47 protein-coding genes and 2 pseudogenes (1 of these 49 running past the window's edge) are annotated in these 49,543 nt (G+C 42.3%); 39 read left to right on the top strand and 10 right to left on the bottom strand.

Annotated features, from left to right (window positions below; all coding sequences use genetic code 11):
- The 3 genes and pseudogenes from D8797_RS07305 to D8797_RS07295 all read left to right on the top strand — a co-directional run.
- Positions 1 to 1,199: ABC transporter permease (locus tag D8797_RS07305; RefSeq protein ID WP_125379880.1), on the top strand; the 1,199-nt coding region annotated here is incomplete at its 5' end.
- A 27-nt stretch (positions 1,200 to 1,226) separates the two neighbouring features.
- Positions 1,227 to 1,910, top strand: coding sequence for an ABC transporter ATP-binding protein (locus D8797_RS07300; RefSeq protein WP_125379878.1), 684 nt, complete (start codon positions 1,227 to 1,229; stop codon positions 1,908 to 1,910).
- Positions 1,911 to 2,000: 90 nt separating this feature from the next.
- Positions 2,001 to 2,288: pseudogene (locus D8797_RS07295) on the top strand (condensation domain-containing protein); the annotation flags it as partial.
- 562 nt (positions 2,289 to 2,850) lie between these two features.
- On the opposite strand, the gene lctO reads toward D8797_RS07295, so the two are convergent.
- Positions 2,851 to 3,987: an L-lactate oxidase gene (gene lctO / locus D8797_RS07285; protein WP_125379874.1), complete on the bottom strand. Its 1,137-nt coding sequence runs from the start codon at positions 3,985 to 3,987 to the stop codon at positions 2,851 to 2,853.
- Positions 3,988 to 4,203: 216 nt separating this feature from the next.
- Here lctO and D8797_RS07280 point away from each other — a divergent pair, with 216 nt between their 5' ends.
- From D8797_RS07280 to D8797_RS07265, 4 genes are read left to right on the top strand one after another with little or no spacing between them, the layout of a single operon-like run.
- The gene (locus tag D8797_RS07280) at positions 4,204 to 4,884 is read left to right on the top strand and encodes an amino acid ABC transporter permease (protein WP_125379872.1); all 681 of its coding nucleotides are present in this window, start codon (positions 4,204 to 4,206) and stop codon (positions 4,882 to 4,884) included.
- Complete coding sequence (locus tag D8797_RS07275) at positions 4,844 to 5,521, top strand: amino acid ABC transporter permease (RefSeq protein ID WP_005592385.1); 678 nt, start codon at positions 4,844 to 4,846, stop codon at positions 5,519 to 5,521. Before D8797_RS07280 ends, D8797_RS07275 begins: the two co-directional genes overlap by 41 nt.
- A complete protein-coding gene (locus D8797_RS07270) occupies positions 5,522 to 6,280 on the top strand; it encodes an amino acid ABC transporter ATP-binding protein (protein ID WP_005591017.1) in 759 nt (252 codons plus the stop codon).
- 11 nt (positions 6,281 to 6,291) lie between these two features.
- Entirely contained in the window at positions 6,292 to 7,158 is an 867-nt protein-coding gene (locus tag D8797_RS07265; RefSeq protein WP_125379870.1) for a cysteine ABC transporter substrate-binding protein, read from the top strand.
- 120 nt (positions 7,159 to 7,278) lie between these two features.
- On the opposite strand, the gene D8797_RS07260 is transcribed toward D8797_RS07265, so the two are convergent.
- A complete protein-coding gene (locus D8797_RS07260; protein ID WP_125379868.1) occupies positions 7,279 to 8,091 on the bottom strand; it encodes a Cof-type HAD-IIB family hydrolase in 813 nt (270 codons plus the stop codon).
- A 164-nt stretch (positions 8,092 to 8,255) separates the two neighbouring features.
- On the opposite strand from D8797_RS07260, the gene D8797_RS07255 reads away from it, so the two are divergent.
- The 5 genes from D8797_RS07255 to lytR all read left to right on the top strand — a co-directional run bounded on the left by D8797_RS07255 (position 8,256) and on the right by lytR (position 12,854).
- Positions 8,256 to 8,858 (top strand): DUF1361 domain-containing protein, encoded by a 603-nt coding sequence (locus D8797_RS07255; RefSeq protein WP_125379866.1) that lies wholly within the window; start codon positions 8,256 to 8,258, stop codon positions 8,856 to 8,858.
- Positions 8,859 to 9,017: 159 nt separating this feature from the next.
- A complete protein-coding gene (locus D8797_RS07250; RefSeq protein ID WP_015605350.1) occupies positions 9,018 to 10,439 on the top strand; it encodes an NCS2 family permease in 1,422 nt (473 codons plus the stop codon).
- 200 nt (positions 10,440 to 10,639) lie between these two features.
- On the top strand, positions 10,640 to 11,080 hold the full coding sequence (tsaE, locus tag D8797_RS07240) for a tRNA (adenosine(37)-N6)-threonylcarbamoyltransferase complex ATPase subunit type 1 TsaE (RefSeq protein WP_015605349.1): 441 nt from the start codon (positions 10,640 to 10,642) through the stop codon (positions 11,078 to 11,080).
- Positions 11,073 to 11,594: a GNAT family N-acetyltransferase gene (locus tag D8797_RS07235; RefSeq protein ID WP_125379864.1), complete on the top strand. Its 522-nt coding sequence runs from the start codon at positions 11,073 to 11,075 to the stop codon at positions 11,592 to 11,594. The genes tsaE and D8797_RS07235 overlap by 8 nt, the downstream gene beginning before the upstream one ends.
- Positions 11,595 to 11,600: 6 nt before the next feature.
- Positions 11,601 to 12,854: a glycopolymer--peptidoglycan transferase LytR gene (gene lytR, locus D8797_RS07230; RefSeq protein WP_125379862.1), complete on the top strand. Its 1,254-nt coding sequence runs from the start codon at positions 11,601 to 11,603 to the stop codon at positions 12,852 to 12,854.
- 50 nt (positions 12,855 to 12,904) lie between these two features.
- Here lytR and D8797_RS07225 read toward each other — a convergent pair whose 3' ends face one another.
- On the bottom strand, positions 12,905 to 13,531 hold the full coding sequence (locus D8797_RS07225) for a TVP38/TMEM64 family protein (RefSeq protein ID WP_125379859.1): 627 nt from the start codon (positions 13,529 to 13,531) through the stop codon (positions 12,905 to 12,907).
- 420 nt (positions 13,532 to 13,951) lie between these two features.
- On the opposite strand from D8797_RS07225, the gene D8797_RS07220 reads away from it, so the two are divergent.
- The 10 genes from D8797_RS07220 to D8797_RS10425 all read left to right on the top strand — a co-directional run bounded on the left by D8797_RS07220 (position 13,952) and on the right by D8797_RS10425 (position 23,582).
- Positions 13,952 to 14,389: a hypothetical protein gene (locus D8797_RS07220; RefSeq protein ID WP_260471218.1), complete on the top strand. Its 438-nt coding sequence runs from the start codon at positions 13,952 to 13,954 to the stop codon at positions 14,387 to 14,389.
- Positions 14,390 to 14,572: 183 nt separating this feature from the next.
- The gene (locus D8797_RS07215; protein WP_185780854.1) at positions 14,573 to 15,100 is read left to right on the top strand and encodes a YqeG family HAD IIIA-type phosphatase; all 528 of its coding nucleotides are present in this window, start codon (positions 14,573 to 14,575) and stop codon (positions 15,098 to 15,100) included.
- A 2-nt stretch (positions 15,101 to 15,102) separates the two neighbouring features.
- Complete coding sequence (gene yqeH / locus D8797_RS07210) at positions 15,103 to 16,209, top strand: ribosome biogenesis GTPase YqeH (protein ID WP_125379855.1); 1,107 nt, start codon at positions 15,103 to 15,105, stop codon at positions 16,207 to 16,209.
- A gap of 107 nt (positions 16,210 to 16,316) precedes the next feature.
- Positions 16,317 to 16,628 (top strand): ribosome assembly RNA-binding protein YhbY, encoded by a 312-nt coding sequence (yhbY, locus tag D8797_RS07205; RefSeq protein ID WP_002896287.1) that lies wholly within the window; start codon positions 16,317 to 16,319, stop codon positions 16,626 to 16,628.
- A gap of 28 nt (positions 16,629 to 16,656) precedes the next feature.
- Positions 16,657 to 17,289, top strand: a complete 633-nt coding sequence (locus tag D8797_RS07200) for a nicotinate-nucleotide adenylyltransferase (RefSeq protein ID WP_125379852.1) — start codon at positions 16,657 to 16,659, stop codon at positions 17,287 to 17,289.
- Entirely contained in the window at positions 17,286 to 17,888 is a 603-nt protein-coding gene (yqeK, locus tag D8797_RS07195; protein ID WP_125379850.1) for a bis(5'-nucleosyl)-tetraphosphatase (symmetrical) YqeK, read from the top strand. The genes D8797_RS07200 and yqeK overlap by 4 nt, the downstream gene beginning before the upstream one ends.
- A gap of 9 nt (positions 17,889 to 17,897) precedes the next feature.
- Positions 17,898 to 18,263, top strand: a complete 366-nt coding sequence (gene rsfS / locus D8797_RS07190; RefSeq protein ID WP_002915774.1) for a ribosome silencing factor — start codon at positions 17,898 to 17,900, stop codon at positions 18,261 to 18,263.
- A gap of 74 nt (positions 18,264 to 18,337) precedes the next feature.
- Complete coding sequence (locus D8797_RS07185) at positions 18,338 to 19,072, top strand: class I SAM-dependent DNA methyltransferase (RefSeq protein WP_125379848.1); 735 nt, start codon at positions 18,338 to 18,340, stop codon at positions 19,070 to 19,072.
- 1 nt (position 19,073) lies between these two features.
- The gene (locus D8797_RS07180) at positions 19,074 to 20,168 is read left to right on the top strand and encodes a nucleotidyltransferase (RefSeq protein ID WP_125379846.1); all 1,095 of its coding nucleotides are present in this window, start codon (positions 19,074 to 19,076) and stop codon (positions 20,166 to 20,168) included.
- Positions 20,169 to 20,312: 144 nt separating this feature from the next.
- Positions 20,313 to 23,582 (top strand): N-acetylmuramoyl-L-alanine amidase family protein, encoded by a 3,270-nt coding sequence (locus D8797_RS10425; protein ID WP_125379844.1) that lies wholly within the window; start codon positions 20,313 to 20,315, stop codon positions 23,580 to 23,582.
- A gap of 85 nt (positions 23,583 to 23,667) precedes the next feature.
- Here the strand turns inward: D8797_RS10425 and D8797_RS07170 are convergent.
- From D8797_RS07170 to rsmG, 4 genes and pseudogenes are all read right to left on the bottom strand, one after another.
- Positions 23,668 to 24,907: pseudogene (locus D8797_RS07170) on the bottom strand (ISL3 family transposase).
- A gap of 1,139 nt (positions 24,908 to 26,046) precedes the next feature.
- Positions 26,047 to 26,433, bottom strand: a complete 387-nt coding sequence (locus tag D8797_RS07165; RefSeq protein ID WP_125379842.1) for a bleomycin resistance protein — start codon at positions 26,431 to 26,433, stop codon at positions 26,047 to 26,049.
- 11 nt (positions 26,434 to 26,444) lie between these two features.
- Positions 26,445 to 27,272, bottom strand: coding sequence for an exodeoxyribonuclease III (locus D8797_RS07160; RefSeq protein WP_125379840.1), 828 nt, complete (start codon positions 27,270 to 27,272; stop codon positions 26,445 to 26,447).
- Between the two features lie 210 nt (positions 27,273 to 27,482).
- Positions 27,483 to 28,196, bottom strand: coding sequence for a 16S rRNA (guanine(527)-N(7))-methyltransferase RsmG (gene rsmG / locus D8797_RS07155; RefSeq protein ID WP_125379838.1), 714 nt, complete (start codon positions 28,194 to 28,196; stop codon positions 27,483 to 27,485).
- A gap of 290 nt (positions 28,197 to 28,486) precedes the next feature.
- Between rsmG and D8797_RS07150 the strand changes: the two genes are divergently transcribed.
- Entirely contained in the window at positions 28,487 to 29,044 is a 558-nt protein-coding gene (locus tag D8797_RS07150; RefSeq protein WP_045500951.1) for a LemA family protein, read from the top strand.
- Positions 29,045 to 29,053: 9 nt separating this feature from the next.
- Entirely contained in the window at positions 29,054 to 29,950 is an 897-nt protein-coding gene (gene htpX / locus D8797_RS07145; protein WP_125379836.1) for a zinc metalloprotease HtpX, read from the top strand.
- Positions 29,951 to 30,004: 54 nt separating this feature from the next.
- Here htpX and D8797_RS07140 read toward each other — a convergent pair whose 3' ends face one another.
- Positions 30,005 to 31,228 (bottom strand): MFS transporter, encoded by a 1,224-nt coding sequence (locus D8797_RS07140; RefSeq protein ID WP_125379834.1) that lies wholly within the window; start codon positions 31,226 to 31,228, stop codon positions 30,005 to 30,007.
- A 247-nt stretch (positions 31,229 to 31,475) separates the two neighbouring features.
- Here D8797_RS07140 and rsmH point away from each other — a divergent pair, with 247 nt between their 5' ends.
- The 10 genes from rsmH to D8797_RS07090 all read left to right on the top strand — a co-directional run bounded on the left by rsmH (position 31,476) and on the right by D8797_RS07090 (position 44,186).
- The gene (gene rsmH, locus D8797_RS07135; RefSeq protein WP_125379832.1) at positions 31,476 to 32,426 is read left to right on the top strand and encodes a 16S rRNA (cytosine(1402)-N(4))-methyltransferase RsmH; all 951 of its coding nucleotides are present in this window, start codon (positions 31,476 to 31,478) and stop codon (positions 32,424 to 32,426) included.
- Positions 32,427 to 32,431: 5 nt separating this feature from the next.
- Entirely contained in the window at positions 32,432 to 32,752 is a 321-nt protein-coding gene (ftsL, locus tag D8797_RS07130) for a cell division protein FtsL (protein WP_005591835.1), read from the top strand.
- Positions 32,745 to 35,030 carry a penicillin-binding protein PBP2X gene (pbp2x, locus tag D8797_RS07125; protein WP_125379830.1) on the top strand — a complete coding sequence of 762 codons (2,286 nt, stop codon included), beginning with the start codon at positions 32,745 to 32,747 and terminating at the stop codon, positions 35,028 to 35,030. Before ftsL ends, pbp2x begins: the two co-directional genes overlap by 8 nt.
- A 1-nt stretch (position 35,031) precedes the next feature.
- A complete protein-coding gene (gene mraY, locus D8797_RS07120; protein ID WP_125379828.1) occupies positions 35,032 to 36,015 on the top strand; it encodes a phospho-N-acetylmuramoyl-pentapeptide-transferase in 984 nt (327 codons plus the stop codon).
- 100 nt (positions 36,016 to 36,115) lie between these two features.
- Complete coding sequence (locus D8797_RS07115; protein WP_125379826.1) at positions 36,116 to 37,459, top strand: DEAD/DEAH box helicase; 1,344 nt, start codon at positions 36,116 to 36,118, stop codon at positions 37,457 to 37,459.
- A 208-nt stretch (positions 37,460 to 37,667) separates the two neighbouring features.
- Complete coding sequence (locus D8797_RS07110) at positions 37,668 to 38,474, top strand: amino acid ABC transporter permease (RefSeq protein ID WP_062123009.1); 807 nt, start codon at positions 37,668 to 37,670, stop codon at positions 38,472 to 38,474.
- Positions 38,474 to 39,217, top strand: a complete 744-nt coding sequence (locus D8797_RS07105; protein WP_015605309.1) for an amino acid ABC transporter ATP-binding protein — start codon at positions 38,474 to 38,476, stop codon at positions 39,215 to 39,217. Before D8797_RS07110 ends, D8797_RS07105 begins: the two co-directional genes overlap by 1 nt.
- A gap of 94 nt (positions 39,218 to 39,311) precedes the next feature.
- The gene (locus D8797_RS07100; protein WP_045500825.1) at positions 39,312 to 39,536 is read left to right on the top strand and encodes a DUF4059 family protein; all 225 of its coding nucleotides are present in this window, start codon (positions 39,312 to 39,314) and stop codon (positions 39,534 to 39,536) included.
- Between the two features lie 68 nt (positions 39,537 to 39,604).
- The gene (gene trxB, locus D8797_RS07095; protein ID WP_125379882.1) at positions 39,605 to 40,516 is read left to right on the top strand and encodes a thioredoxin-disulfide reductase; all 912 of its coding nucleotides are present in this window, start codon (positions 39,605 to 39,607) and stop codon (positions 40,514 to 40,516) included.
- 208 nt (positions 40,517 to 40,724) lie between these two features.
- Positions 40,725 to 44,186 (top strand): GBS Bsp-like repeat-containing protein, encoded by a 3,462-nt coding sequence (locus D8797_RS07090; RefSeq protein ID WP_125379824.1) that lies wholly within the window; start codon positions 40,725 to 40,727, stop codon positions 44,184 to 44,186.
- 277 nt (positions 44,187 to 44,463) lie between these two features.
- On the opposite strand, the gene D8797_RS07085 is transcribed toward D8797_RS07090, so the two are convergent.
- The gene (locus D8797_RS07085; RefSeq protein ID WP_125379822.1) at positions 44,464 to 44,748 is read right to left on the bottom strand and encodes a bacteriocin immunity protein; all 285 of its coding nucleotides are present in this window, start codon (positions 44,746 to 44,748) and stop codon (positions 44,464 to 44,466) included.
- A 528-nt stretch (positions 44,749 to 45,276) separates the two neighbouring features.
- Here D8797_RS07085 and glmU point away from each other — a divergent pair.
- The 4 genes from glmU to D8797_RS07065 all read left to right on the top strand — a co-directional run bounded on the left by glmU (position 45,277) and on the right by D8797_RS07065 (position 48,315).
- Positions 45,277 to 46,656 (top strand): bifunctional UDP-N-acetylglucosamine diphosphorylase/glucosamine-1-phosphate N-acetyltransferase GlmU, encoded by a 1,380-nt coding sequence (glmU, locus tag D8797_RS07080; protein WP_125379820.1) that lies wholly within the window; start codon positions 45,277 to 45,279, stop codon positions 46,654 to 46,656.
- An 8-nt stretch (positions 46,657 to 46,664) separates the two neighbouring features.
- On the top strand, positions 46,665 to 47,216 hold the full coding sequence (locus tag D8797_RS07075; protein ID WP_125379818.1) for an NUDIX hydrolase: 552 nt from the start codon (positions 46,665 to 46,667) through the stop codon (positions 47,214 to 47,216).
- A gap of 12 nt (positions 47,217 to 47,228) precedes the next feature.
- Positions 47,229 to 47,540: a cell wall synthase accessory phosphoprotein MacP gene (macP, locus tag D8797_RS07070; protein ID WP_045500835.1), complete on the top strand. Its 312-nt coding sequence runs from the start codon at positions 47,229 to 47,231 to the stop codon at positions 47,538 to 47,540.
- A gap of 82 nt (positions 47,541 to 47,622) precedes the next feature.
- The gene (locus D8797_RS07065; protein WP_125379816.1) at positions 47,623 to 48,315 is read left to right on the top strand and encodes a 5'-methylthioadenosine/adenosylhomocysteine nucleosidase; all 693 of its coding nucleotides are present in this window, start codon (positions 47,623 to 47,625) and stop codon (positions 48,313 to 48,315) included.
- Between the two features lie 52 nt (positions 48,316 to 48,367).
- Here D8797_RS07065 and D8797_RS07060 read toward each other — a convergent pair whose 3' ends face one another.
- Complete coding sequence (locus D8797_RS07060) at positions 48,368 to 49,255, bottom strand: YitT family protein (protein ID WP_125379814.1); 888 nt, start codon at positions 49,253 to 49,255, stop codon at positions 48,368 to 48,370.
- Positions 49,256 to 49,435: 180 nt separating this feature from the next.
- On the opposite strand from D8797_RS07060, the gene tmk reads away from it, so the two are divergent.
- Positions 49,436 to 49,543, top strand: partial view of a dTMP kinase gene (gene tmk, locus D8797_RS07055; protein WP_125379812.1) — the 5' portion only. It continues 531 nt past the right edge of the window; the window shows 108 of its 639 coding nt (coding positions 1–108); its start codon is at positions 49,436 to 49,438; its stop codon lies beyond the right edge, outside the window.

Below are 49,543 nucleotides of genomic sequence, written 5' to 3'. Positions count from 1 at the left end.
CTATTATAATTGCTGTGATATTATTATTGCCCTGTGTTTTAAGACTATTTTCAAAACTGATTGAAATTATTATTGAAAAATTTGGTAGTTATTCAATCGGTTTAGGGGTAAGAAATTTAGGTTTTAGCAAATATGCATGTTCCAATGTCATATTAGTTACTGTTACACTTACGATTGTACTAAGTATTTTTATGCTATCAAATAGTTTAACCAAACTATTAAATGGGTCGACAAGCTATTTTAATGGAGAGATTCGTATTACAGGACTTTCTGATAAGGCTACAAAATATGACTTTTTAAAAGAAAATGAATATGTAGGGTCTATAGAACCAAGCTATTCTTTATCTGATTCTATAAAGATTAAAAATGATAATAAATCTATAGTTATTGTAGGCTTGGAAGAAGAAAAAAATGGAATTATCAACGTTTCTGGAAGATTAATAACTGATTTAAGAGATGATGAAGTGCTGGTAGATGAGTATTATGCGACTCGATTTGGTATTGCTTTAGGGGACAAGATAACATTGAATAATGCTGATTTTAAAAAAAATCAGCTTGAACTTAAAGTTGTTGGATTTGTTAATAGTGCCAGTTTTTCTACAACTAGAAATATACTAGTTGTTTCAACCAGTAACTTTATTAATAATATTAGTAGTATACCATCAGTCCTTAATGTAACAATAACATCAAGTGATGTTGATTTAGCGAAGGAATCTATTCAACATGATCTATCTCAATATGATGTGACAATCCAAACCGTACACCAATTTTTACAAATACAACAAGATAATATTAGTGGAATTGTTAACATGGTATGGTTGATTTTGCTTTTATCTATCTTACTAGCAGTTGTTGGTGTTGTTAACAATACCTTCTTGGGTTTTATACAAAGAAAACAAGAGTATGCGGTTCTTTTATCAACGTCAATGTCTAAAGCTCAAGTTAAACTTATGTTATTTAGTGAGGTAATGTTTACAGTACTGCTAAGTTGTATTTTTGCAGTTAGTATTACTCCATGGGTTACGATAGTTTTAACAGACTTACTTTATTCAATAGGTATTTGTGTGGACATAAGTATAGATTTAAGGTATATGTTTGTAGTTTCTTTGATCGTCTTTCTTGCATTATTATCTACTTTAGTTGTTCCACTTGTAAATTTAAATAAAATGAAACTTATAGATGAACTTAAGCGTGACTAGTTATATTACAAAATTGAAGGAATTAATATGAAATCGGAAAAAATTATTGAAGTTATAGGACTAAAAAAGTCATTTAGAAATAGATTTAACACTACTAATATTTTAAACGGGATAAATTTTACAGTAGATAAAGGTGAGTTTGTTTCAATAATGGGAGCATCTGGTTGTGGTAAAAGTACATTGTTATATCTATTAGGCGGCCTAGATACTCCGAGTGAGGGAATTGTTTCAGTAATGGGGAATAATTTGTCACTTATGAGTGATAAAAATATGAGTAAAATTAGAAATAAAGAAATTGGTTTTGTTTTTCAATTCTATAATTTGGTTCAAAATCTAACTGTAGAGGAGAACATTCTACTTCCTCTCAAAATGATGAAGAATAAAGACCGTTCTGAGTTTAATGAGATTGTGGAAATAATGGGCATTAGAAATATTTTAAAAAAATATCCTAATCAACTTTCCGGTGGCCAACAACAGCGAGTTGCAATTGCAAGAGCAGTTATAACAAAACCAAATGTAATTTTAGCAGATGAACCGACAGGAAATCTTGATAGTAGTAATGGTGAAGCTGTTATGGAATTGTTTAAAAAGATTAATCAATGCAAGAATATAACAATCATTCAAGTGACTCATGATGAAGATAAAGCAGAGTACGGTGATCGTTTGATACGATTAAAAGATGGAAGAGTCGTAGAAGATACTCAATTGTAATACTATTATTATAATTTTTTGAGCAAGTTAAGGGGAAATTATGAGTAGACAGACAATAAATAATAATATTGAGGCGTTTTATGGCTAACACCGATGCAAAAAGGCTTACTATATCATAATTTATATGATAAGAACACAAGGGAGTATATATTGCAAATTCAGATGAAAGTTGGAACTAAATTAAGTGAAAACTTCACTGAGAAAGCACTTCATCTTTTAATGCTCCGCTATGAAGTGCTAAGGTCTAGCTTTGCCGAAAAAACAACAGTTCCTTTACAAATTGTCAGAAAAAAATTCGAGACTGATTATTTGTTTGAAGATTATGTTAACCAAGATTTCGATAAAATAATAATTACTAACTCTGGTTATTCAGGATGATATTGAACTATCTAGGTTAAAAGAAGAAGTTCGTAAGGAAGTTGCAATCTTTGTAGACTATCACAAAAAAATAAGTCAAGTAAAGATTTTTGAAGAGTATAAAGAAGTAGCTGATGATTTTATGAGTAAGTCAAAACTGACTGAAAAATGTGACGAATTAAGGACTTATTTAACCAAGTATATAACAGAAACTACATTTAGGCTAGTTTCTCCTGAGAGAATGGCTGAGAAGATACTAAAACAAACAAAAGGGGGCAACTGAAGATTAGATTTGAAACTTTTAATAGAAATTGGAGAAAACTTAGACAATGTATACTTGTCCTACAAAAACTACACAAATAATTTAAGAAAAAGATTTAGTTCTGTATTGGACAGGACACTGGTTTGTTCCTCTGTATAGTACTTTCTCGTTAGTTTGCTCACTTCAAGTTACCCATTATTCCATAGATGATAGTTATGAACTATGACCATATAAGTTAATTTCCCATTAAAAACACCCCAATCGTTAGATTTTATGTCTAACTTTTGGGGTGTGCTTTTTTATTACAATCTGTTTTATGTATCAATACAATTTCAAATCACGAGGGTCAACTGGGAAGGTTGGGTTGTATGGATTGTGACGTAGTTTGAAGTGTTTGACATCTTCAATTGTCTGAGTTCCAGATAACTGCATGACTGTCTTCAATTCTGCATTCAAGTGTTCAAAGACTTGACGCACACCGACGCTACCACCAAGGGCTAATCCATAAATGACAGGTCGTCCAATGGCTACCAAGTCTGCTCCTGATGCCAAGGCCTTAAAGACGTGTTGGCCACGGCGAATACCAGAGTCAAAGACAATCGGTACCCGTTTATCAACTGCTTCAGCAACTTCTTGAAGCGAGTCAAAGGCGGCTGGCCCACCGTCGATTTGGCGGCCACCGTGGTTGGTTACCCAGATTCCAGAAGCACCTGCGGCAAGTGAACGTTCAACGTCTTCACGGCATTGAGGGCCTTTGACATACACAGGGAGCCCTGAGTATTCAGCGATAAACTCGACATCTCGTGGAGATAGGCGTTGTTTAGCTGATTTGTAGACAAAGTCCATGGACTTACCAGCACCTTCTGGCAAGTACTCTTCAACGATAGGCATGCCAACTGGGAAAACAAAACCATTGCGCTTGTCAACTTCACGATTGCCCCCTACAGTCGCATCCGCAGTTAAGACAATGGCTGTGTAGCCTTCTGCCTTGACACGATCCATGATATGGCGGTTAATCCCATCATCTTTACTGAAGTAAAATTGGAACCAGTGCGGTGTTCCTTGGAGGGCTTCCGTAATTTCTGGAAGATCAACTGTGGAATAGGAGCTGGTCGTATACAGAGAGCCAAACTCGTGTACACCACGCGCAGTAGCCACTTCCCCTTGCTCATTTGCTAATTTATGGGCTGCAACAGGCGCCATGATAATCGGTGAAGACAGTTTTTCTCCAGCAAACTCAATCTCAGTGCTTGGATTTTCTACATCACAGAGTGTATGAGGAACAATGAGTTTATGGTTAAAGGCTCGAATGTTCTCGCGCAAAGTGAAAGTGTCCTCAGCACCACTTGCAATATAGCCAAAAGCAGCTTTGGGAATGACTTGCTGCGCCATGGGCTCCAGATCATAGGTGTTAATAAAATCCACAGGGCCCTCAGCATTGCTTGTTTTGTATGACATAAAATGTCCTCCTTGATAAACGTAAACGTTTACTTTTTTGATTTACAGGAACATCTTAACTCTTTTTCATGTCATTTTCAAAAATTTTGTCTGGAAGTTTCAGATTGCAATAGAGACGATAAATATTTTTTATCATTGTGATAGAAAATACATATTATCCAAACATGTCTTTTAGTGCTACAATAGCTGTATTATTCCTAGATGGGAGGTTCTCTTTTGGATTGGTCCATTGTTGAACAATATCTACCATTATATCAAAAGGCATTTTTTCTAACCCTGCATATCGCAATTTGGGGCATTTTGGGAGCTTTTCTAGTTGGTTTACTTGTTAGTATCATCCGGCATTATCGTATCCCTGTTTTGACACAGCTAGCCACAGCTTATATTGAATTGTCGCGAAATACGCCCCTTTTGATTCAACTCTTTTTTCTCTACTTCGGGCTTCCTCGGATTGGGATTGTCCTTTCCTCAGAGGTCTGCGCCACCCTTGGTCTCATCTTTTTAGGAGGCTCCTATATGGCAGAATCCTTCCGAAGCGGGCTAGAAGCAGTTAGTCAAACCCAGCATGAGATTGGCTTAGCGATCGGTCTGACACCCGTTCAGGTTTTTCGCTACGTGGTATTGCCACAGGCCACAGCAGTGGCTCTGCCATCCTTCAGTGCCAATGTGATTTTCCTGATCAAGGAAACCTCTGTCTTCTCTGCGGTTGCTCTAGCCGACCTCATGTACGTTGCCAAGGACTTGATTGGGCTTTACTATGAGACAGATATTGCACTGGCTATGTTGGTAGTGGCTTATCTTATCATGCTCCTGCCTATATCATTGCTCTTCAGTTGGATAGAAAGGAGGCTCCGCCATGCAGGATTCGGGAATACAAGTACTCTTTCAGGGAAATAATCTCTTGCGGATCTTACAGGGATTGGGAGTCACGATTGGGATTTCCATCCTCTCTGTCCTCTTGTCTATGATTTTCGGTACGGTTATGGGAATCATCATGACCTCTCATTCTAGAGTCGTTCGTTTTTTAACACGTTTTTATCTAGAATTTATCCGCATCATGCCCCAGCTGGTGCTACTCTTCATTGTTTATTTCGGATTAGCCCGAAATTTTAATATCAACATTTCTGGAGAAACTTCTGCCGTTATCGTTTTTACCCTCTGGGGAACAGCTGAGATGGGAGATTTGGTTCGTGGAGCTATCACTTCCCTTCCCAAACATCAGTTTGAAAGCGGACAGGCGCTGGGCTTAACGAATTTCCAACTTTACTACCACATCATCATCCCGCAGGTCTTGAGAAGACTGCTTCCTCAGGCCATCAATCTCGTTACCCGGATGATTAAAACGACTTCTCTGGTTGTTTTGATTGGAGTCGTTGAAGTTACAAAGGTGGGACAGCAAATCATCGATAGCAATCGTTTGACCATTCCAACCGCATCCTTTTGGATTTATGGAACCATACTGGTCTTGTACTTCGCAGTTTGCTTCCCTATCTCTAAACTATCCACTCACTTAGAAAAACACTGGAGGAACTAAATGTCTGATACCATATTAGAAATCAAGGATCTAAAAAAATCCTTTGGAGACAATCCTATCCTCCAAGGACTTTCCCTAGAAATCAAGAAAGGGGAAGTAGTGGTTATTCTAGGACCATCTGGTTGTGGGAAAAGCACCCTCCTTCGCTGCCTCAATGGCTTAGAAACCATTCAGGGTGGAGATATTCTTCTGGATGGCCAGTCCATTATTGGAAACCAGAAAGACTTTCACTTGGTTCGTCAAAAGATTGGCATGGTCTTTCAAAGTTATGAACTCTTTCCCCATCTGGACGTTTTGCAGAACCTTATCTTAGGTCCTATCAAGGCACAGGGTCGAGATAAGAAAGAGGTGACGGAAGAAGCCCTGCAATTACTGGAACGTGTCGGACTGCTCGATAAAAAACACAGTTTCGCTCGCCAATTATCTGGTGGACAAAAGCAACGGGTTGCCATTGTTCGTGCCCTGCTCATGCATCCAGAAATTATCCTTTTTGACGAGGTGACGGCTTCGCTTGATCCAGAAATGGTGCGTGAGGTCCTCGAACTCATCAACGACCTAGCTCAAGAAGGTCGTACCATGATCTTGGTGACCCACGAAATGCAGTTTGCTCAAGCTATTGCAGATCGGATTATCTTCCTTGATCAAGGGAAGATTGCTGAAGAAGGAACGGCTCAGTCCTTCTTTACCAATCCACAAACCAAACGAGCACAAGAATTTTTAAACGTTTTTGACTTCAGCCAATTTGGCTCATATTTATAAAGGAGATTCTTATGAAACTACTCAAATCACTCTTAACTGTTTTGGCACTTGCCTTTGCCCTTATCTTTGTCACAGCTTGTAGCTCAGGCGGAAATGCTACTTCTTCATCTGGCAAAACTACTGCTAAAGCTCGCACTATTGAGGAAATCAAAAAAAGTGGTGAACTTCGAATTGCTGTATTTGGAGACAAGAAACCTTTTGGTTATGTAGACAACGACGGTTCTTACCAAGGTTATGACATCGAACTGGGAAATCAGCTGGCCAAAGACCTCGGTGTTAAGGTGAAATACGTTTCTGTTGATGCTGCCAACCGTGCGGAATACTTGATTTCTAACAAGGTGGACATCACCCTTGCCAACTTTACCGTCACAGACGAACGTAAGAAACAAGTTGACTTTGCCCTTCCATACATGAAGGTTTCACTGGGCGTTGTATCTCCTAAGAAAAGTCTCATCACAGATGTTAAACAGCTTGAAGGCAAGACCTTGATTGTTACCAAAGGAACCACCGCTGAAACATACTTTGAGAAAAATCATCCAGAAGTCAAACTTCAAAAATATGACCAATACAGTGATGCCTACCAAGCTCTTTTGGATGGACGTGGAGATGCCTTTTCAACTGACAATACCGAAGTATTAGCTTGGGCTCTTGAAAATAAAGGATATGAAGTAGGAATTACTTCACTTGGTGACCCAGATACCATCGCACCAGCAGTCCAAAAAGGAAACAAAGAGTTGCTTGATTTCATCAATAAAGACATTGAAAAATTGGGCAAGGAAAACTTCTTCCACAAAGCTTATGAAAAGACTCTTCACCCAACCTACGGTGATGCTGCAAAAGCAGATGATCTCGTCGTTGAAGGTGGAAAAGTAGAATAGAAGCGTTGGTTAAGTAGAAAAATTTACCTTAAAAAATGAACCGCATCTCAACAGTTAGACAGAAAGAGTCTGGCAGTTGAGGTGCGGTTCAAATTATGTTTGTTTGATTTGTTTTGATTTCTATAAGTAGAGCTCAGTTAGCTTGTGAGCTACACCGTCTTGGTCATTAGTGAGTTCAAGCTGTTGGTCAGCATAAGGCAGCAGGGTTTCGCTGGCATTCTTCATGGCATAGCCTGTTCCCGCAAATTCCAGCATTTCAGTATCATTGTGCTCGTCACCAAAAGCAATCAGGTCCTTGCGATCGACATTGAGGATGTTGAGCAGGTACTGGAGGGCGAAGGCTTTGTTAACACCTTTAGGGCCGCACTCAAGGATATTGAGAGGACCGCCCCAGGTATTGATAGAGAGTTCGTGCTGGTAAAAGGCATTCATCTCTTCAGCCAGAGCATATTTGTCCGTAGCATGGGTTTGCAGCAGGATAGCATTTGGATTTTTGGTGACTAGCTGGGCCTGAAATTGATTTTCTGGCTTAAAATTATCAATGCCAAAGAGCTTGGGATCTGCGATTCCTTCGTTTGTATTGGTGATGTAGAATTTCTTGCGGTATTCACCAGCGATGAAATCGGCTTCGATTTCTTCTTTTCGTTGGACCATATCCAGCAAGAAAGACTTGTCTACGGTCAAGGATTGTTCAAATTCCCACTTTTGCTCAGGGATATGGGTCAAAGATCCGTTGAAGTTTATCATGGGGGTATTCAGCTCTAATTCCTTATAGAAGTCCAGAGCCATGCGGTAAGGGCGGCCAGTAGTGATGATGACCTTGTGTCCTTTAGCCGATATTTTTTTGATGGTTTCTTTGGTAAAATCAGACAGCTTACTCTCAGAATTGAGCAAGGTTCCGTCCAAATCTACAGCAATAATTTTTTTTGTCATTCTTTTTCCTCGTACAGTCTCGCTAAGTATCGTAAAGACTATTATAACAGAATTAAGAATAAATGCCACAAGTTGTGGTATAATGTTTCCTCAATAGCTAAGACGAAAGATGTCTGCTGATAGTCTATGAGCGAAGAGAGTTAAAGTAAAGGGGAGGATCTTGTATGCGTAAACCAATTTTAATTCACATTTTTTTCCTACTAATTGCATTTGTTGTGTATATTCAGGGGATCACGGCTCAAGGACCAGATTTGATCTGGAATATGATTTTGGCCTTGATTGCCTATGATGCTGCCATCTTGACGACGATGTTTAAGAAGCAGAAGTGGCTTTATCCGCTCTTGCTGGTAGTTTGGCTGGCCTTTTATCCTAATACTTTTTATATGCTGACAGACTTGGTGCACATGACTTGGGTGGGAGATACCCTGTGGAACCCTGTCAGCCTGCGTCTATTTATGGCTTTCGTGCCGAGCATTTTATTTGGCGTTTATTGCGGGATTGAAAGCTGGAATATTTTGCGTGAGCGCTGGAAGTTGGCCTGGTGGTTGGATATGCTTGTGGTTGCAGTGCTGTCTTATCTGTCGAGTCTAGCCATTTATATCGGTCGTTATGATCGCCTCAATTCTTGGGATCTGGTGACGCGGCCCCAGCTAGTTGTCCAAAAATTACTGGAGACCTTTCAGAAGGATCGTCTGTTATTTATCCTTGGATTTACCTTTATCCAAATCATGACTTTGCTCTTTTTAAGCAGAGAAAATAAAAAATAAGACACTTTAAAGTATTTTTTGGAGCAATGGACTTGAAAAAGTGAATGTTTTTGAGTATAATCATAGTATTGTTCGTAAATAACGAATAAGCAGCACTGTTTTAAAGAAGGAGTTCTCTTTTATACAGTTGCCATAAAACAATTTAGGAGATTATCTATAATGGATAAATTATTTAAACTCAAAGAGCACGGTACGGATGTTCGTACGGAAGTTCTCGCTGGGTTAACAACTTTCTTTGCTATGAGCTACATCCTCTTTGTCAATCCAGCCATGCTGTCGCAAACGGGTATGCCAGCTCAAGGTGTCTTTCTGGCTACGATCATTGGTTCCGTTGCTGGAACGCTCATGATGGCCTTTTATGCCAACCTCCCTTACGCACAGGCGCCAGGTATGGGGCTCAATGCCTTCTTTACTTTCACGGTTGTCTTTAGTTTGGGCTACACTTGGCAAGAAGCTTTGGGTATGGTCTTCATCTGTGGTCTGATCTCGCTCTTCATTACCCTGACCAAGATTCGGAAGGCTATTATTGAGTCTATTCCATCAGCACTTCGTTCAGCTATTTCGGCAGGTATCGGTGTCTTTCTAGCTTATGTAGGGATTAAAAATGCTGGACTTTTGAAGTTTTCAATCGATCCAGGCAACTATGTAGTAGCCGGTAAGGGAGCTGACCAAGCCAAAGCTGCTATTACAGCAAACTCAGCTGCAACTCCGGGATTAGTTGATTTTAATAATCCAGCAGTTTTACTCGCTTTACTTGGTCTAGCGATTACAGTTTTCTTTGTAATCAAGGGCATCAAAGGTGGCATTATCTTGTCTATCTTTACAACAACAGTCGTAGCGATTGCTGTTGGCTTGGTAAACCTGTCTGCGATTGACTTCGGTCAGCACAATCTGTCAACAGCTCTGAAAGAACTTGGACAAGTGTTCGGGGTTGCGGTTGGTCCAGAAGGCTTGGGAGCTCTCTTTGCTGATACGGCGCGCCTGCCTCAGACATTTATGGCTATCCTAGCCTTCTCTCTGACCGATATCTTTGATACCATTGGTACCTTGATCGGAACTGGTGAAAAAGTAGGGATCGTCGCAAGCTCTGGTGAAAACCATGAGTCAGAAGGTTTGGACAAGGCTTTGTACTCAGACTTGATCGGTACGACTATTGGCGCAATCGCCGGAACATCTAACGTTACTACTTACGTGGAGTCAGCAGCTGGTATCGGAGCTGGTGGACGGACAGGTTTGACAGCCTTGGTTGTAGCAGTCTGCTTTGCAGTATCTAGCTTCTTTAGTCCACTTTTGGCCATCGTTCCAACAGCAGCAACTGCACCAATCTTGATTGTCGTTGGGATCATGATGCTTGGCAGTCTGAAAAATATCCAGTGGGATGATATGGCAGAAGCTGTCCCAGCTTTCTTTACATCTATCTTCATGGGCTTCACTTACAGTATCACGAACGGGATTGCAGCAGGCTTTATCATGTATGCTCTTGTGAAAGTCATCAAAGGTCAAGCTAAGGATGTGCATCCAATGATTTGGATTTTAAACTTGCTCTTCATCCTTAACTTTATCAGCCTAGCTTTATCTTAAGAACACTAAGAAGTTGGAATCTTCCAGCTTCTTTTTTTTAGGAAAAGTTTTTGGGAAATGTCCTAGTTATCTTTCAATATAGAAGTGAGTGACCTGCTTTGATTGGAGGATTTGGAGGGCTCATCTAATTTTTTTCAAACATTTTGCTCTCTCTATTAGAAAATTGAGCGCAAACGCAAATCTTCTGGTATAATAAAAGAATGTTTAGTCATAATGAGGAAGAATTAATCAACTGGGGCCAGCGTCTCGGCAGCTTGCTTCAGGAGCAAGATGTTTTGGTTTTGACAGGAGACTTGGGTGCGGGTAAGACGACCTTTACCAAGGGCTTGGCCCAAGGTCTGGGCATCAAGCAGATGATCAAAAGTCCGACCTATACCATTGTTCGCGAGTATGAAGGACGTTTGCCGCTTTATCATTTAGATGTCTATCGGATTGGTGAGGATCCGGACTCGATTGACTTGGATGATTTTCTCTTTGGTGAGGGAGTTACGGTCATCGAGTGGGGAGAATTGCTAGGTGAGAGTTTACCAGATGATTATCTGAAGCTGACTCTTCTAAAGAAAGAAGACGGCCGCGAGCTAGTCTTTGAAAGTCAAGGGCGCCGTTCTCAGGAACTACTGGAGGAATTGCTGCATGGCTGAGTTTGAATTGGTCTTGCGGGAGGCAGAGAAGGCAGATGCTGCTGACTTGATTCGCTTTTTAAATCAAGTCGGAGCCGAGTCAGACTACATGACCTTGGATGAGGCGGGGATTTTGATGGATGAAGATCAGATGGCTCAGTTCATTCAGCGCCAAGCTGAGTCGGATAATCAGCTTTATCTCTTGGCCTTACTTGATAATGAAATCGCTGGGATTGTCAGTATCACAGCGGATTTTCATGAGCGGATTCGCCACATTGGGCAAGTCTTTATCGTTGTCAAAAAAGCCTTTTGGGATCAAGGTCTCGGTCGTATCTTGCTAGAAGAAGCTGTGGACTGGGCAGAAAATGGAAGCAGTCTTCGCCGTTTGGAACTGACTGTTCAGGTCAGAAATGAGCGAGCTGTTCATCTCTATAAGGAATTAGGATTTGAAATCGAAGGCCTGCAAAAAAGAGGGGCCTATTTAAGAGAAGGGATATTTCTAGATGTTTACCTGATGGGAAAACTGATAGATTGATGAAATATGTTAAAAAAAATTGTACGAATGTTTTTGAGCCTGTTGCTTGTAACAGCTATTGGGGTAGGAGGCTATGCTTGGACTATTTACAATCAGTCAACGGACGCTTTGTCCCATACTTACAAGGGTTTTGGGAATGAGACGAACGTTATTGCGGAAACCAAGCCCTTGACGATTTTACTGATGGGGGTAGATACAGGAAGCGGCTCGCGGTCTGATACCTGGAAGGGAAATAGCGACTCCATGCTCCTTTTATCTGTCAATCCTCAGACTAAAAAGACGGTCATGATGAGTTTGGAGCGGGATATTCTGACTCAAATCGATGAAAATGGCGAAACGACAGAAGCCAAGCTAAATGCAGCCTATGCTTATGGCGGTGCAGAATTGGCTATTGCGACCATTGAGAAATTGATGAATATCCATATTGACCGTTATGTGATGATCAATATGCAAGGACTGGTTCAGCTAGTTGATGCAGTTGGCGGTATTGAAGTCAACAATACTTTTGATTTCCCTATTTCCATCGAAGAAAATGAACCGGAATATACTGCAACTGTCGAGCCAGGTAAGCATTTGATCAACGGAGACCAAGCTCTAGTTTATGCCCGCATGCGTTACCAGGATCCAGAGGGGGATTACGGTCGTCAGAAACGTCAGCGTGAGGTGATCCGAAAGGTCGTTGAGAAGGTGCTCAGTCTTAACAGTATTAGCCATTATCAAGCTATTTTGCGAGCAGTCAGCAAGAATATGCAGACCAATGTAGCGCTGGATGCGGGAAGTATCCCTCAGTTATTGGGCTACAAAGACGCCTTTAGAAGCATTCAGTCTGAACAGTTGCGTGGGGAAGATGCTACCTTGGCTGATGGCGGTAGCTATCAGTTGGTTACGTCTGAGCATTTGCTGGAAATGCAAAATTTGATTCGGAAAACGTTGGGATTGTCTTCTGTTAAGACTCTGAAAACCAATGCCGTACTGTATGAAGACTTGATGGGAGGCCGGAGCCTACGTGCTTCTAGTTCAGAGAGTTCAAGCTCAGTCCAGAATGATCGAGCTATTTATAGCCAACCTAGTGAGAGCACTTATGGTAGTAGCTATAGCAGTTATAGTAGTTATAGTAGTTATAGCAACTATAGTTCCTATACTCCTGAGCCTAGTGCTAGCAGTGAACCGCCAGCAAGTTCTGCGCCTGCATCTACGCCAGCTCCGACACCGTCAGCATCATCTGCCGATCATCCCACAACATCAGCATCTTCAGAATAAACAAATCGCCCAAGCTTACTAGCTTGAGCGATTTTTAATGCCCGTGGCCCTTATTTTGCGAGCCACTTCCAGAAGAAATCAATAATATAGGTCAGTCCGTAAGTGTAGATGATGAGGGTGATGGGTTTGCAGAGAACGATAATCAGCATATATTTTTTGAAGGTCATCTTGGTCAAGGCGGCTAGCATACAGAGGAAATCAGCAGGGCTGATAGGCCAAATCATCATAAAGATAAAGAAACGCTCAAAGCGATTGCCCTCATCCAGCCAGCCCACATACTTGTCATAGGTCCGCTTGCTGACGACGGACTGGACAAAGGCTGGTCCGTAGGTGCGAGCCAGATAGAAGATGATGGCGCAGCCGATGACGATGCCGACATAGTTGTAGATGGTGCCGACGATATGCCCGTAGATAAAGATGCCTGCAACAGAGGTCAAGGCACCAGGGATAATGGGCACGACCGTCTGCAAGATTTGCAGGAAGATAAACAGAGGTGGCCCCCAGACGCCTGCTTGTTTGATAAAGGCAGACAAGGTTTCCTTGGACTGGAGGATTCCTGCATAGTAAGCCCAGATACAAAAGGCCACTGTCCCCATAGCTCCGATGAAGGACGACCAGTTGATGATTTTTTGCAAAAAGGGAGAAACAGCTTTCATTTCTCTATCCTTGCTTGCCATAGGCACCTCCAAGAGAATTATTCTTATATCTACTATAGCATCTTTTGCCATTTTTGTAAGCTTTGAAGCTATAGGTGCTAAAAAGTAGGAAAGATGATATAATGATATGACTGGTGAGCAATAATCTATAAGCATTCAAAAATTAGAGAGAGTGCTTGTGCTCAAACTCAAAATTCTATAAGTTAGGAGAGTTATAGTGGAAGAATATTTAAACTTATATCATCAAAAAATGTGGGAGATTGCATATGAGAATCTCATAAGAACATTTTTCTATCCAACTACTATCATGTTGTTCGTATTAATTTTAATTTTTGGGTGCATTTTTTTGGGGAAAAATGGATTTTTCTATCCATATCTAGCTATTTCGTTTTGTTTCTTTTTGCTATAGCTGCGGAATATGTGAATAGCAATGATAAAATTATGAATCCAGATTCAGTTTATAACAAATTCATTCTTTACGATTCGATAGTTCCAGTAGAAAGTCGTTTCCAGATTGAGTATGTAGATGAGCAACCCTTATCTAGTGTTGATGGAGAACTTAAGAAAGAAGATGTTATACTGTTTGCACTATCTAATCCTAAATATCACGATGGTCTTTTTAGTGATACAGCATATTTGTTAACAGGTGACTATAGACGAGGGAAATCATTTTTAGTTACTTTAGTAGGCTACAAAGAGAAAGATGGTGAATGGCAATCTGTCGATATTCGTATCGCCCCAGGTGTTGAGGAGAAGGATTTTAAGAAATTTTCTAAAGTTCTTCACATAAAAAAAGATGAAGCAGAGGGTGCTATCGGCATTATTCTCGATCTTCAAAAATTATATGAAAAAAAGTTAGAGAGCGAAAAAAATAGATAGTGATCTTATGGCATGATTTTTGTTCCATTTTAAATGAAGCTTCCCGCTTGGGAAGCTGTTTTCATTTGTTTGGAAAATAGAAAAGGGAAAATCTCCCGATGGCTCTTGGAAGAAATGGGGTTATAGGTGCCAAAAAGCCTATTTTATGCTATAATAGTGAGAATACGATTTTTGGAGAGAGATGTGGCGATTGAAGATTACATGCCCGACTTTGCGGTTGAGGCGGTTTACGATTTGACAGTAGAGAGTTTGAAAAGACAGGGTATCAAAGCGGTTTTGGTGGATTTGGATAACACCTTGATTGCTTGGAATAATCCTGACGGAACCCCAGAGATGAAGAAGTGGCTCCATGATTTGCGGGATGCGGGCATTCGGATTATCGTGGTGTCCAATAATAACCAAAAACGGGTCAAGCGAGCTGTTGAAAAGTTCGACATTGACTATGTCTACTGGGCCATGAAACCTTTCACTTGGGGAATTGACCGAGCGCTCAAGCTTTTTCATTTTGAAAAAAATGAAGTGGTCATGGTGGGCGACCAGCTCATGACGGATATCCGGGCAGCGCATCGGGCCGGGATTCGTTCGATTTTGGTCAAACCGCTGGTCGAGCACGATTCTATCAAGACCCAGATCAATCGGGCGCGTGAACGCCGTGTGCTCAAGAAAATCACTGAAAAATACGGCCCAATTCAATACAAAAAAGGAATTTAAGCATGGAAGAACTTCTCTGTATCGGCTGCGGAGCCACTATTCAGACAGAAGACAAGAGCCAGCTAGGCTACACGCCTCAGTCAGCTCTAGAAAAAGGCTTGGAGACAGGCGAACTCTATTGCCAGCGCTGTTTTCGCTTGCGCCATTATAATGAAATCAGCGACGTCCAGCTGACGGATGATGACTTTCTGCGGCTTCTGCATGAGGTTGGAGATAGTGATGCCTTGGTCGTCAATGTTGTCGATATTTTTGACTTTAATGGATCTGTCATCCCTGGCTTGCCGCGCTTTGTCGCAGGAAATGATGTTCTCTTGGTCGGGAATAAAAAGGACATTCTGCCTAAGTCAGTCAAGGATGGTAAGGTGACCCAATGGCTGACGGAGCGGGCTCACGAAGAAGGCCTGCGTCCAGTTGATGTCATTCTGACTTCTGCTCAAAACAAGCAGGCGATTAAGGACTTGATTGACAAGATTGAGCACTGCCGCAAGGGACGTGATGTGTATGTGGTCGGCGTGACCAATGTCGGCAAGTCTACTTTGATTAACGCCATTATTCAGGAAATCACGGGCGATAAGGATGTCATTACGACTTCTCGCTTCCCGGGAACAACTCTGGATAAAATCGAGATTCCTTTGGCGGATGGCAGTCATATCTATGATACACCGGGTATCATCCATCGTCACCAGATGGCTCACTATCTTTCTGCTAAAAATCTCAAATACATCAGCCCCAAAAAGGAAATCAAGCCTAAAACCTACCAGCTCAATCCTGAGCAAACCCTCTTTTTGGGTGGTTTAGGTCGCTTTGACTTTGTGGCAGGTGACAAGCAGGGCTTCACGGCTTATTTTGACAATGAGCTCAAGCTCCACCGGACTAAGTTGGAAGGTGCTAGCGATTTTTATGACAAGCATGTCGGCAGTCTCTTGGTTCCGCCAGTTGGCAAGGAAAAGGAAGAATTTCCGGCCTTGGTCAAGCATGAATTTACCATCAAGGACAAGACAGATATTGTCTTCTCTGGTCTGGGCTGGATTCGCGTCAGTGGACCTGCCCGAGTAGCTGGTTGGGCGCCAGAGGGTGTGGCGGTTGTCACTCGGAAAGCTATTATATAATACTCAAGAAACCAAGGGGAATAAATCCCCTTAGAATAAGGAAGGAAAAGGTCATGAGCAGTGGGGAGACAAGCAGGTCCCAACTGGCTCAAGCCTTATAGAAGAACATGACACTAACATCAAAACAACGCGCCTTTCTCAACAGTCAGGCACATAGTCTCAAACCCATCATTCAGATTGGGAAAAATGGACTCAACGACCAAATCAAAACCAGCGTCCGTCAGGCACTGGACGCACGAGAACTGATTAAGGTTACGCTCTTGCAAAATACGGACGAAAATATCCATGAGGTCGCTGAGATTTTGGAAGAGGAAATCGGAGTGGATACGGTGCAGAAGATCGGTCGGATCTTGATTCTCTACAAGCAGTCCAGCAAGAAAGAAAATCGCAAACTCTCTGTCAAAGTCAAGCAAATTTAAGGAAAAATTTCTGTGGAGATGTCAGCCTATGGCTATTGAATTACTGACCCCCTTTACCAAGGTGGAATTAGAACCAGAAGTTAAAGATAAAAAACGCAAGCAGATTGGCATACTAGGTGGGAATTTCAACCCTGTCCACCATGCTCATTTGGTCGTGGCGGATCAGGTCCGCCAACAGTTGGGCTTGGATCAGGTCCTGCTCATGCCAGAGTATGAGCCGCCCCATGTGGATAAGAAAGAGACCATCGATGAGCAGCATCGGCTGAAAATGCTGGAATTGGCTATCGAGGGCATTGAAGGCCTAGGGATTGAAACCATTGAGCTGGAGCGCAAGGGAATTTCCTATACCTACGACACCATGAAGCTCCTGACAGAGCAACATCCAGATACGGACTATTACTTTATCATCGGTGCGGATATGGTGGACTACCTGCCCAAGTGGTACCGGATTGATGAGCTGGTTGAGCTGGTGCAGTTTGTCGGTGTTCAGCGGCCGCGATACAAGGCAGGGACCTCTTACCCTGTCATCTGGGTGGATGTCCCTCTTATGGATATTTCCTCCAGCATGGTGCGGGATTTTTTGGCTCAGGGACGGACTCCTAATTTCCTGCTGCCTCAGCCAGTTTTAGACTATATTGAGAAAGAAGGGCTTTACCTATGACTTATGAAAGCTATATCCGCATGGGCCGTGAGGCCTTGCTGGCTAAGATGGAAACAGCCATGCCCGAGAAGCGCCTGCGGCATTGTCTAGGTGTGGAAAAGGCTGCCCGTGGATTAGCGGAGCGCTTCGGTCTTGATGTCGAAAAAGCGGGTCTGGCAGGGCTTCTACACGACTATGCTAAAAAGGTCTCGGATGAGAAATTTCTAGCCTTGATTGACAAATATCAGCTGGATCCTGACCTGAAAAATTGGGGCAATAATGTCTGGCATGGCATGGTGGGCATTTACAAGATTCAGGAAGACTTAGGCATCAAAGATGCTGAGATACTGCGAGCCATCGAGATTCATACAGTGGGGAGTAGCACCATGTCTGAGCTGGACAAGGTGGTCTATGTCGCTGACTATATCGAGCACAACCGAGATTTTCCGGGAGTGGACAAGGCCAGAGAGCTGGCCCAGCGGTCGCTCAATCAGGCTGTGGCCTACGAAACAGCAAGGACAGTGGAGCATCTATCCCATAAGGGGATGCCTATCTATCCGCAGACCTTGGAGACTTATAATGCCTTTGTAGGATATTTGAAGGAAATAGAAGAAAATTAAAGAGGAACTATGAAAGAACAAGAATTATTGGAACTGGTCGTGAAGGCGGCTGATGAAAAGCGTGCAGAAGATATTGTGGCTTTGGACTTGCAAGGCCTGACCACTGTGACAGATTACTTTGTCATCGTCAGCTCGATGAACAGCCGTCAGCTGGATGCAGTAGCTGAAAATATCCGTGAGAAAGCTGCAGCGGCTGGAGTTTCTGCTGGTCATGTTGAGGGCGACGCAGCAGGTGGCTGGGTGCTCTTAGACTTGGGCGGCATCGTTGTCCATGTCTTTTCTGAGGAAATGCGGGCGCATTACAATCTAGAAAAGCTCTGGCACGAAGCAACTGGTGTGGATGTTGCGGCCTTATTGGAAGAAAAAAATAAGTGATTTTTTGCCCTTAGGCAGAAAGCAGAATTCGGCTCAGTCAGCCTGCTGGCTGGGCTATTTTTGAAAGGAAAAGTATGGCAACTTATGAAACCTTCGCATCGGTTTATGATGCGATTATGGATGATTCTTTGTATGAGAAGTGGACGGATTTCAGCCTGCGCCATTTTCCCAAGGATAAGAAAAAGCTGCTGGAGCTGGCCTGTGGAACGGGCATTCAGTCTATTTATTTTAAGCAGGCTGGTTTTGATGTGACAGGGCTGGACCTGAGTCAGGAAATGCTAGATTTGGCAGAGAAGCGTAGCAGAGAGGCCGGTTTGGACATTCCCTTTATCCAGGGCAATATGCTGGATTTGAGTGGCATCGATCAGTTTGACCTAGTGACTTGCTATTCGGATTCGATTTGCTACATGGAGGATGAAGTCGATGTCGGTCAGGTCTTCTCCGAAGTCTATCAGCATCTAAATGAGGGCGGCCGCTTTATCTTTGATGTGCACTCGATTTACCATATTGACGAGGTTTTTCCAGGTTATTCCTATCATGAAAATGCTGAAACCTTTGCCATGGTCTGGGATTCTTATGCGGACGAACCGCCTCATTCCATCGTGCATGAGCTGACCTTCTTTGTCCAAGACGAGGATGGGCGCTTCACGCGCCACGATGAGGTGCATGAGGAGCGGACCTATGAGATTCTGACTTACGATATCTTGCTGGAGCAGGCTGGCTTTAAGAATATCAAGGTTTACGCGGACTTTGAGGACAAGGAGCCGACCGACAAGAGCGCTCGCTGGTTTTTTGTGGCGGAGAAATGAGATGACAATCACCGGTATTATCGCGGAGTTCAATCCTTTTCATAATGGGCACAAATACCTGCTGGATCAAGCAGAGGGACTGAAAATCGTTGCCATGTCTGGGAATTTCATGCAGCGGGGGGAGCCGGCTATCGTTGACAAGTGGACTCGGGCCCAGATGGCTTTAGAAGCTGGAGCGGATCTGGTCCTTGAGCTGCCTTTCTTGGTCAGCGTTCAGGCGGCGGACTTTTTCGCTAAGGGAGCAGTAGACATCTTAGAGAAGCTAGACATTGATCAGCTGACTTTTGGGACAGAGGAAGTGCTGGACTACGAGAGTATTTCAAGGGTCTATGGTCAAAAGGCTGAGCAGATGGAGGCTTATCTGGCTGACTTGCCTGACTCCCTATCCTATCCTCAAAAGACTCAGGCCATGTGGCAGGAGTTTGCAGGGCTCAATTTTTCAGGCTCTACTCCCAATCATATCTTGGGCTTGGCCTATGCCAAGGCTGTGGTGGGAAAGGGGATAAAACTGTGTCCGATTCAACGCCAAGGGGCAGGCTATCATTCCTTGTCAGCTGATGAGGAATTTGCCTCCGCAACGGCTCTTCGCCAGAATCTGGATCAGCCGGACTTTCTCAAAAAATTCACTCCAGCTCATGAGCTGATTGAGATGGCATCCAAGGTGACTTGGTCGGATTTCTTTCCTTATCTCCGTTACCAGATAGTGACTTGTTCGGATTTGACAAGCTTTTATCAGGTCAATCAGGAGTTGGCTGTTAGGATAAGAGAGGCTTTGAAGAGCAGTGAGACCATAGAAGAGCTGGTCGAGAAGGTGGCGACTAAGCGCTATACCAAGGCCCGGATTCGTCGTCTGTTGACCTATATCCTGGTCGGAGCTAGACAAGAAGAACTTCCGTCAGGTGTTCATATTTTAGGCTTTTCCGAGCAGGGGCGGCAGCATTTGTCCAAGCTTAAAGGAAAAGTTGAATTGGTCAGCCGTATTGGCAAGGAGCCATGGGATAGGCTGACCCAGCAGGCTGATCAGGTCTATCAGCTGGGCAATCCTGCACTGACGGAGCAGAATTTTGGGAGGTTTCCATTGCAAATGACTTTGTGAATAAATCGAATATGTATATCAAGAAATAATATGAGTGTGACAGCTATAATTATATTATAATGCTGAAAGAATATTGATTTTTTACTCGATTTAATTTACAATTGAAGAGAAGTGTTTGCTTCGAAAAATATAGGAGGTATATTAATGAATAGAAAGAAACTTACTCTATCTGGTCTCGGATTAGTTGGTTTGCTTCTTAGTGGTGCTTTGCTAACAAAAGAGGTTGCAGCTGATGATTCGCCAGCATTAGTTTCTAACAATAGTGCTACTTCATCTGTTGAAAATAGAGAAGTCACTAAAGATAACATGACTGTAGATACAAAGGGTCAGAACAAAACTGATGCTCCTTCTTTAGAAAATGTTACCACAGATACAAAAACTACTTCTGTGCTTGATAGTGCGACTTCTACTACAGATTTAGTAAAAGATAATTCAAAAGAAGTAAGTACTTCTACCGACGATGGACGGGGAGTAAACTCTGAGTTTTCTCCAATTGCTCCGTCAGACTCAGTGAAGGCTAGTTCAAAAGAAGTAAGAGCATCTGCGGAAGAAGGAAAAGGAGTTAATTTCAGAAGTCTTCGTGCTGCTGGACCGTCATCAACAGGAAATTTATATTCGGAAAAAGCTAAACAGTATATTCAATCAATCACTGGGAAATATGAGTATAATACTGTAAAATACACGGTCACAATGAAAGAAGATTTCAAGAATATAGCATCTTTTTCTGCCTACAATGCATCTAACGGAGAAAGGAAAAGGGCAGAATCTATCGTAAAGATTAATAATCGTATATTTGAGGCACGTATTATTAGTCCGACTAAAGGTGAATGGCGACCATTATCTGCAGTTTTCAATAATAAGGACGATGAAAAGGAAACTTTTAATCGGAGGGATTTGTTAGCCTATAGAGCTAATGTAGTCACTCCAAATGCGACAAGAGTGGTGGATCCAAATTTAGTTATGGAATCTGGACGGAAAGTGGCTGTTGCCATTGATAAAAGAGCAGCAAATTATTTAGATACCGTTAAATATACAATTAAATTTGCAGATAGGCCCTTCGTAAGAGATATAAGTATGGACTTTATAAATGATCGAACGGGTGCGAAACACTCAATAAGAGAATCTTCATACCCTCTTTCTACGATAGTGGACTACCCTCTTTCTACGATACTGGACGATAATGGCAACACTGTTCTCTATAGGCAGGTTGATAGAAAGGATTACGAGTATGGTACATATAGGTTGACAAAAGTCAGGTTTAGTGATGATTCTTACTTTGTGTTTGAAGGAACTCAGATTAGTCATTTGTATGATAAGGCTTCTCTATCTATAGAAGGTGCCCCAGCAGAACCGGTAGTTGAACTTAGACTAAATAATAAAAAGAGTAAGGCTTATGCGAATTATCGCGAAGTTCATAGAGGAGAACTTTTAACTTATACAGTTAAAGTAGCGAATAGACCATCTCCTGTCCATTTAACAATAAGAAATGTAGCTTCTACAGTCACTCAGAGAACTTTTGTTAGCAATGTTGATTCTAAGGGGAACTTTTTATTTTATTTTTCGACCGCGAATCTCCCTGCGGGAATATATACGGTTGATATGATTGATTATTCTTTAAGACAAGAAGATATAGATTTGAGCGAAGCAACATTTAGAGTTATTGAAAAGGGTCTGAGCGTTAGACGTGAACAATCTAAAGTTACCCCTGATAAGCAGATTATGCCTTCTTCTGAGCCTACTACAACAAAACCGATTGCAAAGGTTACGAGGACTGCTCGTGCTCAAAAACACCTCCAATCTATAACTGGAGCAAATCACTTCGGAACATTAGTTTATACGATTAAAACAAAGGGTGATTTTGCTGATTTGGATAGTCTGGAAATATTTGATGCACACAGTGGGAATAGGGAGGCAAGATTTAAAGGTAAAAAAATCAATAACCGCACTTTTGAAATAACTTTTGAAAACTTGAAGGCTGGAGATTGGCGTCCTAATATATTAAAACTTATAAATATGGAAAATGAAAGAATCTCCTTTGGTAGAAGAGACATGCTTGATCAAAGAGTAAGTGTTTTAAATAAGGGAGCTGTTAGGGCTGTAGACCAAGTCCCAAGTATCAAAGTGGGTCAGACATTTGGAATAGTAGTTGATAAACATCAAGTTAAAGTAGGAGATACAGTCAAATACACCTTAAAGGTTGCTCAAGAAGAAATTAGACCACAATCCATAGATCTTATTGATCTCAGAACTGGTAAAAAACTGGATGTTCCTGCCAAACTTGTAACTTTAGATAATAATGGAAATGGTGTATATTATCACAAAATAACTTCTGAAGGAGTTTATGTTCCAGACTTTATAATTTACGATACTAAAATTAAAAGCTTTTATGATAGAAGAGAGAAGCTATATTTATATGATGCTCAAACGATGGTGATGGCTAATCATGCTGCCGTATATAAGTCTGTCCAGCCTAGAGTCGTTAATGGAAAAAATGGAGGGCTTTTTGCGAACTACAGTCAAGTCCAGCGAGGAACACTTTTGACATATACAGTCAAAGAGAATGTACCTTATAGTTATCGTAAAATTATTCTAACAAATACTCGGACATCTTTTAAAAAAATTTATGAGCACTCTACAGTGGATGGCAATGGAAATAAACTTTATTACATTCCAACATGGGAGCTTTCTGCTGGGGACTATACAGCAAGTATGATCTACTCCTATGGTGATATTAATTCGGTTTCTGATGTTACAGATGCCTCTTTCAGAGTTGTTGAGAAAGGTATTGACATCAGACGAACACCTACACCTCTTTATAAGTCACAATGGGTAAGAAAGAACTATTATGATGCCAACGGAAATGTTGTGAAATCTAAATGGATTTTTGATAAAAAATATAATAGTTGGTTTTATTTGGATTCGAGTGGAAATTATGTTGAAAATGCTTGGCAGGGAGAGTACTATCTCAAATCTGGTGGCTACATGGCTAAGAAAGAGTGGATATACGATAAGAAATATAAGAGTTATTTCTATCTAAAAGCCGACGGTAGGTACGCCCGTAACGAATGGCAGGGAGAGTACTATCTCAAATCTGGTGGCTACATGGCTAAGAAAGAGTGGATATACGATAAGAAATATAAGAGTCATTTCTATCTAAAAGCCGACGGTAAGTACGCCCGTAACGAATGGCAGGGAGAGTACTATCTCAAATCTGGTGGCTACATGGCTAAGAAAGAGTGGATATACGATAAGAAATATAAGAGTTATTTCTATCTAAAAGCCGACGGTAGGTACGCCCGTAACGAATGGGTAGGAAATTATTACCTGGGAGCGAATGGAAAAATGGCTATTAACAAATGGATTGGTAAGTATTATGTCGATATCCAAGGAAAATGGACGGCAACAAAATCTTAGAAAGATAAAAGGTATGTAAGTTCGTTCATGAATCTTACCCACAAATAAAAAGGCTTTTTGTCAACTGTAGTGGGTTGCTGAAAAGTTACAATCTGGAGAGAACTAAATTGGTTCTCTCCTTTTTGATGTTCAAAGCGAGGAGGATTCTAGTTTTAAAATTGTCAAAGTTCCGAAAGCCAAAAGCGTTGCGCTTGATGACTTTGATGAGGTTGTTGGTAGCCTCCAGTTTTGCATTTGAGTAGGGTAGTTCCAGTGCGTTGATAATTTTATCTTTCTCTTTCAAAAAGGTCTTAAAAACAGTTTGAAAGATAGGATTTACACAAGAAATTGTATTTTCAATGAGTCCAAAGAAATATTCAGATTGTTTCTCTTGAAAATGAAAAAGCAAGAGTTGGTTGATTTCATAATGTTCTCTGAGTTCTTGATAGTAAGAGAGCAGCTTTTCCAGAATCTCTTTGTTGGTCAATGCGTACGAAAAGTCGGACGATAAAAGCGTTTATGACTTAGTTTGCGACTATCTTGTTGGATGAGTTTCCAGTAGCGTTTCAGTGCCTTATATTCGTGCGATTTTCGATCCAATTGATTCATGATTTGGATGCGAAGGAGGCGGTTCATAGTTTGACTTAGGTGTTGTACAATGTGAAAATGATCCAGAACGATTTTAGCGTTTGGAAATAGTTTTCTGGCAATATCGTAGTAGGGGCTAAACATGTCCATGGTAGTGACTTTGACTTGGTATCGGACTTGTCTGGAATAGCGCAGAAAGTGATTGCGAATAGTCACTTGTGTCCGCCCATCTAAGATAACTATAATCCTTCTTGAATTGAAATCTTGAGCAAAAAAGCTCATCTTTCCTTTCTTGAAGTTGTATTTATCCCAGCTCATGTGTTCTGTAAGGTAGTTGAAATTCGTCTTAAACTCAAACTCTTTCAGTTTGCGAATAACTGTGGACGTGGAGACAGCTAGGTTTTCAGTGATGGCCGTCATGGGGACTTTCTCGATTAATTTTTGAGAGATTTTCTGCTTGACGATAGTAGCGATTTGGTGGTTCTTCTTGACTAAGGAAGTCTCAGCGACAGCCACTTTCCTGCAGACTTTACAGCGGAAACGCCGTTTTTTCAATCGAATCAATGCCTTGTATCCCGCACATTCTAGGTAAGGTATTTTCGATTCTTTTTGCAAGTCATATTTAGCCATTTGTCCTTGGCAGTGGGGGCATTTAGGCGCAAGATAATCTAGCTAGCGATGATTTCCTTATGTGTACCAGAATCTATATAATCTAAAATAGTGATGTTAGGCTCTTTAATTCCGAGTAAGTTTGTGATAAAATTAGTTGTTTCATAAGATTCTTTCTAATGATGGTTTGGTCTCTTTTTATTATAGGTCTTATGGGACTTTTTTTCTACAACAAAAGAAGCTCCATAATTCCTGCAGTGGTCTACCCACTACAGAAATTATAGAGCCATAAAAAAGAGGCCATGGCCTCTTTTTTGTAAGATAAAGGGGAACAAATAATTCTAAGTGAGCATTCCCTACTAACCTAATGAAGTGACTAAGACAAATCCATTGAGTTTAATAGAGTGTAAAAAGACAACAATTCTCAGTATAAAATTATAAGGTGTATTGGTTTAAGCATTGTCTCGTAGTTACAGGTGTTTGATAAGTGAGGCTACTATGATAAGGTGGTAATGTGTCAGTAGATATAGTCTCTAGTCTCTAATGATTGGTTCCTGGTAAACTCAAACTTAAAGATGCGATAAGTAGTTTTAGCCATAGCATTGTTATAAACAAAACCAACCTGACCCAATGAACATTTAATATTAAGAGTTTGGGTAAACTCTTTGATTAAAATATCATCAAACTCATAATATCTATCGGATTGAACCAAATGAACCTTAGTTAAGGTTTAGAAGATATTTTGAATGGCTTATTTGATTTTTTTAGCACCAAATTGAGCAGTACTTCTGAGACTGCTTTAACCACCTTGTAGTAATAGGTAGAACGAGAAATTTCCAGTAGACGACAAATGGTAAGATTACTATCCTTTTTTGTTGGTAGTGATTAATTGTCCTTTTGCACTATCATCACTGCTGCTTATTTTAGGTTATTGACTTGCATTTTAAATTCTTTATTTTATGAAAGTGACGAGCTCGCGTTGTTGATATGGAAGATGATTGACAGTTTTTTTCTATATCTCATTTGATAAATGTTAAAGGAGTAAGATTTTATTCGATGATAATCTCAATGAACTTTTTACCAGTATTGTGAAGGACAGTGATCGGTTGATTGAAATCATCTGCAAAGTGGTAAAGGATTTTTTAGCATGGATTCTATATCTCGTTTTTCTTTAGTGTAAAATGCTTTATAACTTCTGTGTAGTTTAGTATAGTCTATTCATTTCGTTTTCAATAGGAAATAGGAATGTCTAACAATAAGGAACTTATCTTGGAAGACGTGGCTCTAACTATTCACTAAATCGTAGAAAATATCCATCTGGATCCAAAATCGCAAATTCATGAGGATAAATAAAGCTATCTCCCACGCGAAATTCTCTTTTCGTCAGTGGACGATGGATGGGATAGTCAGCTTCCAGCAGTTTTTGGTGGAGCTGAGGGACATCCTCAATACCAAAAGAAATATTGGCACCGCGCCCGAAAGGATAGGTCAGTTGGGCTAATTCTTCTGCGCTGCCTTCCTCTAACATGAGTTGGCAGTCTTCAAGCGAGAGGAAGAGAAATTTCTCCTCTGGACGCTCGTATTCGATAGAGAAACCCAGTAAGTCGCAGTAGAAGTGGCGCGACTGTTCGATGTCAGATACCATAAATTCGGGGATAACAGCCTGATAGTCCATCGGATTCCTCCTTAAAGTTCAATTTCCATGACAATCGGAGTGTGGTCTTGCCGTGCACCAGAGTCAATCATATCAGACTTGATCACCTTGTCAGCCACGCGATTGCTGGTCAGCCAGTAGTCGATTCTCCATCCTGTGTTGTTGATTTTAGAAGTCTTGCTGCGCTGCGCCCACCAAGTGTATTGGTTAGGGATATCGCCGTGCAAGTGGCGGAAGGTATCGGTAAAGCCTTTAGCCAGCAGGTTGGTGAAACCAGCACGTTCTTCATCGGTAAAGCCTGGTGAACGGCGGTTGCTGGCAGGATTTGCAAGGTCGATTTCCTTGTGGGCTACATTGTAGTCTCCAGTTGCAAGGACTGGTTTTTGTTTATCTAGTGATGCCAAGTATTCAGCGTATTTGACATCCCAGACCTGACGTTCTTCCAAGCGTTTAAGACCATCGCCAGCATTGGGTGTGTAGACCTGAGTGACGAAGAAGTCGTCAAATTCCAGTGTAATGATGCGGCCTTCGACATCCATGGTTGAAGGAGCGCCGATTTCTGGGAAGGTTACGATGGGTGCTAGCTCTTTTTTGTAGAGGAACATGGTTCCAGCATAGCCTTTGCGGGCTGGCTCTTGAGACGAACGCCAAGTATTTTCATAGCCTGGGAAGAGTTCTTCTAAAATTTCAAGATGTTTTTTAGTCGGGCCTTTAGCAGAAAGCTTTGTTTCCTGAATAGCGATGATATCCGCATTTTCTGCTTGCAAGGTCCGAAGGACAGCCTGAGAGAGTTGAGCGCGGGCAGAATCACTGGTCAAGGCAGCGTTGAGAGAGTCAATGTTCCAAGAGATGAGTTTCATAAAATGTCCTTTTCTAATAGAAATTTCCTGAGTTTATTATACCAAAAGATAGAGTTGATTTATAGCAAAGTGATTGTGAGAGGCTTGAAAAGCATGAAAGCTTTTCGACAATAGTTGGTGTATAACATCCTAAATACTCTATTATCACAGATGGCATTGCCCAAATTGATGTCTTGGAAGTTATTGACAAGACTGACGAATGTTTTCTTCTTACAATGGCCTTTTATTTGGCATACCGGCCTTGCGGGGGTATTTGTTGGGCGTTTCTTTCTTCTTTTCAACCACTGTGATAAAGCGGGGATCACCGTTTGGTAAAGCATAGCTGAGGTTGTCTTGGACTTTGCTAAAGAGGAGACTCAAGGCATTTTTGGCTTCCTCTAGCTCCTCGGGGGCGTTGGAAGCCTTGAGCGCTAGGAGCTTGCCGCCAACTTTCAGATAGGGAATGGTCAATTCAGATAGGACCTGCATCCGAGCGACTGCACGGGCAGTGACCAGATCAAATCGAGCCCGAAAAGTTTTGTCCTGAGCAAAGTCTTCTGCGCGGCCGTGGTAGAAGTGAACCTTGTCCAACCCGAGCTCCTCTGCCAGCAGTTTGAGGAAGTTGATGCGTTTGTTGAGGGAGTCAATGATAGTCACATCTAGCTGGGGACAGATGATTTTCATAGGGAGGCTGGGAAAGCCGGCCCCAGCTCCGATGTCCAGCAGCTTAAGCTCTTGATTGTCAATCAGGCCTTGCAAAACGGGCGCAATTGAATCATAGAAATGTTTGAGATAGACTTCGTTTTTCTCAGTGATAGCTGTCAGATTGATTTTTTCATTCCATTCGACCAAGAGCTCAAAATAACGCTCAAACTGTTCTTTCTGGCGGTCGGTCAGCTCAATTCCCTGCTGGCTTAGTAGCTGGTAAAATTCTTGCGGTGTCATAGTTTCATCCTTGTTTGTCAGTATTCATTCTATTATATCATAAAACGAGGCAAGGTGCTGCTGCCTATCAGCTTCTTGTGTCTCCAAGGATTAGATACTGACTTGTCCTGATTTCCAGAGTTTATTTTCTAGAAAAGTGAAGAAGCTTTTTCTAGATTTCTGACTATTTTTGTATTTGGATATACTCAAACTAAAGCTATTTTATTAGATGACATGTCAAGAAAGACAGGTTGAGCTTTTTTTGTTATAATAGGTGCAATCAAATCATAAGGAGTATCTTTATTATGTCCATGTTTTTAATTATTATTGCAGTTGTGGCAGTTGTAGCTATTTTCGTGATTTCTGTTTACAATGGTCTTGTTAAAAGCCGTATGCAGACTCAGGAAGCTTGGAGTCAGATTGATGTCCAGCTCAAGCGCCGAAATGACCTGATTCCCAACCTTTTGGAGACGGTCAAAGGTTATGGAAAATATGAGAAATCAACCTTGGAAAATGTTACTCGATTGCGTAACCAAGTGGCTGCTGCCTCATCACCTGCCCAAGCTATGGAGGCTAGTGATGCCCTGACTCGTTCGATTTCTGGTATCTTTGCGGTTGCTGAAAATTACCCAGACCTTAAGGCAAATACAAACTACTTGAAACTTCAGGAAGAGTTGACAAATACAGAAAATAAGATTGCTTATTCTCGTCAGCTTTACAATTCAGTAACCAGCAACTACAATGTTAAAATGGAAACTTTCCCAAGCAATGTCATTGCAGGTATGTTTGGCTTTAAAGCAGCAGACTTCTTGAAGACACCAGAGGAAGAAAAGGCTGTTCCTAAAGTGGATTTTAGCGATTTGGGGTAGGTGGCGACTATGTTGTTTGACCAGATTGCCAGCAATAAAAGGCGCACTTGGCTTCTCCTCGTCGCCTTCTTTGCTCTTTTAGCTTTGATTGGGGCAGCTGTCGGCTATCTTTGGCTCGATTCTCCCTTTGGCGGGATGGCCATCGCCTTTATCATCGGTGGTATTTATGCTGTCAGTATGATTTTTCAGTCCACCGAGATTGTCATGTCGATGAACGGTGCGAGGGAAGTGTCGGAGCAGGAAGCGCCTGAACTCTATCACGTTGTGCAGGATATGGCCATGGTGGCACAGATTCCTATGCCTCGGGTCTACATCGTAGAAGATGCCTCGCCCAATGCCTTTGCGACTGGCTCAAAGCCTGAGAATGCGGCCGTGGCTGCGACAACTGGATTGCTTGCTCTCATGAATCGAGAGGAGCTTGAAAGTGTAATGGGACATGAAGTCAGTCACATTCGCAATTATGATATTCGCATTTCGACAATCGCAGTGGCACTTACAAGTGCTGTCACGATGCTATCTAGCATGGCTGGGCGTATGATGTGGTATGGCGGTGGTGGCCGTCGAAAAAACGATCGGGACAATGACAATGGCTTAGGAATTGTTTTGATGATTGTCTCTCTGCTAGCTCTTCTCTTGGCGCCGCTTGCTGCAACATTGGTGCAGTTGGCCATTTCCCGTCAACGTGAGTATTTGGCAGACGCTTCAAGTGTTGAGTTGACCCGCAATCCTAAGGGCATGATCAATGCCCTGTTGAAGTTAGACAATAGCCAGCCTATGGAGCACCATGTAGATGATGCTAGTGCAGCGCTCTATATCAATGATCCGAAGAAAAAGGGGGGCTTACAAAAGCTCTTTTATACTCACCCACCAATTTCCGATCGGATAGAAAGATTGAAAAATATGTAATAAGGAAGCCTAGGCTTCCTTATTTTTTGTATGAAATTGCGACGATTTTTAACTCTAGTTATTTTTGAGGCTGAGTAGAAGGCAGACACCACCAAGCAGAGAGAAGACCAACCAAGCGCTTCCCATATTCCAGAGGCCGAGGCTGGTAAAAATCATGCTTCCCAGTGGAATGGAAAAGGTAAAGAGCATGGTGAGAAAGTTGGAGGTTTGGGCTAATACTTCTGGAGGAAGTTTACTCAGCAGCATGCTGTTGATTTTAGGATTGATTTTTCCAGAGATATACATGAGAAAGGTAAGAAAGAAAATTCCTAAGAGAGCAGGAGCTTGGAGTAAATTGCTGATGCCTAAGAGGAGGAGAGCTAGCGAGCACCAAACGACGAGCCGCATCAGAGAGAGCTTGGAAAAATAATCATTTGAGAAGGCACTGGCAGAGATAATCCCAATCACTGTGCAGGACTCGATAATGAGCAGAGACTGGCTTAGGTTTAGTCCCCAAAATGGGTGATCCAATAAATAGAGATTGTAGAGTCCCATGATAGATCCGGCCAGTGCGTTTAAGAGGAGGACTTGAAGCAGCACTAGCAGGAAGTTTCCGATTTTTTCTTGTTCAAAAATCATTTGGACATTCTGGTAAAGGTCTTTCATTTGTTTTTTGAAAGGAAGTTTTTGCTCTGCAACAGCAGGAGCATCATGGGTGAGTTTTTGGCGAATCAGATAGAGAGTGCTTGAGGAGAGTAGGAAGCAGAGGGCGTTGATGAGGGCGACCATAGCGAAATTCTGCTGGCTGATACTAAGTAACCAGACGCCCAAGGCTTGCCCAGCAAAATTTCCTAAAAAAGTGAGAAGTTGAGTGAAAGAGTAAGCTTCCATCAAATCGTTCTCTTTTATATTTTTCTGTAAGATAGGCATCTGTAAGCCGCTGCGATAGTCGCTGATAATGTCGGAAAAGATATTGAGAAAGCAGACGGTAGCAAAGGCTAGGTAGGAGGCGGACTTGGTTAGGAGGGCGACCAAAATGAAGAGGAATGCCTGCAGGTAACCTAGGTGAATAAGCCAGCGAGCCTTTTGACGGGTTTTGTCAGCTTTCATCCCGACAAAGACTGTGAAAAAGGTAGGAACAAGAACGATAAAATTAGCAATACCGACGGCAAACTTAGGTTGGGGCATGCTAGAAGCAAATACGATAAAAACGATATTATAGATAGAAGAGCCTAGGATATTAAAGATCCGGGACAGACTGATAAAGGCAAATAGTCTATTTTTTAAAGCAAGTTTCATAATAAATCTCCTTTTGGGACGAATTAATTTCGGAATGTGAAAGAATTCCAACTCGCAATGCATTGGTAGTTATGATTATAGCAAAATGTGGCATGCCCGCAAGGCCTTTTCGCTGACTGGTAGAAGCTGGTAAGCTAAGTGGTAGATTTCTAAAAGTGACTTGCAAAGGCTATAAGGTGGCCTATCAAAAGCTGATATATTCTTTTAGATTTTTTTTTATACATGAATGTGATATAATAGATAGGATATGACAAAAGAATTTCATCACATTACTGTACTTCTTCACGAAACGATTGACCAGCTTGCTGTTCAGCCAGATGGCATCTATGTTGATGCGACCTTGGGCGGAGCTGGTCACAGCGAGTATCTTTTGAGCAAGCTGGGAGACAAGGGGCATTTGTATGCTTTTGACCAGGATCAGACTGCGATTGACAATGCCAAAAAACGTTTGGCTCCCTATATTGAGCGGGGCATGGTGACCTTTATAAAGGATAATTTCCGTAATCTCAAGACTCGTTTGAATGAAGTAGGGGTCGAGAAGATTGATGGAATTTGTTATGACTTGGGCGTATCTAGTCCGCAGCTGGATGAGCGGGAACGCGGTTTTTCTTATAAACAGGACGCTCCGTTGGATATGCGGATGAATCAAGAAGCTAGCTTGACAGCTTACCAAGTTGTGAATCACTATCCTTATAACGACCTAGTCCGTATTTTTTTCAAATATGGCGAAGATAAGTTTTCCAAGCAGATTGCCCGTAAGATCGAGCAGGCGAGAGAAATCAAGCCCATCGAAACGACGACGGAGCTGGCGGAGATTATCAAATCAGCCAAACCTGCTAAGGAACTGAAGAAAAAAGGTCATCCAGCCAAGCAGATTTTTCAGGCCATTCGGATTGAAGTCAATGACGAGTTGGGAGCGGCCGATGAATCCATTCAGCAGGCTATTGACTTATTAGCTGTAGGTGGTCGTATTTCAGTAATTACTTTTCATTCGCTGGAAGATCGCCTGACCAAGCAACTGTTTAAAGAGGCCTCAACCGTAGATGTTCCCAAAGGTCTGCCTTTCATTCCAGATGATTTGCAGCCTAAGCTAGAGTTAGTTTCTCGCAAACCTATTTTACCAAGCAAAGAAGAATTAGAAGCCAATAATCGCGCCCATTCTGCGAAGTTGCGCGTGGCTAGGAAGGTGCATGAGTAAGTTTCATGGCAGAAAGAAAGCAACACCCTATTCAAAAACGGATTCGGAAATTTTCTCGAGTCGAAAAAGCCTTCTATGGCTCCATTATTTTAACAGCGATTATCCTTGCAGTTAGTATTGTGTTTATGCAGACCAAACTGTTGCAGGTCAATCATGATTTGACTGAAGTTAATGCTCAGATTGAGTCAGAGCAGGCTGAATTGGATAATATTAAGCAAGAAGTGAATGAATTGACACGTTATGAAAGGCTGTCCCAGTTGGCCAGCTCTCAGGATATGAAACTCCAAAAGGGAAATCGTAAGACAGTGAGTACAACCAATGAGTAATAGATTTTTAAAAAATATTCAGCGATATGCTTTAAAAAATAGACAGACACCCGAATACAATCGAAGAAGAGTGGGAAAAAGCATGAGTGCCTTAGCCGTCTTTCTTTTTTTCATTTTCTTAATTAATTTTGCGACCATTATCGGGACAGATCAGAAATTCGGTGTTAATTTGTCAAAAGGTGCCAAGCAAGTGCACCAAAAGACAGTCGTGGTCGCTGCCAAGCGAGGAACCATCTATGACCGCAACGGTGTCCCGATTGCTGAAGATGCAACGACCTACAATATTTATGCTGTTGTTGATAAAAATTACAAATCCGCCGCTGGCAAGGTCCTTTATGTAGAGGAGTCCCAGTATGAAAAGGTTGCTGAGATTCTTAATCAACATCTAGGAATAGATAAGGACTATGTTAAGCAGCAACTTGCGCAAAAGGATTTAAAGCAGGTTTCTTTTGGTTCTCAAGGAAATGGGATCACCTATAGTACTATGAGCTCTATCCGGCAGGCGATGGAGAAGGAAAAGATAGAGGGGATTGATTTTACAACCAGCCCTAACCGTAGCTATAGTAACGGTATCTTTGCTTCGCAATTTATCGGTCAGGCTCAGATGCAAGAGGATAAGGACGGCAATAAGACGCTTGTAGGGAAATCCGGGATGGAGCAGTCGCTAGACCGTATCTTAGGTGGTCAGAATGGCCTGGTTACCTATGAAAAAGACAGCAAAGGGAACATCATCCCAGGTTCAGAGGAAGTTTCTGTTAAGACAGAAGACGGAAAAGATGTGTATACAACCCTCTCTGCCCAGCTACAGACATACTTGGAAACGCGGATGGATGCCTTCCAAGAAACAGCTAAAGGAAAATTTGTCAGTGCGACTTTGGTCAGTGCCAAGACAGGCGAGATTTTAGCAACAACCCAGCGTCCGACTTATAATGCGGATACCAAAGAGGGCCTGAATGTAGATCATTTGAAAACTTGGAATAGCTTCCTTTACCAGACGCAGTATGAGCCTGGTTCAACGATGAAAGTTATGACCTTGGCTTCAGCGATTGATAATGGAAGCTTTAACCCAAATGGAACATTCGATAGCTCAGAATATAAGATTGCAGATGCTACCATCCGCGACTGGGATGTGAACATGGGGTTAGCAACAGGACAAGTCCTGACCTATGCTCAAGGCTTTATTTTCTCAAGTAACGTTGGTATGACACGCATTGAGCAGGATATGGGCAATGCCAAGTGGATCGATTATCTATCGAAGTTCAAATTTGGCTTACCGACTCGTTTTGGGATGGGCTATGAAGAATATGGTGCCCTGCCGGCAGATAATGCTGTAACCATTGCCATGAGTTCCTTCGGACAAGGGATTGGGGTAACCCAAGTACAGATGCTACGTGCCTTTTCAGCTGTGTCAAATGATGGTGTCATGTTAGAGCCGAAATTTATCTCTGCCATCTATGACTCAAAAACGGGTAGCGCTCGTAAATCTCAGCCAGAAATTGTCGGTCATCCAGTTTCAGAAAAAGCAGCTCGAACGACTCGAAATTATATGATTCAGGTCGGAACCGTTCCTTACTATGGAACCCTGAATATCGGTGGTGAGCCGGTTATCCAAGTTGCTGGGCAAGATGTGGCCGTAAAATCCGGAACAGCCCAAATTGCGACAGATAAGGGCTATTTGGAAGGGGAGAATAATAACATTTACTCCGTAGTAGCCATGACGCCGGCTGAAAGTCCTGATTTCATTATGTATGTTACTGTTCAGCAGCCTGAAGTTAAATTTTCACCACTTTTCTGGCAGGAAGTTGTCAATCCAGTCTTGGAAGAAGCTGTGGCACTTAAAGACAGCTTGAATCTGACTGGTGATAGTCCTGCTTTGGAATTGGTTGAAAAAGAAACAACCTATAAAATGCCATCTATTGATGGTTTGACCAAGCAACTGAAGTTGAAAAATCAAATCAGCCCAGGAGGCTTGGCTGACGAGCTTCGCCGCAATCTAGTGCAGCCCGTCATTTTAGGAACAGGTAGTGAAATCAAGAAGATTTCTGTAAAAGAAGGGCAAGAACTGAAAGCCAATCAACAGATTTTGATTTTAAGTGATAACTTTGAAGATTTGCCAGATATGTATGGCTGGACCAAGGAAAATGTGGAGCAATTTGCTGAATGGCAAGGGCTGGAAGTCAATTTTAAAGGTAAAGGCTCAAAAGTTGTCAAGCAGAAGGAAAAGGTCAATACAGACCTGAAAAAATTGAAAAAAATAACCGTTACATTGGGAGACTAGCATGTTAACAGCAATTATTGCAGGAATTCTAACCTTTATCCTAACGCTTGTTGGGATTCCTGCCTTTATCCGTTTTTATCACAAGGCTCATATATCAGGCCAGCAAATGCACGAGGATGTTAAGCAGCATCAGGCTAAGGCTGGAACGCCGACGATGGGGGGAACCGTCTTTCTGGTTGCTTCTGTTTTGGCTAGTTTTGTGACAGCTTTGCTTTCCAAACAACTGTCCAACGGCTTGATTATGATTCTCTTTATCTTGGTTCTCTATGGAATCGTTGGCTTTTTGGATGATTTCCTCAAGGTTTTCCGTAAAATCAACGAAGGCCTGAATCCTAAACAGAAACTAGCTCTGCAGCTGGTAGGGGGAGTTATCTTTTACTTCTTCTACAATCAGCACGGGGCAGGTGACTCTCTCAATGTCTTTACGATTCCAGTGCAGCTGGGCTTCCTCTATATCTTCTTCGTCCTCTTTTGGCTGGTTGGTTTCTCCAACGCTGTCAATCTGACTGATGGAATTGATGGCTTGGCTAGTATCTCCGTTGCGATCAGCTTGGTAGCCTACGGGGTCATTGCTCTGGAGCAGAAGCGCTTTGACCTTCTGATTGTCATTATCAGCATGATTGGTGGTTTGCTAGGCTTCTTTGTCTTTAACCATAAGCCTGCTAAAATCTTTATGGGGGATGTGGGGAGTCTTGCTTTGGGCGGTATGCTTGCAGCCCTCTCTATTGCCTTGCACCAAGAGTGGACCTTGCTTCTCATCGGAATTGTCTATGTATTTGAAACGACTTCTGTTATGATGCAGGTGACTTATTTCAAGCTGACGGGTGGCAAGCGGATTTTCCGTATGACGCCAGTCCATCACCACTTTGAACTGGGTGGTTTTTCTGGTCATGGCCAGCCTTGGAGCGAATGGAAGGTCGACTTCTTCTTCTGGGGCGTAGGTCTCTTAGCCAGCTTGCTGACTTTGGCAATTCTATATTTGTGATATGAAGGTGGGTGTAAGCCCGCCTTTTCTCGTCCTGAGCTGAGCAGAAAAGATATTTTTTTGGTATAATAGATAAGATTAAGAGTAAACAGAGGAAAAAATGAAATTTACAGAATTTAACTTTAAAGATTATATTCAGGAAGCCCTCAAGGACCTGAACTTTGTAGAGGCGACGGAGGTTCAAGAAAAGCTGATTCCGGTGGTTTTATCTGGCCGAGACTTAGTTGGGGAGTCCAAAACAGGATCAGGCAAGACCCACACCTTCTTGCTGCCTATCTTCCAGCAATTAGATGAAGAGGCGGACAGTGTCCAAGCGGTGATTACAGCACCCAGCCGAGAATTAGCAACCCAGATCTATCAGGCAGCACGTCAACTGGCTAGCTTTTCGGAGCAAGAAATTCGAGTGGCCAACTATGTCGGCGGAACTGACAAGGCCCGTCAGATTGGCAAGCTAGAGTCTAGCCAGCCCCATATCGTCATTGGAACGCCGGGGCGGATTTATGACTTGGTTGAGTCAGGTGATTTGGCTATCCACAAGGCTCACACCTTTGTCGTGGACGAGGCTGATATGACGCTTGATATGGGCTTTTTGGAGACGGTCGACCGGATTGCAGCTCGCTTACCTAAAGACCTGCAGTTTTTGGTTTTCTCGGCTACTATTCCGCAGAAGCTTCAACCTTTCTTGAAGAAATACCTGTCTAATCCGGTCATGGAGCAGATTAAGACCAAGACGGTGATTGCCGATACCATTGATAACTGGCTCCTGTCAACCAAGGGGCGGGATAAGAATGCCCAGATTTATGAGATTAGTCAGCTCCTCCAGCCTTATCTGGCGATGATTTTTGTCAATACCAAGACTCGAGCGGATGAATTGCAGGCTTATCTGACTGCGCAGGGTCTAAAAGTAGCCAAGATTCACGGTGATATCCCGCCGCGGGAGCGCAAGCGTATCATGAATCAGGTCAAGAATCTGAATTTTGAATACATAGTGGCGACGGACTTGGCAGCTCGAGGGATTGACATCGAGGGGGTCAGTCATGTCATCAATGATGCCATTCCACAGGATTTGTCTTTCTTTGTCCATCGTGTTGGTCGGACTGGACGAAATGGCCTTCCCGGCACAGCCATTACCCTTTATCAACCGAGTGACGATTCTGATATTCGTGAGTTGGAAAAGCTGGGCATCAAGTTTACTCCTAAGATGATCAAAAATGGCGAATTTCAAGATACCTACGACCGGGATCGCAGAGCTAATCGGGAGAAGATCAAGGAAAAGCTGGACACAGAAATGATTGGTCTGGTCAAGAAGAAAAAGAAAAAAATCAAACCAGGCTATAAGAAGAAAATCCAATGGGCAGTGAATGAGAAACGCCGCAAGACCAAGCGAGCTGAGAACCGCGCACGTGGTCGAGCAGAACGCAAGGCTAAGCGCCAGACTTTTTAGCCATAAATTCTTTCTATGGCAGATATAGAAAAATTATATTTTAAAGACCAGTGAAACTATGATAGACTAGGATTACTGGTCTATTTTATTGTCATTTTCCAGTTACCTACCGGAGGTTCAGAGATTGGTTATTCTTGATGCCAAATAGTTTTCATCTGGGTCAAATTATGATAGAATAATGCATTATCGAGAAAGAGAAGTAATTGAAATGTTTACAACTTATATCCTAGCTGCAAACTGGTATGAAGAGCTCTTGAAGCTCCTTCCAGACGGCAAATTATTTAGTTTACGTGCTGTTTTTGATGCCATTCCAGCGATCCTGAAAACCTTGCCTGTCACACTTTTGTTGACGCTGGGTGGGGCATTTTTTGGCATTATCTTGGCCATGATTTTCGCAGTGGTCAAGATTAACCGCACAAGAATTTTGTATCCTATTCAGGCTCTCTTTGTGAGCTTCCTCCGTGGGACGCCCCTTTTGGTTCAGCTCATGCTGACCTATTTTGGGATTCCGCTCCTGCTGAAAGCCATCAATCAAAAATATGGGACAGCTTTTAATATCAATGCCATCCCTGCCTCAGTCTTTGCCATTATTGCCTTTGCTTTCAATGAAGCGGCCTATGCCAGCGAGACGATTCGGGCAGCTATTCTTTCAGTGGACGCGGGTGAGATTGAAGCAGCTCGCAGTCTGGGAATGACCAATCGCCAAGTCTATCTGCGGGTCATCATTCCAAATGCAGCAGTTGTGGCAACACCGACTCTGATCAACTCCCTCATCGGCTTGACCAAGGGAACCTCTCTGGCCTTTAGTGCGGGCGTCGTAGAAGTCTTTGCCAAGGCTCAGGCTATCGGTGGGTCGGATTATCGTTATTTTGAGCGCTTCATTTCCGTTTCGATTATTTACTGGATTGTCAATATCGTGATTGAGCAAATTGGCCGTGCGATTGAAAAAGCTATGGATATCAAGGCGCCAGCCAATCTGGAAAAAATGGAGCAAGCGCAAGGAGGTAGGATTTGATGATTAAAATTTCCCAGTTAAGTAAGGAATTTTCTGGACAAAAGGTCTTGGATAATCTGAGTTTGGAAATTCAAAAAGGCGAAGTCATTGCTCTAATAGGCTCCTCAGGTGCTGGTAAATCAACCTTCCTGCGCAGCCTTAACTATTTGGAGCAGCCAGACAGCGGAAGGATTGAAATTGATAACTTCAAGGTGGATTTTTCAACCATTTCACCAGATGAGATTTTGACGCTACGTCGAAAATTGGCCATGGTTTTTCAACAGTTTAATTTATTTTCCCGTCGAACGGCTCTGGAAAATGTCAAGGAAGGTTTGCTGGTAGTTAAAAACTTGTCTGACCAAGAGGCGACTAAAATTGCTAAGGAAGAGTTGGCAAAGGTGGGGCTGTCTGATCGTGAGAATCATTATCCCAAGCATTTATCAGGCGGTCAAAAACAGCGGGTTGCTTTAGCGCGAGCCTTGGCCATGAAGCCAGATGTTCTCTTGCTAGATGAGCCGACCTCAGCCCTTGACCCAGAGCTAGTCGGTGAGGTAGAGAAATCCATTGCCGACGCTGCTAAAGCAGGACAAACCATGATTCTGGTCAGCCATGATATATCTTTTGTCTCTCAGGTAGCAGATCGGGTGCTTTTCTTGGATAAGGGGCATATTATCGAGTCAGGTAGTCCAGAGGAGATTATCAATCATCCCAAGGAAGCTAGAACTAAAGAATTCTTTGCTAGTTACAAACGGACTTATATTTGATATAATAGAGAAAGTGAAAGCTCAGTTGGCTAGACCAGCTGGGTTTGTTTTCGACTGAAACCTTTTTAAGGCAACTGATTATTTAGGAGCTGACATGTTAATTAAGATTTTTTCTCTCTATATCCAAAGTCTCATCTATACGACGATTCTGGTAGGACTTGCCGATGGTTTGTGGCTTTTATTGCAGCGGCTCGGTCGCAAGGATCGAACTCTTGCGGTAGGCCAAAGCCAAATTTACGATCTTCTTTTGATTACAATTATGACGATTCCAATTTTGTCTTTTGCGATTTTTGGCTTACTGGTTGTTCTCAAAGCTTAAATACTTGTAAAAGATGCGCTAGTTTGTTAGAATAACAGTAGTTACAACAAAGAGAAAGGGAAAAGATGATGTACGATACAATGATTATTGGAGCTGGTCCTGCGGGAATGACAGCAGCCCTCTATGCAGCTAGAAGCAATCTTAAAGTGGCCCTGCTTGAACGCGGTATTTACGGCGGCCAGATGAATAATACTGCGGAGATTGAGAACTATCCCGGTTATGCTCGTATCAGTGGACCAGAGCTGGCTGAGAAAATGTTTGAGCCCCTAGAAAATCTAGGTGTAGAGCATCTATTTGGTCAGGTTGAAAAGATTGAAGACCATGGCGACTATAAGAAAATCATTACTGAGGATGAAGTATTTGAGACCAAGACAGTGATTTTGGCTCCTGGTGCCAACCATCGCCATCTAGGAGTTCCTGGCGAGGAAGAATACAATAGCCGCGGTGTGTCCTACTGTGCGGTCTGCGATGGTGCTTTTTTCCGTGATGAAGATCTCTTAGTGGTCGGAGGCGGCGATTCTGCTGTTGAAGAAGCGATTTTCCTCACGCGCTTTGCAAAGTCTGTGACCATTGTTCACCGTCGGGACCAACTGCGGGCGCAGAAGCTCTTGCAGGAGCGGGCCTTTGCCAATGAAAAAATCAGCTTTATCTGGGATTCCGTCGTAAAAGAAATCAAAGGGGACGATCGCAGGGTAACTAGTGTCGTTTTTGAAAATGTAAAAACGGGGCAAATCAGCGAGTCAGACTTTGGCGGCGTCTTTGTTTATGTCGGTCTAGATCCTGTTAGCGATTTTGTCAAAGACTTAGGAATTTGTGATGAAGCTGGCTGGATTGTGACGGATCAACACATGAAAACGGCTATTGACGGCATTTATGCCATTGGAGATGTCCGTCAGAAAGACCTGCGCCAAATCACCACAGCCGTTGGAGACGGAGCAGTGGCAGGCCAAGAAGTTTATAAATACATCACAGAACATTAAAGAGGAAGAGGTTGGGATAAGATCAAAAATGAATCATTTTTTGGTCTGTCCCAGCTCTTTTTTATTTTTGTTTACGAATGAAATAATAGAAAGAATAGGTTTCAAATCAGTTTAGGACTAAATGATACAAATTTGTTACCAATTTGTAATAATTGTCCTATTATGCTACAATAAAGGTGTGCAACTCTAAAAAGGATGGAGAAAGCGTATGAAAACAAAAGGATTAGTTTATTTAGCTAGTACAGCTATTTTATTAGCAGCCAGTGCTAATAGCGTTTTTGCTGACGAGACAAGTCAAGCAGCAAATGATAGACAGCAGACGGAGCCCTCAGTTGCTGTGACCAATCTAGATACTTCTAAACAGGCGGATCTAGCTAGCAAGCCTTCAGAAGCAGATTATGAAACAAAGAAAGATAGTGGTGCAAGTGGTGCATCTGAAGCTTCTTTAGGTAAAAATGAAAAAGTCGCTTCAAGTTCATCTGAAAAGGACGGAAACTCGTCGCGTGAACAGTCTAAGAACGATTTAGCATCAGTCCCTTCTGAAAATATTTCTTCAGGTAGAGCTTCATTTAGATCTGTGACAGCTTCTTCTGATAAGCAACAAGAAGCAGAAACAAAGGCAGAATCTGAGCCAAAAGAGAGAGTTTCTCGTGCAGTTGATGACAAGCCTCAAGGTACTATCAATATTACAAATGTTGATCCAAATGCTGGTACTTTCGATGTGCATGTAACCAATATCTCATCCCCTAAGCCTATTAAAAAAGTCGCCCTACCAACTTGGTCCAGCGTGAATGGTCAGGATGATATTATCTGGTACGATGCTAAACGACAAGTGGATGGAACCTATAAAATTAGCGTTACAGCTCGTGACCATAAGATGTCCACAGGTGAGTACAATATCCACCTCTATTATCTCTTGGAAGATAATCAGTTGGTCGGTGTAGGCGGTACAAAAACAACGGTTACCATCGGCAAACCACAAGGAAAAATTGATATTGTCAATAATAATCCAGACACAGGCAGTTTCGATGTTGTTGTCTCAGGAGTTTCTAATCCTTATGGTGTGAAAAAAGTTGCTGTTCCTGTTTGGTCTAGTGTCAATGGTCAAGACGATTTAGTCTGGTATGAGGCGCAGCGCCAGACCAATGGCAATTACACTGTCACAGTAAAAGCTTCTCACCACAAGAACTCTCTAGGTGAGTACAATATCCATCTCTATTATGTTCAGGATAATGGTCAGTTGGTCGGTGTAGGTGGTACAACGACTACAGTTTCTAAGGCTCAGCCTAAAGGAACGCTGAAAATTGAAAACAATAATCCAGATACAGGTAGTTTTGATGTTGTTGTTTCTGGTGTTTCCAGTCCTTATGGTGTCAAGGAAGTCAAGTTACCGACCTGGTCCAGCGACAAGGGCGGTGATGACCTGATCTGGTACACAGCAGTTAAACAGGCGGATGGTACTTATCGAGCAACTGTCAAAGCAGTGAATCATAAGAAATCAACAGGCGAATACAATGTCCATCTCTACTATATTCAAGATGATGGTCAGCTGGTTGGTGTAGGTGGTACTCGAACAACAGTTAGCCTATCTCAACCTAAAGGAACCTTGAAAATTGAAAACAACGATCCAGCTACTGGTAGCTTTGATGTCGTTGTCTCTAACGTTTCCAATCCTTTTGGTGTCAAGGAAGTCAAGCTGCCGACTTGGTCTAACGATAAAGGTCAAGATGATCTAGTCTGGCACACAGCAATCAAGCAGTCCGATGGCACCTATCGGGCTCGCATCCAGGCTCGCGATCACAAATATTCTTTGGGAGACTACACTGTTCATCTTTACTATATCCAAGATGACGGTCAATTAGTCGGTGTAGCAGGCACCCAGTTCAGTTTAGCAGCTAAGCCTAAAGGAACTTTGAAAATTGAGAACAACAACCCGGATACGGGCAGCTTCGATGTTGTTGTGTCTGATGTTGTCAGTCCTTTTGGCGTCAAGAGTGTACATCTGCCGATTTGGTCTAGTGATAAGGGTGGAGATGACCTTATTTGGTACACAGCGACCAAGCAGTCCGATGGTACCTACAGGGCTAGCATTCAAGCCAGCAACCATAAGATGTCCACTGGTGAGTATCATATCCACCTTTACTACCTTCAAGATAATGGCCAGATGATTGGGGTTAGTGGCACAACAACCACTGTTTCTGTCGCTAAACCAAAGGGAACTCTCACGATTGCCAATAATAATCCAACAACAGGTAGTTTTGATGTTGTCGTGAGCGGAGTGAGCAGTCCAGAGGGAGTTCGTGAAGTGCTTCTGCCAACTTGGTCTAGCGTCAATGGTGGAGATGATATTATCTGGTATCGAGCTGTCAAGCAGTCTGATGGTACCTACAAGATGAATATTAAGGCGAGCGACCATAAATATTCTACAGGTGAGTATAATGTCCATCTCTATTATGTAGGGAATAATGGCCAGTTGGTCGGAGTTGGAGGAACCAAGACAACCGTATCTCTAGGAACTCCTAAAGGTAAGTTGACTATCCAGAATAATAATCAACAGACAGGTACCTTTGAAGTGGTGGTTTCTGAAGTTGAGAATGCTTATGGTGTCAAGGAAGTCAAATTGCCAACATGGTCAAGTGCTAACGGTCAGGACGACATTATTTGGTACACAGCAGTCAAGCAAGTTGATGGTACCTACAAGGCACAGGTCAATCTACGTGACCACAAGTATTCTACAGGCGAATACAATATCCACCTCTACTATGTGCAGAATGACGGCCGTATGGTTGGAGTTGGAGGCACGAAGACAACAGCGAATGTAGCTTCAGAACACATTAAGCCAACGGGTCAAATCACCATTAAAAATAATAATCCTCGATTAGGCACGTTCGAAGTTGTAGTCACTAATGTTTATAGTCCAAAAGGAGTCCAGGAAGTCAAATTGCCAACTTGGTCAAGTGTCAATGGTCAGGATGACATTGTTTGGTATCGGGCTCAAAAGCAAGCCGATGGTAGTTATAAGGCCCTAGTACGCACCTCTAGCCATAAATATTCTACTGGAGAATACAATATTCACCTCTATTATGTTCAAAATGATGGTAGTTTGGTAGGCGTTGGTGGAACGACTACAACGGTTAACAGAGGAGTTTATGATACGCCTTATTATTCGCAACGTGATCCTAGATGGGCTGGTTTATATTATGGAAAATATAATTTAGCAGCCACTGGCTGTGTTCCTACCACATTAGCAATGACTATTTCTGGTATTACAGGTCAAACTGTTTTACCAACAACCGTAGCGGACTTCCTTTATCATCATACAGACTCCTTTAACAAAAATGGTCTATTTGGAACGTCAAGTAAGGGGATTGTCCAAGGGGCACAGAACTGGGGACTGACCACAGATGTCTTGCATTCATCAGCAGCCCTTAAAGAAGCTTTGGCAGCAGGCCATCATGTCATGGCGGCTGTTGGTAATAGCGTATTTGCTAGCTATCCTGTTACTCATGAGATAGTCTTGAGAGGCTATCAAAATGGCCAAACCCAGGTCTATGATCCTTATAATGCTAATAATAACGGTTGGTATTCAGTGGATTATATCTTTGGTTCCAAGAGCGGAGCGCCTGAAGATAATACAGAAGGTTCACCGTTTATCTCTGTGAGAGCTTAGATAAAATATATACATAAGGCTGTAACACTCTAGTGTGCTAACAGTGTCTACATTCAGGAGGTTGGGACAAAAGAGTCCTAACCTCTTTTTTATGGCTGGATTGTAAAATATCATGCAAGAAAAAAACTCATAGAACCTCAATTAGTGTGAACTGTAAGTTGCTAGCCCACCAGCTCCACTATGAGATTCTATGAGTTTTTGATCATCATACCATATTGGAAGATGATTTGCGTATTCATCTTGAATGCTTTCAAAAGTGCCAGTTGCAACTTATGCCCTAACGAATGAGCACACTTCCCCAATAATATTTCCATCTTGTTTTTTCAAGGTATTTTTTGAATGCGATCAATTCATCGGACTTATTCTTCAGCACCTCGTCACATACAAAAGGATACAACTTAAATGCCAAATAACTGATTTGGTCCCCCTTCTGTAGCCCTTTGGCACTATTTAGGAGCTCTTCACGTAGCTTTGAGCTAATGATGATACTATCGCTATTATAGATTCTGTCAATCTGTTGGTAGTATTCATCTCTCTTCTTGCGATTTTTAGTAAACATCATAACCAAGATCTCCTTACAACTTTAAATTTATAAATTGGCTAGCTAAAAACAATAAAACTATAAAATGGGGCTCTCAATTCTTGAATAGTATCATCCCAAAATGGGTCACATAATAATAGTATTGTCCTAGTAGATTTGAGAGTTTCCTGCACTTTATAAGACAGGGGTGAACATTTGATTTTATGTCATTATAGCAAATATTTCTTTACTTATCAATTTTAAATGTGTAATCGTCAACCAAATTTTGATAATAGAAGTATTAGACATATAGTGTGTTTAAGGAGAACAATTTGCTGATCATTCGCTGCTATCAAAAGCTAGTATAAACGAAGGAAAAAACGTTTTTAAGCTCCGCTAGAAGAAGTTTAAAGAATTGGTCTGGATGGAGTAGATTGCGAATTGAGCAGAGTGATTTGGTCCATAAACCTTTTTCTCTAAGTGCGATTTCCTGCTTCTGCAATTAGCATTTTAAAAAATTATCTTTTAGTGGTATAATAAGGGTAATATCTTAGAGAAAAGAGTTCATTTATGACAAATTATGCCGTTATTTTGGCTGCGGGTAAGGGTACCCGCATGAAATCAGATTTACCAAAGGTATTGCACAAGGTAGCAGGAATTTCCATGCTAGAGCACGTTTTCCGTAGTGTTAGTGCGATTGAGCCTGAGAAGACTGTCACTGTTATCGGACACAAGGCGGAGCTGGTCGAGCAAGTCTTGGCAGGTCAGACAGAGTTTGTCCGTCAGACCGAGCAGCTGGGAACGGGTCACGCGGTTATGATGGCTGAGCCTGTTTTGGAAAATCTAACTGGTCAAACATTAGTTATTGCTGGCGATACTCCCCTGATTACGGGAGGAGGCTTGAAAAATTTGATTGATTTTCATATCAACCACAAGAATGTAGCGACGATTTTGACGGCAGAAGCGGACAATCCATTTGGTTATGGCCGGATCGTGCGCAACCAGCATGGAGAAGTCATCAAAATTGTCGAGCAGAAGGATGCTTCTGACTTTGAGCAACAAATCAAGGAAATCAATACGGGAACTTACGTCTTTGACAATGCCCGTCTCTTTGAGGCACTCAAAAATATCAATACCAACAATGCTCAGGGAGAATACTATATCACAGATGTGATTGGCATTTTCCGCGAGAATGGTGAAAAAGTCGGTGCTTATACGCTGAAAGACTTTGACGAAAGCCTCGGTGTCAACGACCGCGTGGCTTTGGCGACAGCTGAAAGCATTATGCGTCGCCGGATTAACCAGCAGCACATGATTAACGGTGTCAGCTTTGTCAATCCAGATACGACCTATATTGATGTAGATGTAGAAATCGCACCTGAAGTGCAAATTGAAGCAAATGTGACCCTGAAAGGTCAAACCAAGATTGGGGCAGAGACGATCCTGACCAATGGGACTTATATTGTAGATTCAGAAATTGGTCAGCGAGCGGTCATTACAAACTCGATGATTGAAGAGTCTAGATTGGCAGATGGAGTGACGGTTGGGCCTTACGCTCACATTCGTCCAGGTTCTAGTCTAGCTAAGGATGTCCATGTCGGAAACTTTGTAGAAGTTAAAGGATCATCAATTGGAGAAAATACTAAGGCTGGACATCTAACCTACATCGGGAATGCTGAGGTTGGCGCTAATGTCAACTTTGGTGCGGGAACAATTACGGTCAATTATGATGGTCAGAAGAAGTATAAGACTATCATTGGAGATAATGTCTTTGTTGGTTCAAACTCGACTATTATTGCCCCAGTTGAGCTGGGTGACAATTCACTGGTCGGTGCGGGTTCTACGATTACGAAAGACGTACCAGCAGATGCCATTGCTCTGGGACGTGGCCGTCAGATTAACAAGGAAGATTATGCTAAGCGTCTTCCTCATCACCCTCAAAATAAGTAGGTTTAGTCATGGAATTTGAAGAAAAAACCGTCCAACGGACGGAGATTTATCAGGGACCGATTTTTAAAGTGGTTCAGGATCAGGTAGAGTTGCCAGAGGGTAAAGGTCAAGCCAAACGGGATTTGATTTTTCATAATGGTGCGGTGGCTGTGATTGCTATCACTCCGGAAAATAAGATGATTTTGGTCAAGCAGTACCGCAAGGCCATTGAAGCGACTTCTTACGAGATTCCAGCTGGCAAGCTGGAGCTAGGAGAGAATGCAGATCCCCAAGCGGCTGCCCTCCGAGAATTAGAAGAAGAGACGGGCTATACTGGGCAGTTAGAGTTGGTCTATGATTTCTACTCTGCCATTGGTTTTTGCAATGAAAAAATCAAGCTCTACAGCGCCAGTTATTTGACAAAGGTCGAAAACCCTCGTCCCCAAGACGAGGATGAAACATTGGAACTTTTTGAAGTCAGTCTGGAGGAGGCACATCAGTTGCTGCAAAATGGTGACATCTGCGATGCCAAGACCATCATGGCCCTTCAGTACTGGCAACAAAAAAATCTGAATAAATAGGAACGTAGATCAATGGGAAAAGCTTTATTAACAGATGAAATCATTGAGCGGGCCAATCGTGGAGAACATATTGATGGTCCCTTGCTGATGGACGATGAAGAAACTAAGGTCATTTCTATTGCTAGAAAAGGAACTTTTGGTTATGCTGCTCCACGGCAAGCTGTCAATCAGGATACTCTGCAGATTGAAGTTGAACCGACAGTTATCAAAAGTCGTCGAATCGAAAATCAAAAACGAAGTATTTTTCAGGCTAAGTTAAACAAAATCCTGTTCTGGATTGTGCTTCTTTTGATTGGTTTAATTGCGGCCATTATTTGGCTATGATAAAGAGGGGAGTGACGGAAACGAGAAAATGAAACTCTGCTTCCTCTCCCTCTTTTTAATGTAAAAAAGGAAAGAATGAATCATGAAAATCGGAATTATCGCGGCTATGCCTGAGGAGTTGAAGCTGCTGGTAGAGCATCTGGAGATGGCTGAGAAACACCAGCGCCTAGGGCATGTCTACCATACTGGTCGGATTGGCCATCATGAGGTTGTCCTGGTGGAAAGTGGAATCGGCAAAGTCATGTCAGCTATGAGTGTGGCTGTATTAGCCAATGACTTTGAGATAACGGCGGTCATCAATACGGGTTCCGCCGGAGCAGTGGCTCCAGGTCTAGAAATTGGAGATGTAGTGGTGGCAGATCGTTTGGTCTACCATGATGTGGATGTGACAGCTTTTGGCTATAACTATGGTCAAATGGCACGGCAACCCCTCTACTATGAAGCCAGTCGCTACTTAGTTGAGGAGATGAAAGCAGTGCTGGAAAAGACCCAGCAGACGAGCCGAGTTGGCTTGATTGCGACGGGAGATAGCTTTATCGCTGGACAGGACAAGATTGACCAAATTAAGGAGCATTTTCCTGATGTCTTGGCAGTAGAGATGGAGGGAGCAGCCATTGCTCAAGCCGCTCATTCTCTTGGTTTGCCTTTTATGGTCATTCGTGCGATGAGCGATACAGCCAGCCATGATGCCAATATCACTTTTGATGAATTTATCCTAGAAGCAGGTAAGCGCTCAGCTGAAACCCTCATTCAATTATTGAATACCTTAGACTAAAAAAGACTACAGAATGACCAATCATTCTGTAGTCTTTTTGTGTATGATAACTCTATTTGATGATAGGTTGTTTATTAGAGTCTAGAGTAAAGCCTTCTCCTAAGATTTCATGGGCTTCTGTAATGGTTGTAAAGGCAAATGGATCAATGTCATTGATGAGTTTCTTCATTTGCTGCATTTCGTTACGAGAGACAACACAATAAACGATTTGCAAATCTTGCTTGCTATAGAAGCCCTGTCCTTGCAGATAGGTAACCCCTCTTCCAAGTTTTTCATTGATGGCTTCAGCTAGTTCTATTGGTTTGCTGGTGACAATCAGGAAGCCTTTGCCAGCGAAGCCACCTTCAGCAATCAAGTCAATAACACGAGAGGTGATAAAGACAAACATGAGTGTATAAGAAACCATGCGCAGATCTTTGAAGACTAAAAGAACCAGAGAGATCACGATAAAGTCCACTGTCAGCATGAGGCGGCCCATGGAGATGCTGGTATATTTATTGAAAATACGAGCTACAATATCGGTACCACCAGTCGTTCCTCCAGCGTTGAAAATAATGCCTAGACCAACACCAAGAATAATTCCCGTTCCAAGGCAGGCTAGTAAGACGTCGCCATCTAAGGAAGAAAAGAAATAGTCTTGTAAATGTTTGGAGGCAGGTAGCAACTCGAATAGTTTCAGCCAAGCTGATACAGAGAAAGTTCCTAAAATACTAAGGTAAAGGGTGCGATTTCCCAGTAATTTCCAAGCGAGAATAAAGAGTGGAATATTGATGACCAGGTTGGTGGTTGATACAGGAATCTTGAAAAGGTAGTAGACAATCAAGGTGATCCCCGTTGCTCCGCCTTCATACAAGTGAAAAGGAATCACCAAATAATGAATCCCAAATGAAAAAATTCCAGCCCCCAGAATGATGGCCAGTGCATTTTTAAATTTAAACATCAGACTCTCCTAAGAATTTTCTGACTCTATTTTATCAAAAGTTTTCATTTTTGAAAATAATATGAAATATTTTTCGAGAAATTCTTCTATGGGCTTTTGGGATAATTTTTGGTACAATAAAGCATAGACTAAAATAGGAGTTTCTGTATCTATTGGCAGAATGAATGTAAAAGGAAAACGATGAAAAAAGGTGTTTTTATATCGCTAGAAGGCCCAGAAGGTGCTGGGAAAACCAGTGTCTTAGAGGCTTTGCTTCCTCAGCTGAAAGAGATGGGCTACGAGTTGCTG

Source organism: Streptococcus cristatus, assembly GCF_003944225.1.
Classification (GTDB): Bacteria; Bacillota; Bacilli; order Lactobacillales; family Streptococcaceae; genus Streptococcus; species Streptococcus cristatus_K.
This window is presented reverse-complemented; position numbering and strand designations above follow the sequence as displayed.

Bases quoted from the DNA above. Each gene is read 5' to 3' on its own strand.
- D8797_RS07300 (WP_125379878.1), top strand. From the start codon at position 1,227: ATGAAATCGGAAAAAATTATTGAAGTTATAGGACTAAAAAAGTCATTT.
- lctO (WP_125379874.1), bottom strand. From the start codon at position 3,987: ATGTCATACAAAACAAGCAATGCTGAGGGCCCTGTGGATTTTATTAAC.
- D8797_RS07275 (WP_005592385.1), top strand. From the start codon at position 4,844: ATGCAGGATTCGGGAATACAAGTACTCTTTCAGGGAAATAATCTCTTG.
- D8797_RS07270 (WP_005591017.1), top strand. From the start codon at position 5,522: ATGTCTGATACCATATTAGAAATCAAGGATCTAAAAAAATCCTTTGGA.
- D8797_RS07265 (WP_125379870.1), top strand. From the start codon at position 6,292: ATGAAACTACTCAAATCACTCTTAACTGTTTTGGCACTTGCCTTTGCC.
- D8797_RS07260 (WP_125379868.1), bottom strand. From the start codon at position 8,091: ATGACAAAAAAAATTATTGCTGTAGATTTGGACGGAACCTTGCTCAAT.
- D8797_RS07255 (WP_125379866.1), top strand. From the start codon at position 8,256: ATGCGTAAACCAATTTTAATTCACATTTTTTTCCTACTAATTGCATTT.
- D8797_RS07250 (WP_015605350.1), top strand. From the start codon at position 9,018: ATGGATAAATTATTTAAACTCAAAGAGCACGGTACGGATGTTCGTACG.
- tsaE (WP_015605349.1), top strand. From the start codon at position 10,640: ATGTTTAGTCATAATGAGGAAGAATTAATCAACTGGGGCCAGCGTCTC.
- D8797_RS07235 (WP_125379864.1), top strand. From the start codon at position 11,073: ATGGCTGAGTTTGAATTGGTCTTGCGGGAGGCAGAGAAGGCAGATGCT.
- lytR (WP_125379862.1), top strand. From the start codon at position 11,601: ATGTTAAAAAAAATTGTACGAATGTTTTTGAGCCTGTTGCTTGTAACA.
- D8797_RS07225 (WP_125379859.1), bottom strand. From the start codon at position 13,531: ATGGCAAGCAAGGATAGAGAAATGAAAGCTGTTTCTCCCTTTTTGCAA.
- D8797_RS07220 (WP_260471218.1), top strand. From the start codon at position 13,952: ATGAATCCAGATTCAGTTTATAACAAATTCATTCTTTACGATTCGATA.
- yqeH (WP_125379855.1), top strand. From the start codon at position 15,103: ATGGAAGAACTTCTCTGTATCGGCTGCGGAGCCACTATTCAGACAGAA.
- yhbY (WP_002896287.1), top strand. From the start codon at position 16,317: ATGACACTAACATCAAAACAACGCGCCTTTCTCAACAGTCAGGCACAT.
- D8797_RS07200 (WP_125379852.1), top strand. From the start codon at position 16,657: ATGGCTATTGAATTACTGACCCCCTTTACCAAGGTGGAATTAGAACCA.
- yqeK (WP_125379850.1), top strand. From the start codon at position 17,286: ATGACTTATGAAAGCTATATCCGCATGGGCCGTGAGGCCTTGCTGGCT.
- rsfS (WP_002915774.1), top strand. From the start codon at position 17,898: ATGAAAGAACAAGAATTATTGGAACTGGTCGTGAAGGCGGCTGATGAA.
- D8797_RS07185 (WP_125379848.1), top strand. From the start codon at position 18,338: ATGGCAACTTATGAAACCTTCGCATCGGTTTATGATGCGATTATGGAT.
- D8797_RS07180 (WP_125379846.1), top strand. From the start codon at position 19,074: ATGACAATCACCGGTATTATCGCGGAGTTCAATCCTTTTCATAATGGG.
- D8797_RS10425 (WP_125379844.1), top strand. From the start codon at position 20,313: ATGAATAGAAAGAAACTTACTCTATCTGGTCTCGGATTAGTTGGTTTG.
- D8797_RS07165 (WP_125379842.1), bottom strand. From the start codon at position 26,433: ATGGACTATCAGGCTGTTATCCCCGAATTTATGGTATCTGACATCGAA.
- D8797_RS07160 (WP_125379840.1), bottom strand. From the start codon at position 27,272: ATGAAACTCATCTCTTGGAACATTGACTCTCTCAACGCTGCCTTGACC.
- rsmG (WP_125379838.1), bottom strand. From the start codon at position 28,196: ATGACACCGCAAGAATTTTACCAGCTACTAAGCCAGCAGGGAATTGAG.
- D8797_RS07150 (WP_045500951.1), top strand. From the start codon at position 28,487: ATGTTTTTAATTATTATTGCAGTTGTGGCAGTTGTAGCTATTTTCGTG.
- htpX (WP_125379836.1), top strand. From the start codon at position 29,054: ATGTTGTTTGACCAGATTGCCAGCAATAAAAGGCGCACTTGGCTTCTC.
- D8797_RS07140 (WP_125379834.1), bottom strand. From the start codon at position 31,228: ATGAAACTTGCTTTAAAAAATAGACTATTTGCCTTTATCAGTCTGTCC.
- rsmH (WP_125379832.1), top strand. From the start codon at position 31,476: ATGACAAAAGAATTTCATCACATTACTGTACTTCTTCACGAAACGATT.
- ftsL (WP_005591835.1), top strand. From the start codon at position 32,432: ATGGCAGAAAGAAAGCAACACCCTATTCAAAAACGGATTCGGAAATTT.
- pbp2x (WP_125379830.1), top strand. From the start codon at position 32,745: ATGAGTAATAGATTTTTAAAAAATATTCAGCGATATGCTTTAAAAAAT.
- mraY (WP_125379828.1), top strand. From the start codon at position 35,032: ATGTTAACAGCAATTATTGCAGGAATTCTAACCTTTATCCTAACGCTT.
- D8797_RS07115 (WP_125379826.1), top strand. From the start codon at position 36,116: ATGAAATTTACAGAATTTAACTTTAAAGATTATATTCAGGAAGCCCTC.
- D8797_RS07110 (WP_062123009.1), top strand. From the start codon at position 37,668: ATGTTTACAACTTATATCCTAGCTGCAAACTGGTATGAAGAGCTCTTG.
- D8797_RS07105 (WP_015605309.1), top strand. From the start codon at position 38,474: ATGATTAAAATTTCCCAGTTAAGTAAGGAATTTTCTGGACAAAAGGTC.
- D8797_RS07100 (WP_045500825.1), top strand. From the start codon at position 39,312: ATGTTAATTAAGATTTTTTCTCTCTATATCCAAAGTCTCATCTATACG.
- trxB (WP_125379882.1), top strand. From the start codon at position 39,605: ATGTACGATACAATGATTATTGGAGCTGGTCCTGCGGGAATGACAGCA.
- D8797_RS07090 (WP_125379824.1), top strand. From the start codon at position 40,725: ATGAAAACAAAAGGATTAGTTTATTTAGCTAGTACAGCTATTTTATTA.
- D8797_RS07085 (WP_125379822.1), bottom strand. From the start codon at position 44,748: ATGATGTTTACTAAAAATCGCAAGAAGAGAGATGAATACTACCAACAG.
- glmU (WP_125379820.1), top strand. From the start codon at position 45,277: ATGACAAATTATGCCGTTATTTTGGCTGCGGGTAAGGGTACCCGCATG.
- D8797_RS07075 (WP_125379818.1), top strand. From the start codon at position 46,665: ATGGAATTTGAAGAAAAAACCGTCCAACGGACGGAGATTTATCAGGGA.
- macP (WP_045500835.1), top strand. From the start codon at position 47,229: ATGGGAAAAGCTTTATTAACAGATGAAATCATTGAGCGGGCCAATCGT.
- D8797_RS07065 (WP_125379816.1), top strand. From the start codon at position 47,623: ATGAAAATCGGAATTATCGCGGCTATGCCTGAGGAGTTGAAGCTGCTG.
- D8797_RS07060 (WP_125379814.1), bottom strand. From the start codon at position 49,255: ATGTTTAAATTTAAAAATGCACTGGCCATCATTCTGGGGGCTGGAATT.